This window comes from Geoglobus acetivorans (genome assembly GCF_000789255.1).
GTDB lineage: Archaea > Halobacteriota > Archaeoglobi > Archaeoglobales > Archaeoglobaceae > Geoglobus > Geoglobus acetivorans_B.
On sequence record NZ_CP009552.1, the window covers coordinates 609,067 to 664,839 of the forward strand.

Below are 55,773 nucleotides of genomic sequence, written 5' to 3' on the forward strand. Positions count from 1 at the left end.
CCATTGTCGCTGCGTGTCCCCACTGTTACGATCAGATTAAGACCGCCCAGGATTCTCTTCTGGGCAGAGGAAAGATTTCGAAGAGGTATGATGTTTACCACATATCCGAACTGGTGTGGATGGCCATGAGGCCGGGTGAAAGAACATGACTGAAATAATCGGGTTTGCATGCAAATGGTGCGCTTACCGGGCAATAGACCTTGCCGGAAGACTCAAGCTGAAGTATCCCGAGTCCATAAAAATAATCAAGGTTCCCTGCTCGGGGAGAGTTGATGCGGAGACTGTAATGAAAGCATTTGGGCTGGGATTCGACGGTGTTTTCATCGCGGGATGCCCAGAAAATGAATGCCACTATCTGAACGGAAACTCAATAGCAAGGAAGAGGGTTAAACTGCTCAAAAAATTGCTGCACAGTCTCAACATAGAGCCTGCGAGACTGGAATTTGTCGAAATCTCGTCAACTGATGCCGTCAAATTCGCTGATTTCGCGGCTGAGTTTAGCAGAAGAATTGAGGGGCTCACGAGGAGGTGAAACCATCAGAGTGGCTTTTTACCTTGCATCAGGGTGCATGGGATGCGAGATGGCAGCGGTTGACTCACTTCACCGGATTTTTGACGAGTTTCAGAGCCTTGAGATAGTCTGGAGCATACCCATGTTTACCTCATCAAAATACCATGAGCTTGACAGCATACCCGACGGCCATATCGATGTGGCGATAATAGAGGGAGGTGTGGGGAACGGGGAAGTGAAGGACGTCGTGATCAAACTCAGAAAGAAGAGCAAAAAAATCATTGCGCTTGGAACCTGTGCGGTGTTTGGAGGAGTCCCTGCACTGGCAGCATTCCACACCGTGGATGAGATTGCGGGAGAGGTTTTCAGCAAAACCCGACCGGAAAAGCAGGTTGTACACGATGGAAAGTACATTCTGAAGCTTCCAGAGATGGAGATTCAGAAGCCGCTTGATGAGGTTGTTGAGGTGGATCACTATCTTCCGGGATGCCCGCCCAAGCCTAAAGCTATTGCAGACCTTTTCAGCAACCTGAAAAATCTGAAAGAAAAGTGGATAATCTCCGGAAAATCCGTGTGTTCTTTCTGTCCCAGATCTCCTGTGAACGGAGGTGTAACACCAGCTTCTGCATTCGATGGCGATAGATTTGTTTCTGAAACTGGGGAAAATTCATGCTTGCTCTACGGGGGAGTGCTGTGCTCCGGATTCATCACCATCGGTGACTGCGGGGCTGACTGTTTGAAAATAGACGTACCGTGCAGGGGTTGTTACGGTCCGCTTCCAGATGTTGCGGATGCAGGAGGAAAGATGATAGATGTCCTGTCCATCGTGCTGCCAGATGAGGCCGCTGAAGCACTCCTTTCCGAATACCGTGAATTCGGCAAGATTTTCTACATCTACAGACGATCGCTGCTGAAAGGTGGTAAACCATGAAAACGATCCGGATAGACCCGGTTTCCCGAATTGAGGGTCATGCCAGAATTACCGTTTTCGCCGATCGATCCAGCAGGATCGAGAAAATTTTCTTTCAGTCAACTGAATTCAGGGGCTATGAGAAAATCCTCACTGGACTTCCTGCAGAAGATGTCCCGAGGATATCATCAACAATATGCGGAATATGCAGAGCAGTGCATTTCATCGCATCGTTGAAGGCCGTGGACAGTATTTACGGGGTTTCTCCCCCGGAGCCTGCTGAAAAATTGAGACAATTGGTGCTGTATGCAAACATAATAGAGGATCACGCCGCATCACTGTTGCTACTCGCCCTTCCAGACCTCGTTAACGAGGGAGATGTGATCGCTTCATTCAAAAAAGTGGGAACGAGAAAAATCAAAGACCTTCTGAACAAGAGAAGCAGCGCCGTGAAAATAATTGAAATCCTCGCAGGAAGGCTTCTCCACCCGGTGGCCGCTGTACCGGGAGGGTGGGCAAAGAAACCTGATGAACACGAACTGGGTATGCTGAACAGATACACCATGGATCTCCTGACGCTCGGTTTAGAGCTATATGAATTATTCTCCGATTTGCTTGAACATAGCGGCAGTTTAGAGCGATTTCCGAGCAAACACATGCACTTCATGACCCTCCGCGGGGAAAAAACGGACTTTTACAGTGGCGATATTTGTGTTTTAAACAGCTCGAAAGAGGAAGTCTTCAGGATCGAGCCATCAAACTATGAGGATGTTGTGGCAGAGGACGAGAGGGAGTATTCCTATTCGAAAGACGCATATGTGAGTTACAGAGGAGACAGAATGGATGTGATAACGGGCGTTCTCGGCAGGTTTTCTGCAGGATTTCATGAATTTGACCTAAGCTCAGAACTGTATTCTCAGATTGAGAGCGAGATTGACCTGAACACCATACGCCCCGAAATGGCATACCTGCTGAGAGCACTTGAAATTGTTCACTGTGCAGAGGCAATGAGAGACATTATTGAGAACATCGATCTTTCTGGTGGGATTGTGAACAGGGACTACAAAATCAGGAGAGAGGGTATTGGTGCCGTTGAAGCCCCCAGAGGTACGCTGATACACCACTACACAACAGATGCCAGGGGCTTCATACGGAAGGTGAATATAATCACTCCAACCCAGTTCAACATCAATTCTCTCAACGTTATCCTGAACCAGCATTTCAGGGGAAGAAGGGCTGGAAAGGGGCTGGCAGAGAGCATAGAAAGGATGGTCAGAACATTTGACCCGTGCATAGCCTGTTCAACGCACTCGATAAATGGAAAGTCTGATCTCGATGTTCGGATTGTAAGGCTATGACGACCGTGGTCATAGGTGTCGGCAATCCCTACGACGAAATCGATTCAACGGGACTGAAAATAGCCGAAAAACTTGCGAGAGTTCTGAAGTTGGAATGCAGGCTCTGTTTTAGCCCCGGACTGGAGCTTGCTGACCTTATGAGGGAGTGCAGCGTTGCAATAATTGTGGATTCAACCTGCGAACTTGATTTTGGTGAGGTCAGGCTGTACGAGCCGAGAACTCCGGGTCTGAAAAAACTGATCCACAGCCTGGACGTCCTTGAAACCCTGCACATCACACAGTTCCTTCTTGATGAACCACCTCAAAAGGTAATCGTCATCGGGATCGGCGTGAAAGATTTAAAATCTGCAGTGGGAAAGATTGATGAACTGGTAATGAAAATTGTTGAACTGCTTGAAACCGGTGGTCTACATGAGGGATGAGCTTGCAGACAAACCAGGACTTTTGTTCAAAGAAAGGGTCCTCGAAATTCTTCTGACAATTTACAGTGGTGAAAACGAGGGAAAGGAGATTTACATACAGTATATCGCCAACAAAATCAACAGTCCCCACAGCTACGTCTGGCTTGTTATAAAAAAACTTGAAGACGTCGGTCTTGTGGAATCCGTTCAGTCGGGCAGGGTCAGAATAATTCACCTGACCGACAAGGGATATGAGGTTTGCAGTCACATAAAAAAGATTATAGAGCTTCTTGACAGGGGCTGAACTTTTCTGTGTCTGCTTTTTCCGAAATCGTTCAATGCTCGGCAATTAACTATATCAAATTACATGCATTTTTCAAAATACTTGAGAAAAATTACAGTTTTTTCAATGTAATATTTAACGCAAAAATAGTTTTATAATTATCATTTTTCAGGCAATACAGCAATTTAAAAAGGTGATGAATGTGAGTGGGCTGAGCAGAAGAGATTTTATCAAATCAGCGGGTTTAATGGGTGCAAGTGCTGTTCTTCTCGCGAACAAGGCAGAGATCGTGCAGGCTTTTGAGACGGCAAAGAACAACGGGGTCAAACTTGTATGGATACAGGGACAGAGCTGTACTGCATGTACGATTTCACTTCTCCAGGCCGATAACCCCGATCTGTACGATGCAATCGAGGAGCTTAAGGTGAACGTGGCATTCCACCAGACGGTTATGCAGCCGTTTGGCGATGAGGCAATAAAAATCCTGGAAGAGGTGGAGCCTGACGTTCTCGTTCTTGAAGGTGCCATACCCATCGGCATGAAGGAGGCCTGTCTGCTGGGTGAGAAGAACGGTCAGCCGATATACTTCGAGGACTGGGTAAAACAGCTCGTTTCGAAGACAAAGGTTGCAGTGGTTGGATTTGGTGTCTGCGCCACATACGGAGGAATCCCTGCTGCGAAGGACGGTCTCGGTTCATCTTACGAAAATGGAAGTGTAACTGGTGCGGTGGGGCTGTATGACTTCTTCAAGAAATATGGAAAGCCGTCTGTACCTGTTGTGTTCATTCCGGGATGTCCGGGTCATCCTGACTGGCTTATGATCGTTCTTGCAAGCATCCTTCTCGGAATCGTGCCTGAAGTTGACGAGTATTACAGGCCTAAAGCCATGTTCTCAAGGATCATCCATGACAACTGTCCGAGAAGAGGCTATTACGGAAAGGGCCAGTTCGCCGCAGACCTTACAGAAACGGATGCAAAGTATGAAACATGCCTTTACAAGGTCGGATGCAAGGCGCCATTTGTGTATGCTGCATGTGCCGAGACGAGATGGAACAGTGGGCTCAACGTTTGTATGAACGCTGGAGCTCCCTGCATCGGGTGCATGGACCCCGGTTTCCCTGACAAGATGTCCCCATTCTACGAATCGAGAGAAAGCACCGAAATCATGTTTGGAATCGACCCAACCACACTTGGTAAGGTTGCCGTGGGAGCTGCAGTGCTCGGTGTTGCCGCTCATGCTGTGAGAAGGGGGAGGAAGCATCCTGAAATCAAGGATGACGAAATTGAAAAGACTAAGAAGAAATAAGGAGGTGATTTAGGTGGAAATCACAATTGATCCGGTTACGAGACTTGAGGGTCATCACGGTGTGAAGATCAATGTTGAGGATGGTGTTGTTACCGATGCAAAAGCTCTGGCTCTGATGTTCAGGGGTTTTGAGAGAATTCTCATTGGCAGAGACATAAGAGATGCTCCGATCATAACCCAGAGAATCTGCGGTGTGTGCCACAATGATCACAGGCTTGCCAGCCTCTTTGCAATTGAAAATGCATCAGGTATGGCAGATGAATGGAACGTCGGAATGCCTCCCGCCGCAACTGCATTCAGAAACCTCGTTACCACCCTCCAGTATGTTTATGACCATCCTGTCTGGGTCTATGTTCTCGTCGGGCCAGATTTCAGCGATTCGCCACACAAAACCGGATTGACGAGGCTCAACCCCATTGTTGGCAAGGGTGTCAAGGAGGCTGTCTGGGCCCAGAAAGAACTTCACAAAGCCATGGCAATCATTGGAGGTAAGGTTCCGCACATGATGACCCCCGCTCCCGGTGGAATGACCCTTGAGATTGACGAGAAGATCATCACCCAGCTCGTTGGAATTGTTGCGGATGTGAAGAAGTGGGCAGTTGGCGTGGGCATAGGACAGCCGGCAGCCACAAACGCAGAATACGTCCTCGATGAAGTGCTCAAGCAGATGGAAGAGATTAAAGCAGGAAAGAGAGATGCATTTGAACCAAAGGAAGGCATGGGTAATGCTCTCTTCGACATGGTGGCGATGATTGCAGTTGCTCATGACATGGGGCTCAACGAACAGGGAGTCTGGGAAGATTCAAAAATGCTGGCATACGGGTTCCTTCCTGACCCAGAAAGCGGCGAGCTGTACTTCCCCTCCGGATTCTTCAATGGCTCTGAACTCGAAAACATGGATTACAGAAAGATTTCGGAAGATGTCACATACTCCTGGTACAAGGACGAGACCCAGACGGGTTATGTTGGTACAGACCTCCCGCCTGAACCATATTACGGCAAATCGGGAGCATACACATGGGGCAAGGCTCCAAGATACGACGGATGGCCAGCCGAGGTTGGACCCCTTCCAAGGCTCGTGGCGTTGTACCTCAAGAAGAGCAAGGAACTCGGAGACCCACTCGGACTCAGAAAGACGTTCTGTGGAAGCGCAACTGCCTCAACTGCCCTCAGCAGGATGATTGCGAGAATTCAGGAAGAACTCATAATGATAGACTACTTAGAGAGCCTCCTTCTCCAGCTCAAGGAATACGCAGGAAAGAAGACGGCAATTGAGTATCCAAAGGACATAACCGGTGAGGGCGTCGGTCTCAGAGAAGCGCCAAGAGGCGCTCTTGGTCACTGGGTTGTTGCAGAAAAGGGCAAGATAAAGAGGTATCAGGCCGTTGTCCCAACAACCTGGAACGTCTCACCAAAGGACAGCAAGGGTCAGCACGGACCGCTCGAAAGTGCCCTTATAGGCACACCTGTCAGCGACCCATCCAATCCGTGGGAGGTCGTCAGGACAATCCACAGCTTTGACCTCTGTCTGGCATGCACAGTCCACATTTTCACAAAAGAGGGCAGGAAATACAACCTGACACTCGACGCCTGCTCCATTTAATTTTTTACGAGGTGAAACGTATGGCGAAAATTTACAGATATGATGGACTGACAAGAGCATCACACTGGGTTCACACGACTGCCATGATTCTGCTCATAATCACGGGCCTGCAGGTGTTCACCGGCTTTGGATTCATGGACTCCTTCACGGTGCCATTCCACGTAGCACTGGGATGGATACTTGTTGCGGCTCTCGTCATGGAGGTTCTCGGATTCCTTCTGAGCCCCAGAGAGGCCCTACTGGCAATCCCCACACCCAAGGACATTAAGAGATGGATACTGATAGCTCTCAACTTCATGGGCCTCACAGAAAAGTATCCTGCATACCACATCTACAGCAAATCAAAGAGAGAGTACATCACCAAGTGGCATCCAGTGCTCAAATTCATGATCTGGGGCGACATGTTCTTTGTCATAGTTATTGCCCTCTCTGGATTCGCTCTGTACTATCCGGCATCCCATCCCCTTGCAATAATGGCGAGATACATTGATCTCGGAACGGTAAGGCTGATACACTTCATTTCGTTCATATACTTCCTGCTGGTCCTGATTCCGCACGGATACTTGGCACTCAATCCGGTGAACAGGGGTGTCCTGAAATCCATGATATTTGGCTGGGATGAGGGCGAGGACACCGTAATTGTTGAATAATCCTAACACCCAATTTTTTTATGGCAGTCATAATCGGTGCCGGAAATCTCATTCTCGGAGACGACGGTTTTGGAATCCATGTTATTGAAAGACTGAAGAAGATGAAAGAATTCGAGAATGTGAAAATTGTGGACTCGATGACCAATTCTGCAATAATGCTTGAGGCAATGGATGGTGAGGACAGGGCAATAATAGTCGATGCCATTGATGTTGGACAGGAAGAGGGCATTGCGGTGTACAGGTTCAATCCGAAGGAGGAGGATTTTCCGTCTGATATCATGCTGAGCATGCATGACCTGCACTTCAGGGACGTGATAGCGATGGCGAGAGGCGTTTACAATCTGCCTGACGAAATAGTCATTGTGGGGGTTAAACCGGAAAGGGTCGAGCTCAGTATGGATCTGAGCGAAAGCTGTTCGAGGTACATTGATGAGGTTATAGAATTCATACGAAAGGAACTTGGCATCAGTCCCATGAGCTGAAGGGTTCCATTGTGCTAAATGGCTCGGAATTCCACCAGTCGATTTCATCGGGTCTCAGCTTCTTCCAGCCAGGGTATTTTATTGAGGAAGCGATACCCATAGCCTGTCCGGGGTTTTCAAAGATTTTGGGCGGTTTGTAATAGTATTCATACCTCTTGAGAAACTCGGAGTAGGTGCCATCGAAATCTCCCTTCACGTATTCCCTCCAGGTTACCGAAAAATTCCTGAACCTTCCATCGGGTGAATCTATTATTCCGGGAGGGTTGTAGTTGCTCGAACACAGAAACATGGGTTCCACCGCAACCCTTGATCCATCATCGAGCTCGACAATCACCCACATCTTATTCATGGCGTCAGACCTTGCAATGTATGTTTTGAATCCGTGTCCCTCGAGATACCACTCCAGGTATGCAGATGCCTTACTGGCGTCCGGGTCCTTGATGTAGCAGGCTGGAATCACTGTGCTGTTGAGAATCACACTCAGATTCCAGATGTCGTGGACTCTCGGGTAAGAGTACATGCTTTCCGCAACGCGGTAATAGTCGTCCGGAAGATAAGCAAGACCGCTGTAGTAGTGGTAGAAAACGGCCGTAACCAGGTACAGGACCATGGCGAAAGATACATACTTCAGAACCTTTCCGATAATTCCCAGAATATCCATGAATTAATATTTGAAATAAAAGGTTAAGACTTTTACCCTTCCGGGTATCACCTCATGGCCCCGGAAAGGATGAGGTCGAGGTCAATTTTTTTGTGAATCATCTCAACGAATTTATCGATGGGGTCTTCGTACGGCACATATTTTCTGTTGAGGTACCTGTAGAATTCTTTTCTAACGTTTTCATTGAAAAACAGGCCATGCAGATATGTTCCCCAGACAAGGCCACTCTCGTTCATCCCGCCGTCATCCTCAAAAACAGGTCTGTCTGATATCGTTCTCCCCATGTGAATCTCGTATCCTCTGACCGTCTCGCCAACAATGCCGTCTATGATCGCCACCCTCTCTGTAATTCTCTTTTCAACCTGTCTGGTTATCTTGTCATAGGCCACGAATTCTGTTACAGAGTCTATGAGACCCAGACCCCTTGCCCTGATGTTTTCAAGCCTGTCGATGATCTCCCTGCCGAGAATCTGGAAACCGCCGCATATACCTATGACAGGTCGATCACGTGAGAATTTCACGATCTTCCTGTCCATGCCCCACCTCTTCAGTTCTTTCAGGTCATGTAGTGTCTCCTTTGTTCCGGGAATTACAATGGCACTGTAGTCATCTATCTCATCCTTGGGCGAAACGAAGCTGACGATGTCTCTAACTGGCTCAAAATCAGTGAAGTTCGACACTCTGGGAAGCCTGATTATTCCGATTTCTCCCCCGTCCTGCCATTCATCTATGCTCAGGGAATCCTCAGAAGGCAGATTGCCATCGAAGTAGGGAACTATGCCCACAACCCTGACTCCGGTCAGTTTTTCAAGCTCATCAATCCCGGAGTAAAGCAGGTTCTCATAACCCCTGAACTTGTTGATTATGAACCCTCTGACAAGAGCCCTAACATCATCCGGCAGAAGAGAATATGTGCCGTACAGTGATGCAAAGGTCCCTCCTCTGTCTATATCGCTTACAATGTAAACGTCTGGCCTAGCAATTCTCGCAATGCCTATATTGGCCATGTCCCTGTCATAGAGGTTTATCTCCGCCATTCCACCTGCACCCTCAATTATGACAAAATCGTTCTCGCTCTCAAGCTCTCTGTAAGCCCGTTCGACTGTTTTCATGAGCTCGGGGATTTCCCTGTAATACTTCAGAGCGCTGACGTCCTTTCGGGCTTTTCCCATGACGATAAGCTGTGACTTGAGATTGCCCTTCGGTTTGAGTAAAACAGGGTTCATCCTGACATCAGGCTCCTTACCACATGCGAAGGCCTGAAACGCCTGGGCATAGGCAATCTCGTGCCCCTCTTTGGTGATGTATGAGTTGAGACTCATATTCTGTGCCTTGAAAGGCGCAACTTCATAACCCATTTTTGAGAGAATTCTGCACAGTGCCGCCACAATCACGGATTTCCCGGCACTGCTCGTGGTTCCGCCCACCATTATTGACGGCATACTGGTGAAGGGACAAGCAGAAGTTTAAAAAATTAGCTTATTTTGGACAGATATTTTCTCAGCTCAATGGCAATCTTGCCAACCCCGTATATGAGGAAGACGTAAATGAGGATTGCAAAAAACAGGTAGGAGCGATAGTTGTACACCCTGCCCAGAAGCAGGAGGCCCATGGAGATGGAGGCAAGAACCGACATCAGGTAAAAAATGTGAATCTCAAGCGGGACTATGAAGAGGTCCCTGTGGTTGTAGTACTTTCCAAGCACCAGGACAAAATAAACTCCTATAATCGAAGCTGTGGTTGAAAGGGTCGTGAGCAGTCCGTATGAGATGAAGCCCAGATGGCTGGTTAGCAACCACAGGACAATGAAGTAAAGAATGACGTCAAAGAATTCTTTTTGCATCCTGGGCAAGACCCCGCTCTCCATTACGAGAACCTTGATGATGTACAGGTTTGCTGAGACCATAACTGCCCAGAATATGAATGCAGAGAGGTCCATCATGAATCTGGCGGTGTTCGTCCAGAAAATGTAGTAAAAAAATCCAGACACCCAGGTAAAGAGCAGCGATGTGAAAACAAATATGGACATTATGTACGACAGTCTTACCTTCGAGTCCAGTATATCCCTGGATTCGTTTTGAAGCACAAGGTTCAGTGCTACACTTGACACGATCAGAAGTGATAATCCCTGAACTATGTATTCAGAGCCATTCACCACAAATAACTGAAAGCTTAAAAAATAAATAACTATCGATTTAACAGCGTTAATACATATCTTCAATCGTTCTCAATTATCCTTTTACCTCTCTCAGATGGGATAACTCTGAGCCTGGCACCCTCAAACTCTGCATCGAATACACGTCCTTCGAGAACACGGTCAAGAAAGACCGCAAGAGCCGCAACCTCACTGTGCGGCTGGCTGCCTATGGCTATGTTATAGTCTGAAAGCTCGTAAACTTCCGGAGGAACTTTCTCCGCTCCAACGATTACCAGAATCCTTTCAGCATTTCTGATCTCACAGAGTTTATCTGGAAGAGGTAGGCCGTACATGGTCAGATGGACTTTCACTCCTTCAAAGTTTTTAATCAGGCTTTTCCATGACTCTGCCTGCCCGATGAAGAATTCTCCACCCCACCGGTCAACCACATCTCTCACACTTTCAAAGAGCTTCGTGTCACTGGTGTCAAAGTAAATGCCCTTTGCTCCAAAGGCTCTCGCTGTGAGGGCTACGTGGGTAGAGATCCTCTTGTCCCTCTCCGGCCTGTGACCGAGTCTGAGAACATATACCTCCACAGGTGTCAGAATTCAGAGAGGAAAATAAATTTATCCCAGATGAAACCTGACCGGAAAACTGAAAGTTTTCACTTCAGTGTTCTCAAACTCAAGCTCTCTGAGAAAATCAGAGTCTGAAACTGAGTTTTCCAGAGATTCAATCACGCCGTAAGGTATATCCTCTCCAAAGATGTCTTCGATTTCCCTTCTACTCATGTTCGACAGCCTTTCGGCAACCAGCTTTTCAATTTCTTCAGCCCTTGCAAGCCTTTCCTCAAATCCAACATCTGCAAGCTCATCGAGACCCAGTCTCCTGCAGAATATCTCCCAGAACACAGGCTCGTCCAGAATTCCTACTGACACGTGGCAATCTCTCGCCCTGTAAATTCTGTAACCGGGATTGGCGTAAAAATCCCTGAGATGGGGCCTGCCATTCGCAGCCCTGAGAGCGTGCAGAGGCACTGAAAACAGAGCCGAACCATACATGTCAACATCGATGTAAGCACCTCTCCCAGTCCTCATCTTCCTGATGTATGCTGACAGAATTGAAATTGCAGCCATCACAGATGAAGTGTAGTCTGAGAACTGGACATTCGGATCCCTCGGAATACCCTCCGACAGCCCAGACACCTCACAGATTCCGGCCATGGAGAGAACATTGATATCGTGAACGGGCCTTGTTATTTTTGAGTTCTGGCCAAAGCCTGTTATGGAACAGTAAATGAGCCCCTCATTGATCCTGCTCAGAGTTTCGTAGTCAACACCCAGTTTTTTTGCGACCCCCGGCCTGAAGCCCTCAACCACAACATCCGCACTCTCAACAAGACGGTAGAATTCATCTCTGCCTTCTTCTGTTTTCAGGTCAATTCTATGCAGTTCCTTCCCCGCGTTTATCCCCGCAAATATCTCGGGCCGGTATCTCATGGGGTCTCCGGATGGTGGTTCAACCTTCACCACTCTCGCTCCCAGGTCTGAAAGAATTTTGCAGCAGAACGGACCGGGATAGTAATACGCAAGTTCGATCACAAACATTTCCCCAAGCATGAGGGTTTCGAGGGTCAATGTCCTATAAAAACCTCATTATTTTTTATTACTCCCAGCAGACCAATCCATTCAATTAATCATCGCCAAAAGGGAAAATATTATTAACTTAACAATTACGTTAATTTTTGGTGATAAAATGACAAGAACTGTTATCGTCAGTGGTGTCAGAACTCCAATAGGGAGGTTTGGTGGAGGCCTGAAGGACGTTTCTGCCGTTGAACTTGGAAGCATAGTGATAAGGGAGGCCATTGAAAGGGCCGGAATAAAGCCGGAGGATGTTGACGAGGTCATTATGGGTCACGTCGTCACAGCAGGATGCGGACAGAACACGGCAAGGCACGCTGCACTCAGGGCAGGATTGCCAGATACGATCCCGGCCTATCAGATCAACAAGGTCTGCACCTCCGGGCTCAAGGCCGTGGCTCTCGGGCACCTCATGATCCAGATGGGCGAGGCTGAGATTGTCGTCGCAGGTGGCATGGAGAGCATGAGCAATGTCCCGTACGCACTGATGAAGGCAAGATGGGGCTACAGGATGTTCAACGATACCCTTGTTGATCTCATGGTGCACGACGGTTTATGGGATCCGATATACAACCAGCACATGGCGGAGAACACTGAAGATGTGGCAAATGAGTTTGGTGTCAGCAGGGATGAAATGGATGAATGGTCATATTACAGTCACGTAAAGGCGATAAAGGCAATTGATGAAGGTAAATTCAAGGACGAGATTATTCCCGTCACAATTAAGGAGAAAAAAGGCGATAAAGTTGTTGATACTGACGAGAACCCGAGAAGAGATACAACTCTTGAAAAAATAAAGAGCCTGAAACCCGTTTTCAGGCCGGATGGCAAGATTACCGCTGCCAACGCACCCAATACAAGCGATGGTGCAGCTGCTGTTGTTCTTATGAGCGAAGAGAAAGCGAAAGAGCTTGGCATAGAGCCAAAACTTGAGGTTCTTGCACACGGCCAGGCTTCGAGAGATCCAAAGTACATCGCAACTGTTCCGGCGTATGCGGCGGAAATCGCCCTTGAAAAAGCCGGTGTTGCCAAAGAAGAGATTGGCCTGTGGGAAATCAACGAGGCCTTTGCGGCAGTAACACTCATCTCTGCCAAATATCTGCTGAATATTGACCTTGACAGGGTGAACGTCAATGGTGGAGCTGTTGCTCTCGGTCATCCGATTGGTGCAACTGGAGCGAGGCTTGTTGTAACACTCATGCACGAGATGCTGAGAAGAAATGAAGAATGCGGTGTGGTTACGCTTTGTGCAGGAATGGCTCAGGGTGATGCGATAGTCTTCAGGAAGTATTGAGGTGATTGTATGGATTTCACGCTGGATGAAGAGCACAAAATGCTCCAGCAGGCGGTGAGAGAATTCGCTGAAAAGGAAATAATGCCATACGGGAAAGAGTACGATGAGAAAAAGGAATATCCAATGAAAATTTACAGGAAAGCCGCAAAACTCGGTTACATCGGGGCAAGCATACCTGAGGAGTACAACGGCGCTGGAATGGACTGCCTGGCTGAGGCGATAATCAGCATGGAGTTCACGAGGGCAGACAGCAGCATCGGCTCTGCCATAGACCTCGCGGTTCTCGGTGTTCCAATGCTCCTTCATTTTGGCTCGGAGGAGCAGAAGGAAAAATTCATGGCGAAGGTCCCCAAGGGTGAGGGTATCTCGGCAATAGCCATCACCGAGCCGGATTGTGGTACTGACGTGGCCGCAATGAGGACAAGGGCCGTTAAGGACGGCAGTGAATGGGTGCTGAATGGCACAAAGCAGTTCATAACCAACGGAAGTGAGGGTATTTACACGGTTGTTCTCGCAAAAACCGCTCAGGTTGATCCACCCCACAGAGGCATCTCGGCCTTCCTTGTAGAGCAGGACAGAGAGGGATATTCTGCCAAAAAAATAGATAAAATGGGCCTGAACTGCCACGATACTGCCGAAGTTTCTCTCAGCAATGTGAGAGTGCCTGAAGAAAATCTCGTAGGCAGGGAAAACAATGGTTTTTACCAGCTGATGGCATTTTTCAATGAAAGCAGGATCAAGATCGGCGCTCTGCACCTCGGCATGGCCATCGGGGCATACGAAAGAGCACTTGAGTATGCGAAGGAAAGGAAGAGCTTTGGAAAACCCCTGATAGAGCATCAGGCCATAGCCTTCAAGCTTGCCGACATGTATAAAGACATAGAGGCGGCGAAGCTTCTTGTCTTCAAGGCGGCATGGCTTGTCGATAACGGTAAGGCTGATCCGGCCTTAAGCTCTGCAGCAAAGCTGTTTGCGAGTGAGGTTGCAGTAAAGGTTACCTACGAGGCCGTGCAGATCTTTGGAGGATACGGGTTCAGCAAGGAGTATGATGTTGAGAGATATTACAGGGATGCGAGGGTTGGAACGATTTATGAGGGGACGAGTGAGGCTCAGAGGATAGTCATCTCAAGAAGGCTTGCCGGAAAGATAAGGGTATGAGGTGATGGGATGAACGTTGAAGATGTTAAAAGGGTTGGAGTACTCGGCGCTGGAACCATGGGTGGAGGAATAGCCCAGGTATGTGCGATGGCAGGTTATGAGGTGGTGCTGAGAGACATAGAAGACAGATTCCTCGAAAGGGGGCTTGCCAATATAAGAAAAAGTCTTGAGAAGTTTGCAGAAAAGGGCAGGCTGAACGAGGATGTTGAGACGATAATGGGCAGAATAAAGCCCACAACGAAGCTTGAGGATCTCGCAGATGTGGATGTCGTGATTGAGGCAATAATTGAGAACATGGATTTGAAAAAGGAAACGTTCAGACAGCTCAGCGAGATCGTGAAGAGGGAGGATGCGATTTTCGCTTCGAATACCTCCACGCTCAGCATCACAGAAATGGCATCAGTTACGAGGAAGCCGGAGAACTTCGTGGGCATCCACTTCATGAACCCCGTCCCGGTGATGAAGGGAGTTGAGATCGTCAGAGGGCTGTTAACGAGCGACGAAACCTTAGAGTTTGCGGTTGAGTTCACGAAGAAGCTTGGGAAAGAGCCAGTTGTCTGCAGGGACTCTCCGGGCTTCATCTCCAACAGAATCCTGATGCCCTGGATAAACGAGGGAATCTGGGTGCTTTACGAGGGTGTTGCGACGAAGGAGGAGATAGACAGGGGAATGAGACTCTTCACAAACGTTCCGATGGGGCCGTTAGAGCTTGCCGACCTGATTGGCTTAGACATCTGCCTTGCTGCAATCGAAACCCTGCACAGAGAGCTCGGAGACAAATACCGCCCCTGCCCCCTGCTCAAGCAGATGGTTCAGGCGGGATTGCTCGGAAGGAAGACGGGAAGGGGCTTCTACGACTACAGCAAGTGATTTTTCTCCTCTTTTTTTAACAGAAATCTATTTTTCAATAATTTAAAGATTATTCCCTCATTACATTTAATGCTGACGTTACTATCCTTTCAATTCTCCTGGCATCCCATAGAGTGTATGCTGCGATTCTGAAATACATCGAGAAGGTACTGAATGTATGGAGGCACCGGAATTATTGTCCATCCCCACTTTTTAGCATAGCAGAAACGGCAGCACTTCGGTGAATCCTTCCATTCACAATTGACCTCCTTTTGCTCAAAAACCCCGATAAAATCATTCCTGCAGGAATGTCCTCGAGTTATGTCCGATTGTGATTGCTGCACCACCTGCACAGCTCAGGAGTTTTGGCACTATCATCACCCTCGTCAAAACTCTTTGGAACGGCTTTCAAGTTGCCTCTCCTCAAGGCTTTTCAGACATCTTGCACCGCAAACTGGAGGGAGTGTGAAAGCGAGGAGCAGCTGAGCAAGGTAGAGAAAGTTCCACACGAACGTGAAAAAACCATTAATGTTGAAGGGAGATACCACAGCCAGCATCCCGGACACAAATATGGGAATAGCGAACAGCTTCAGGCAGATTTTATCTTTACTCAGCATGTACAGCACAATCAGCAAAATTTCCGAGAGAACTACGGAGGAGTAAACGAAACTCTCAAAAACGGCGTAGAAGAAAAATACAGTGTTCAAAAAAATTATGGAGTAGATGATTGTTGTCTTCCGCATAATTTATCCTCTGCTGAACTCCAGATGGGCAGTATAGCTGTCAGATAGCTCAATTGTGTGAAACTCAACGCCAGCTAACGCCACATAGTTTATCTTGTAGTCTACATCAACTGCGCCTGTATTTGGAGTTACATCATCGCCAATGTGGAATACAGTACCACTCGTTGCTCCATCACCGAACAAGATTGCCGGCTGATTCAGTGTGATGCCTTCTGTCTGAATATCGAAGTAAACCGATGAGTCAACGTAGCCAGTCCCGCTCAGGTCTATCGAACTCGATGGTGAAATCTCTGTGATGATTGTCGTGTCAAATGTCCACGTGGCAATCTTGATCCCAAAAACATTGTATATGTCAAAAACCCTATGGAAATTTTTGTAATCAGACCAGTGAACGGCTAACGAGGAAATGCTATTCTGACTCTTCTCAACAAAAGTGGCAGCATAGAACCACATGTGTGAATCAAAGACAACGTTACCTGTGTTCAGATCTATAATAGCAATAGATTCTGAACCTTTCGAGTCGTTCCACTCAACCTCAGCCAAAATTGTATTGTCTAGCTTTTGTGCTTTTAAGTAATCTTCTATCGCCTTTAGGACCATTTGCCTTTTGGTTTTGTCGAGTTTGGTGACCTTATCTACTTCATTTAGTGCATAGGCAACTGCTTTTGATATTGCATAAGATTCGTTTACTGGTTTCCATAGTCGATTTGATTTTGAGTGCATGTGATATATTGGCCTTGCTTTTGTAGATTTTAAAGATTTCTCTGCAACAACATGCAGATCCTTTGATAGTCTTCCGGTTGTCATAGGTGCTGCAGCCGTCACCGGACTCACTACGCTACCCACCATCACCAAAACCAGCAACACCGCTACGGCTCTTTTCACCGCGTCACCTCAGAAGGCATTGAACATCAAACTATTTATTATCTAAAAAGTTAATTACAAACGTTTGATTAGGCAGATTGCAAGCGTAACCAGATATCCCATTAAAACAGTTGCAAAGGTACTATTTGGTTGTCCAAGTTCAAACGACTGTTGCAGAATGACCGACATGCTGAATCCGAACAGACTTAGGATTACCAGAACGCTCAGCCATACGCCAAAACCCAGAAGCAAACTCCTCAAAACTTTAACGTCTGACGCCTTATTTGTAAAAATGTAGTGTCCCAGCACAAGATAGAACACCAACAACCCGTCAGACAACCACACGAAAACGTCGTTGGGTGGTATCTTGAGGACTGAGGTTCCGTGGATGGCATATTTTTTTGCAAAAAAGAAACTTTGGATTAGGAGAATCATGAAAATCCAGATGTAGTACAGCAGCAGTCCAAATAACATTCCAGCAGCATCAAATCTGCTGAATCTACTCATTTTTTATCCCCAATTTATAAAAAAATTAAGAATTTAAGGGTTTCCAATTCCGAGTGCATCCCATAATGTATAGGATGCCACTCTGAAATAATTTGGCACCCATGCGACATAAGGCGCTACTGGTACTGTTACCCAGCTAAAGCTTTTTGAGAACCAGAACCATATACTTCCGTGCTCATCAAGGAGCATGTTTGACAAATCTGCTCCAAACCAAAGTGCTAATACTCCCCCCACTATTCCTCCGACTACACCACCAACTCCGCCTCCAAGCACTTCTCCAACAATTCCTCCAATAACCGCTCCTGCTACTACTGGCGGCAATCCTGCTATTTTCTGTGAGTTGTAATCCGAGATGTGGTAATGTACCAGCTTGTTTCCAGTAATGTAGCTGTCGTCCCAAGGTTCTATCCGATAGTATGCATAGTCTGGATGAGGATACTTGACACCGTACCATTTTACGAACTTCACACCGTCCCACCAGTAGGAATAGGAGAGTATCCTGATGTTCGCAACGCGTTTGCTATTTTCAGACAGCAGCTTCTTCGTAACGTTTGAATCCAGTGGGTTATACTTGGACTCGTACTTGTTGACGAGTCTCCCTTTGCTGTACACTTCGATAGTGTATTTACCATTGTTTTCACTCACCCTGTATTCGAATATGTATGTCTTGCCAGTTTTGAGATCCTTAATTTCTAAATTGGCTTTTGTTAAGTTTTTGTTGCTTTTCAGACTTATTAACACATTGTTCACTTCAACAACTGTTGATGTCCTTGACTTCTCTCGGAGGATCAGTTTGACATGTGTTCTCGTGACTTCTGTATTTGCCATTGCTGGTGTTATTACGCTTCCAAGCATCACTAAAACCAGCAGCACCGCCAGTGCCCTTTTCATTTCATCAACCTCAAAATCAAGTGAGAGTATCATATATTTATTAATTTCTATTCTAAAAATTTTAGTTACAAACTAAACTGTTTAGTCACCAGCTAAACTTTTTAGAGGCAGATTAAAAATTTTAATTCCGAAATAAAAATATACTTGGTCGACTAAAGAGGGGGACTGTCAAATTAACACCCCCAGATTATACAAGCCCACAAAACTCCCCACACAGCTTTGAAGAGAGGCAGACGGGCTCGTGGGATCTTTTATCTTTAGCAACTCTCGCAACATCTTTCCATGCTTAAAACCACAGCTTTTCTATTATGTGAAAAATTTTAAATTAGTCAGACATCAATACACAACATGAAAAAACACCTACTCCCGATAGTCCTGCTACTCCTCATCCATATTGCAAGGGCTGACGTTATTTTCCCGCTCACATTCGTGTTCATCCCATACATACCCATCATCATTCTCCTCGAGGTGTTAGCATTTCTTGCTCTCAGGGAAAGGCTTGGACTGGAAATTCAGGCTGGCAGAGGCATTCTGGTCGTTGCAATAGCCAACATCATAAGTTCAGCTGCAGGACTGGTTGTTCCCGGTCCGTACAAATCTGCAATAGAAATCTGGTTCCTCTCCGCCTACGCCCTATCCACGCTGATTGAGGGAGTCATTTACAGAGTTGGAATGGGGAAGAGCGCAGTGAAAAGTGTTCTCCTCTCAGCAATTCTTAACGCTGTCTCGTACGCTGCTGTTCTTGTAGCAATAATAACGAAGATGCTCTGAAAGAGAAAATGCAGAACGGAACAGATAGATCTCATGCTATCAGATGTGACCCATCGCAGCTTCCGGCTTTGAACGGTATTCCCTCCCTGCAGAACGCATAGCTTATACCAAGCTCCTCACACTTTTCAGCAACTCCTGATAAAAGCTTCACCCTGAGGTCTCTTCCCAGATACCAGCTCCCGCCCAACCTCTCACCCTCCCTGAAGTACAGCCTCCTGTAGTGCTCTTTAAGTTCCGGAAATTCCTTTACAATCCGAGAATACGAGTCTCCCCGGAGCTTCAGGGTGGATGAGACAACGTGGTCCACAAAGCTGGCCCTCTCGAGAACCTCCTCAAAATTCTCGTCGTTGATCTTTGGCATTACCGGATCGAGTCTCAGAATTACAGAAATTCCTGCTTTCTTCAGCCTTTTCAGCGCTCTGATTCTTCTCTCCGGCTCAGGAGCGTTTGGCTCCATTTTCCCTGCAACATCCTCATCGAGTGTTGTTACCGTTATCGAAACTGCGGCCCTCATGTTTTTCAGGATGTCAGCATCTCTCGCCACAATGTCGCTCTTGGTTATAACCAGCAACCTCAAGTTTTTCTCCGATATCTGCCTCAGCACGTTTCTCGTCAGCCCCATATCTCTCTCCATCGGCGGATACGGGTCGGAACTGTTCGACATGGAGATGAGCGCATTTTCAGGCAGATTCTTCAGTTCCCTTTCAAGCCTCGTCAGCAGGAGCTTCTTTGGTCGGGCGCTGAAAAAATTCGGAATGTATGTGGAATAGCAGTAAAGACACCGATGGTCACAGCCGGTGTAGGGGTTGAGGGAGTACTTCGCAGGACAGGTGCAGATTCTTGATTTCCAGGGGTCGAATGATGTGATCAAACGGCTCATTGCCGGTACATCTCCCTGTTAAGCCAGGGTATCAGGGCCATTGTTACTGCAATCTCGCTGAGCATGCTCCTGGTTATGGCATTCTTTGTCAAAAAGCCTATTGCACCCTGTTTTTTCCCGAGATTTTCAATCCCTGTAAGGACCTCCATGACATCCCCTACCTCCTTCCCGTTAAGCACTTCCCTCACAACCAGAGGTGGGTACTCAAAACCCGGCCCGAAACCTATGGTGTAATGTTCGCCATCAAACACGCATGCGACCTGAAAATCGATGTAGCCCGTGAGCGTGAACGGCAGCTCGAAGAGTCCCGCCTCAATTCCCACAGAGAAGTCCAGATCCTCACTGTACGCGTTCCTTGCCCTGTTCACAGCCCCCTCTATTGTCTCAGCACCGAATGGCTGATCGCTAACACCCGATATACCCTCCCTGGGAACAACCTGGACATCGTGAAAGAATTTCTCAAAAGCCCTTTTGACACCTTCTATTTTGGCAGGATTCTTCGTTCCAACAGCAATTTTCATCCGGAAAACCGGGAATCAAACTCAAGATAAACTTTTCTCTCACCATCTTCACCACAAAAAAAGAGTTGCGTCCTCATAGCACTTTATTGAGCGTCTCAGTAAGCACGTGCACCTCATCTTTCAGCTCGGCCAGAACTTTACTGCCAAGCTCCGTGATCCTGTAATACCTCCTGAATCTTCCCCCAACCTCAGCCTGGAAGTCTTCCACGAGCCCGTACTTCCTGAGGCTCTTCAGGAGGTCGTAAAGCGTTCCCTCACTCGGAACCAGCTTTCCGTCGCTGAGCGTTTCAAGATTCTTTCTTATTGCGTAGCCATGGAGGTCCCCCTCGTTTTCAAGGATTGACAGCACCAGAAAAGAGTAGAAACCTGATCGCAAATCCTTGCGAAGTTTTTTGACTGCGTTTTTCTCGTTTTGCCGGAACACGGGCGTTATCACTCCTCAGCAGCACTGGAACTTCATGCCGTAACCATTCACTGCTCGGGTTCAGCAACAACTGCAGTGCCGTAGGCATAGACTTCCGCAACGTTCGAGCGAACGTTTGAGGTTGCAAACCTGATGTTGACGACAGCGTTGGCTCCAAGCTCCTTTGCATGGAGAAACATCCGTTTCAGAGCTTCCTCTCTTGCCTCTGCCATCATCCGGGTGTACTCGTCTATCTCTCCACCCCTGATGTTTCTCAGGAGAGCCATTATGTCCCTCCCAATGTGCGTGGCCCTCACCACCCCGCCACGTGCTATTCCTTTTACCTCAACAATCCTATAACCAGGTATTGTTTCGGTTGTTACGGCCAGAACGTCACCCATACCATCACCCCATACATCGGACTCCGAGGTAAGTGTGTCAGGGTGCAATAAAAAAGTTTCGACGAACGCAGTAATGCACAGACATTCACCGTTCAGTACACTTCCAGTTCCAGGCACTGTTCCGGTCCATTATAATTATTTAGATTATAACCATACCATCAGTAATTTTTTTATTATTGAGATAAAGAGCTATATTCAGAATTTATTGCAGATAAACCAAACAGTGTTAAACTGATGAATATATAATTACTACAGAATAAAACAAATACAATATGAGGGTTATTATGAAAGTGCGCAGAAGCAGTTTCGAAATCATACACGACATTCTCTCTGCAATAAACAGCGGAACTACCAAAAAAACGCAGATAATGTATAAAGCCTGCATCGACTGGAGGAACTGCGAAAAATACATTTCCCTTCTTATCGAAAACGGGATGATCCGGAGGAACAACGGGTCTTTTGAGATGACGGAGAGGGGAGAGGAGCTTTACACCCACCTTTCAAGGGTTATCGAACTGATCAGCATAAACTCAAAAAATTATAAATTTTAAATAAAAATTTTATTTTTATTGATTCCTAATCATCATGACAATTATTTATATGCTTGTTGCACAGAAGTGAAACATGTTACAGATACACATGTCAATAAATCTTGAACATTTATATCTCATCAAAAATCATTGGAGTATGAGGTGCAGAAAATGAGATGGATAGTGGGTGTGTTGATGGTGGCCCTGGTAGGGCTGGTGATTGGAGCGGGAACGTTTGCGTACTTCAGTGATACGGAGACGAGCAGTGGGAACCAAATTACGGCTGGGACTTTGGAACTCAAACTTGGAGATGGTGCAAATACATGGTACGACGATCCAAACATACCCAGTTACACTGTCACGAATGTCTATCCAGGCTGGAGTGATTGGCTTGACTTCTATGCCAAGAACTTTGGAAGCATTGATGGCGACCTATATATGAAAGTTACATATACCGAAAGCACTGGTGATAATACCGAGGCGGAGGGAAGCCCAGATGATGCCGTTTTGGACGATAACCTCTGTGTTGCAGTTACTTTGGACGGAACTTCCTTTGATCTGAGTACCTACGACACCAATAGTGATGGTTGTGTTTCGCTCTCAGAGATTGCCAACCAGTACATCTTACTTGGAGACCTTACCGGAGGAAATTCTATGCACATAAAGATCGATGTGAATATCCCGACAACAGTCGGAAACGAGATCCAGGGAGACACGGTGACTGTCAATGTCGAGTTCAAGCTAATGCAAGACGGAATTTTACCATCCTAAACAATTAGTCATTTAATTTTTCAATGGGTGACCAGCGATGCGAAGCGTTGCAGCGGCTCTCATCCTCATCAGCCTTGTGCTCGCAGGAGCTGGCTACGGTACATGGGCAATCTATCAGGACACTGAGACGAGCAGTGGAAATTATGTTCAGGCTGGAACGTTGGACATATACCTGACAGACCATACAACCGATGCAAACCAGCAGTGGCTTGTTCTCAACTCGTATCCAAGAACTGATGAAGATAATCCGGGCCAGAGCAGTTGGATGGGGTCTGGACAGATAAAGGTTCACAACGACGGTAGTCTACGGGGAGACCACATAGAGCTGGCTTTCAAGTTCAAATGTTACGAGGACGACGACGGCGATGTATTCGTCAGCCCGACGTATCCATATGACTTTACATATGACTCATCAAAACACACCATCGGCCCAGAATCAGATACCAACCAAAGTGGTATAGGAGATTGGTTGAAAGAGATTAAACTCACAAAACTAAACTATGGGCTCTCCTCCAACAGAGAGACTACGTACAACTTGCTAAACGGATTGTGCATGGCAGACGGTGATTCAGAATGCACAATGAACGATTTGGCGTTGTCTGTTATTAAACTGCCATCAGATTACACACCGCTTACGGACGGCAATGAGTACGGTCTCATCCAGATGGATTTCGAGATTATTGACACAGGAACGCCCCAGAACGACTGGCAGGGCGATGTCTGCGAACTGATAGTGCAGGTTGCATTGGCCCAGGATCCAAGCCAGACGGTCCTTTCGCCGGGAGGGGTTGAGGTAATACTTCCGAGCAGCAATTGATCACAGCAGAGATCAGCATGAAGTCCATCAAGAAATTTTCAATTTTTTTTGTGATCTTGCTGGCTATCTTGCTGCAAATTCTCAGCCAGACTTACGCCCTGAACCCCCATTACTTCGCACCATCTGCCACAGGCTATCCTGATCTCTGCTTCGTTGTGGATGGCAACACAGCTCAGCAAGCCCCACCGTTTCTGAGAGCATCAAACTTCAGGCCGGGAGATTACGCCGAGGGTTTTCTAACGCTGAAAAACTGTGGAACTGGTAAGTCAAGCTTTCTCAGCATCTCGCTGAGCTACTACGGCTTCACCGACCCAAACTCGGATAGCAGCCCGGAGGGTTTCCTTTCTGCCATTGAGATCACAGATATGTCCTTGGGTGAAAGCGGAAGTCCTGTGTGGAGAAATCTGAAAAACTACATCGAGGACGTGAACAGTAACGGCAGAATAGACCTGCACGACCTCTCACTGTTCCCTGTAAACATCCAGTACACAATCAATCCGGACGATGGTAGAGAATTCTACATAAAGGTAAGGTTTATACCGGATGCCGGCAACGAGTATCAGGGAGACAGCATAAACCTGAGCTTCACGTTCACAATCGGGGGTTGAAGATGAAGACCGGCATCCTCATGCTTGCGATCTCGGGAATGGCTCTCGTTTTCCTCGCATACACAGGCTTCACGTCAAGTTATTTTTATGACACTGAAAAAGTTACGATTACACTGCAGGTCTATGCTCCTCAATCATCACACGTTGAGGTCGAAAAGCTGAGCGACTGCCCCTTTAACCACTGCAGTGAATATTTCTGCGTGAGGCTGAAAAATACAGGAGATGCAAGCGTCACCCTTGTGGAAATTGAAGGTGAGAGCCTTCAAAAGCTGATTGCGCTCAACGGATCGGGTGGTGAGATTTACGACAGCAGTAATGAGAAACACAGCCTGAGCATCACAGTTCCGCCCTTTTTCAGTGATGAGGACTACATTTACCTTGCCCTCAAGTTTGGTGAACGCTGCTCAGAGAAGCATGGCATGCACGGAAAGGATAAAGAGCATGAGGATAAGCATGATGAAAAGCACACGGTCAGGCTGAAGTTTTCGGACGGTTCAGAGCTGAAAGTTGAATTCGAGAGAGGTGATTGATTGTCAAGGGTGATTGCAGTTGTATCCACCACATTATCCGCGGTTTTTCTTCTCGCCTTTCTGACTTTCAAACCTGCAGCACTTATAGTGCTGAGCGGGAGCATGGTTCCAGTGATATATCCCGGAGACATAGTCCTGGTTTTTGAAAAAAACCCTGAAGAGCTGTCCGTAGGGGATATAATCACATTCAGAAGCCCTGATGGGAGGGAGAACGTTCTCATAACCCACAGGATAATAAACATAACGAAAGAAGACGATGGAAGCCTTGTTTTCAGAACGAAGGGGGATGCTGTGGAGGAGCCAGACCCCTTCACCGTTCACGAAGACGATATTGTCGGCAGCCCCGGAATTCTCATTCCGATGCTCGGATACCTGCACGAGAAAAGGGAGATCACGTACTTTGGACTCATACTGATACCGTCTGCCATCATAATGGCACAGGAACTCAGGATACTCGCGAACCCCACGGTAAGCGAGAGAGAAGAGGTGAGGAAAAAAAGACTCTCAGAGAGGAGGAGGGGTGTTTTCAGATGGCACAGGCTTTTGTTTGTCACCTCAGCATACACAGCCCTTTTCTCAGCACTGTTCTGGATATCTGCCAACACCAACCTGCCGGTGCAGAAGGCAGAGTTTGTCAACGGAAGCTGGTTTGTTGCGGAGAATTTTGACCCATACAGCATGATTTATATAATTCCTCCATTCTATATCGAAAGGCTCGGATTGAATCCACTCATCGTGCTTGGCATCTATACAGCATTCTGCACGCTGATTTCGATTCCACTGTGTATCGAGAGGAGGAGAAATGCATGGAAAAGAAGAAGATATGGCTTGCTGTTTCGCTGATTTTTTTGCTCGTAACTCTGGCAGCCGGATATTATGCCTACGGGAACCTCAGGCCAGAGGTGAAGCAGATAAAAACCACGGAAAAGGCTGGAGTGGTCACAGTGGGATTCACCCACTCCGCAATCGTTATGAGCGATAACCCGCTGTGGGAAAGAGGAAGCAGGCTTGAGAACAGGAGCGTGTACTTCTACTCCGTAAGCCCTGTCCTCGATATCTGGCTCACGATCTCGTATCCGGGAAATTTCACCGCTGACTACGTCATCCGGCTGGAATACCTCTCCAAAAACTCAAACCAGGTTCTCTGGGAGAAGACAGAGACCGTCAGCTCAGGCAACACATCGTCTTCAAACTGGGCCACCGTTCATACATCGCTTAACATCCCTGACCTCAGAAAGAAGATTTCAGAAATAGAGAGCTATCTGGACTTCAGAGGGGGCAGCAAGGAGATCCGGCTCACTGCTGAGGTTGAAATATCCGGCGATTACGGCAAGTACAGTTTGTCAGCACCGCTAACTATCTCTCCCGGGGACAGCTACTATTCTGTCTCCTCACAGAAATCCGAAAAACAGATAGAGAAAAAGGTCACAAAGACCGTCTCTGTGCCGCCCACACAGAAAGAGATCGCTGCCAGCGCCGGACTTGTGGTCGCTCCACTTCTTGCAATGATTGCCTCGATATACATGTACGCAACCTCGGCACCCACACCCGAAAAGCTCCACAGAAAGTACGGGAAGTGGATAAGCAACGCCAAGCTTCCGGAAGGCGACTTTACTGAAATTCAGGTTGAGAGTCTTCAGGACCTTGTTGATATTGCCATAGATACTGGAGAGAGAGTTCTGCATGATAGGGAGACCGGCGTGTACTTCATCGTAAAGCAGGGAATCATCTACAAATACAGACTTGCTTACAGAAAGAAGGGTAAAAAACAGTGATCAATCAACGCCGAGCAGCGACCTCACGAGATTCTCCCTGGACCACTCCCCTCCGCTAAACCTTTCAAACATCATTGCCTTCTCGCCTGCCTTACCGAAAACCTCTGCGTAGATCTCCATATATGACTTTCCTCTTTCATAAAGCTCCAAACACCTCTGTCTCAACCACTTGAGGTAATTCAGGTACTCCTCGACCTCTTCTCTGCGGTATATTCCATGCCCTCCAAACGCAATCTCGAAATCATGATTGAGCAACCTCTCCAGGGATTCGATGATCTGAACATATCTCTCATACCTCAGAGCCACGGATACCCTCTTTGCTGCAATCAGATCCCCGATGAAGGCATAACCATCCAGAATGTAAACAACATGATCCCGGGAATGTCCAGGAGTGTAAACGAACTCTATTTCAGGTTCCCTGAACCTCTCGGCGGGAATCTGTTCAACCTCTCCCCATACCAGCTTCCGGTAGTCAGGTATCTCAAATCCTGATGAAAGAATTTCAGCCGTGGCCTTTCCTGAATAGATCACATCAAACAGTCCCGCATTTCCAGAGTGGTCTTCGTGGTGGTGGGTGAGATAAACCGAATCACAGGCTCTCTTCCCGAAATATTCTCTTATTTCGTCCCTCACATTTGAACATCCTGAATCGAAAACGAGGTCTGAATAAGCGTAGAATGACGTTGTGAACACCACTCTGCCTCCAACCTCTGCCCCAACTTCAATCCGCTCCACATCCCCAATCCTTTCGGTTGCAAGCATATCAGCCAAAGAATGAGTCAAGGGTTTTTTGTGTATTTCCCTTTATGGTCAGCTCGTTGTACCCGAACCTCTCAAGTATCCTCAAAACACTCGGGATAATCTGATTGTTTATGTAGTACTCCCTGTCAATCCTCTTCTTCTCGTTGCCGAGTTTGGTTTTCAGCTCAACAAGCTCTCCATCAAAGCTTTCAATCAGTTCGAGTGGATAGGCTCTGTCTCCGATGTTGCCGGAACCCTCAACAACCACGAATCCCACCTTTGTGCCTACAGGGTAATGATACCCAAGCTCCATTCCTCTCTTGGCAGCCTTAACGTGTGCCTGAACACTCTCATATCTGGAGGGTTTTCTTGTCAGCCCCTTGTAAATGATGTACTTTTCAAGGGGGTACTCACCGGACTTTATTCTGCCTATCACCTCTCTAACATATTTGAGAGCCTTTTCCGGATTCATTTCTTTCAGGATTATCTCTATAACACTCCTCTGGGTTTCCTTCGCAAGCTCACACCAGTCTCCTCTCCTGACTTCAAGACCCTTGACAACAAGTCTTCCGTCCGATGTAAGTCCGGCGTACCTCTTTTTTTCAACGAAAAATATTGTTCGGTAGATTTCATCGACCTCAATAGTGATTGGTATTTCTTTCGAGATGCGCTTTATCAGCTCCTCCACTTCCTTGCTGTCTGCAAGTCCGTCGTTCTTCTTTACAAAAAGCGAGTCCGTATCGCCATAAAGCACCTCAAACCCCATGCTTCTGGCAATCTCTGCAGATTTCTTTATGAAATGTCTCCCCCATGCTGTTGTCGCCTCAGCACATGCTCTGCAGTACCACCTTGCCCCGCTCCATCCTGTGTATCCGTAAAATGAGTTCGTGAGAATTTTGAGCGTCTGCTGCTTTATGTCGAGAAGCCTGTAGTCGATGCTGTCCCTGTCTGTTTCGCCCATCATGGCTTTCACTTCACGCCTCCGTCTGATCAGGTCCTGAAGAATTCTCTTGAAAAAGCCATCTGGTTGTTTTCTGAACCTGTGGTTAACCTCGGGCGCAACAAAACAGTCATCACATGCTCCCGAAACGTATGTATCTGGAGAGATGTTGTAGGCAATCATTATGGAGGGGTACATCGAAGCGAAATCCAGACAGTAAACGTTCTCATGCAGACCTCTGACCGGTTCGAGGACAAATGCTCCCTCGTAACCCTCATCCATTTCCCTGGGATTTGGTGCGAGTTCGTTCAGTCTGTACGCTTCACTCAGAAGCAACCAGTCAACCTGCTTTCCCCTGCCGATCCTTGTGATGTCGTCCACAGGGAGTCTGACCATCCTGGAAAGCTCGTAGTGCATCGGAAGGAGTTCTTCGGCTATAAAATACGTGTTGAGTATGTCCTGTCTCGAGTATCTGAAAACGCTCTCCTTATCTCCAGAGGTCCACTTCCGGTAGATGTCCTTCGCCTCTATGTCCGCAATTTCCACCTTCCTGCCCAGAAATTCGGCCACATTTTCAAGCTTTTTGACCTTGACGTCCAGTCTCATCGCCAGGTCATAGAGGTCAACATTCAGCCGTCCAGTGATTTTCGGCCTACCACCCCTGAAAGTCAGCTCACTACCGTCTCTGCCAACTGAAAGCTTAACGGAGAGCTTTTCGGCTCTCTTTTTTAAATACGGCCAGTCAAAACCATCCTGGTTGTAACCAACGATGATGTCGGGATCCAGCTCCCTTATCACCTTTACAAATCTGGCTATTATCTCCCTCTCCTCACCGTGTATGATTTCCTCATAATCACCCATCTTGACTCCGATGATTATTATCGGGTCCTTCTCTGCATCAGCCATCCCGAACTCGGTCAGCATCTCACAGTCAAATGCGAGAACTCTCAAACTGGGAAACGTCTTCTTTCTCACTCTCTCGACGGTCTCTGCATCAACAACCCTCAGTCCCTTTTCCTGTCTGACATCACCCTCAACCCTCACACCATCCATGCATGCAAGATCCCTGTCAATCAGATACCTGTATGCAAAGGGTATGTCCGCCTCCCTCACATCCCCGTAGTCTCTGAAAACCTCCCTCAGCTTTGGGACATCCTGGGGGTGGCGTGCATAAACCACATAAACTTCAGTTTCCTTGCCAAAAATCTTTTTCCTGGCTTTTTCCACCTTCAGAGGGGATACGACCTTTCCCTTGGATTCAACCTTTACATCCATCGGATCGAAGTCTTGGTAAGGAATGACGTAAAAGTAGGGGGTGAAATTTCTGTCATACACTACGAAAACTCCTTCCTCGTCCCTGCACCACAGCCTTACCACTGCTTTTCCTACCTCGGTAACATAATCTGCATCAATGAGCCAGCCTTCCATTCAGGGAATTGTTGGCGGGATACTATTTAACCCTTTCACGACTCTGATGCAATTCTGTATTACATATGTAATACAAAAAAAACAGTTATAATGCCTGTAATCCTTCCAGAATCCATGAGCTACAGGGTTGTTAAGGGAAAGGACTTTTCAGATGTGCTGAATGGAAACGTGGGTTTCGTTCTGTGCATCGGCAATACAAAAACTGCGGAAATTCCTGGAATCACTGCAGCAGGGGAAAATCCAGACCTGATTAAGTTCACCCCACCAGCTGATGCAGAACTCCTGCATTACGGACAGTGCAAGAGCATTCCGTTTCCGCCTGCAACTCCAGACGGAAAACCAACCCCGGCACTTATCACATACACTGCCCTGAGGCTGCTCAAAATCCCGCTGTTTGTGGTCGATGCGGGACTTATGGTGAAACCGAAGATACCGTACTACAGCATTAACGCACCTGTGGGAAACAACATTGCAGAGCAAAGTGCCTTCAGCATGGATTCGGCAATGGAGGCTTTTGAGTATGCCCGGATCATAGGGAAAGAAATTTCAAAGGCCTTTGACGTGCTGATGGTGGGTGAAAGCATCCCTGCCGGAACAACAACGGCGGGAGCAGTTCTGAAGGCACTTGGACTGAATCCCGCTGTTTCATCAAGCATGCCCCGGAATCCAGTAAACATAAAAAGAGAGGTTATCGAAAAAGCCGTGAGCAGGGTTAAGACCGATGACCCGATTGAAATTCTTGCAGAGGTCGGCGACCCCGTTCTGCTTGCGGTTGCAGGCATTTCCACAGGCTCGAAAAAACCGGTTGTTCTTGCAGGAGGCACACAGATGGCCGCAGCCTCGCAGATAATAAAGAGAATAGACAGGAGCAGTGAGATATACCTTGCCACAACAGCGTACGTTGCCGAGGATGCAACAGCCAGCATTTCTGAAATTTCGGCTGTGGACGTTATAGCGAGTGATCCGGGACTTGGCGAATCCTCGAAACCCGGACTCAGAGCCTACGCCGAAGGATTTGTCAAGGAAGGGGTCGGAGCAGGAGGTGCCACGCTCCTCGCCTACAAGAACGGTTACACCATGAAACAGTTTTTGGATGAAGTGGAGAGAGATTATGAGTCCATAATAGAGCAGGCCAGGTAACGGGCCTGATTAATTCATTTTTTAAATCTGTCCCCCTTTCCCATTCAGCAGCCGAACACGAGAACATTTTTATTGAACACCGTACATAATCCGGCTGATGCCTCACAGATATTCCGGAAAGCCGGAAGCCCTCAAAAGTGAGAAAAGAAGGAGAATTCTACCCGTAGATGTCTTCGAGAAAGAGGTTATAGGAAAAGTGCGGTGCAGGGAAAACGCAGTAGACTACGGTGCCGGGCCGGGGTATTTCACCATCCCCCTTGCAAAGCACTTCAAAAGAGTTTATGCAATAGATGCAAACATAGAGATGGTCGAAGCGCTGAGGAGCGAGCTTGAGAGGTTAAAGATTAAGAACGTGGGTATTGTACTCTCTGAAAGGCTACCTGAGTTTGATTTCCCCGTAGATTTCGTTTTGTTCTCCAATGTCCTGCATGAGGTGGATGACTGGAGAGGATTCCTGGAGTGGGCTTCAAAAGCTAAAGTCGTCTGCGTTATAGAATGGAAAAAGATTGAAATGGACTACGGACCACCTGTTGAGGAAAGGATTGACGAAAATGAGATGGAAAAAGCGTTGAGGGAGAATTTCAGGTTCGTTGAAAAGCTCCCCATTTATGCTCACCATTACACACTAATGGGCTATAATGAAAAAGATGCTCTGAACGAGCCCGATTAAAAATCCCAGGATTGCTCCTGAAATCTCTATGAACCTCATCTCGTTTTTCGCCAGCTTTTTGAACACGTACTCGGCTTCCTCCTCACTGAACTCCGCAATTTTCCGCTCCAGGAATTTTCTGAAGTCAATATTTTCCACAATCACCTTGCTCGCCATAACCTGTGTTTTTGACAGCAGGTCCTCAATCTGGTCTGAAATTCGGTCAACCACCCCGTATCTTTCCAGAATGGCAATAACTGCCGAATTTGACAGAATCCTGAAAAGTCTTGACTCTCTGATTGTCTTTTCAATAGCCTCCTCGATAAGCTCCCTGAATTCTTCCCTGCCAACGTATTCCTCAAAAACATCGATTATCCTGTGGGCAAATTCCTCACTTTTGGCGGGAATTAAGCCCTGTATCTTGAATCCCAGAATCTTTATTGGTTTTTTTGGATGAAAAAGCAGCTTTACAGCTACAACGTTTGTCAGGTAGCCTATGAACGCTCCAAGGATTGGAGGAATAAAAAATAAATATATGTCCTCCAGAAAACCACCTCAGAATATCTGCGGGGCTCTGTACTCCCCAAACGCCTCCCTCAGAGCGTCTGTTATCTCTCCGAGGGTGGCTCTGGCCTTCACCGCCTCAAGAATGTACGGCATCAGGTTTTCGTCGGGATTCTCTGCTGCTTTCTTGAGTTTGGTGAGTGCCTCCTCCATTTTGCTCCTGTCTCTGGTTTCTCTGAACCTTTTCAGCCTGTCTATCTGCTTCTGAACCATTTCCCTGTCTATCCTCAGAATTTCGACGTTCAGCTCCTCATCTATTCTGTACTTGTTAACTCCCACGACTGTAAGCTCACCCTCGTCAATTGCCTTCTGCTTCTCATAGGCAGACTTCTGTATTTCCCTCTGTATGTATCCACTCTCAATGCCCTTTATGACTCCACCCATCTCGTCGATCTTCTCGATGTACTTCATCGCCTCTTCCTCGATCCTCTCGGTGAGCCACTCAACATAGTATGCCCCACCAAGCGGATCTGCGACATCTGCCACCCCACTCTCCTCTGCAATGATCTGCTGCGTCCTGAGTGCGATTCTCACAGCTTTCTCGGTCGGAAGGCTCAGCGCCTCATCATAGCTGTTGGTGTGCAGACTCTGCGTTCCTCCGAGAACGGCGGCAAGAGCCTGTAACGTAACCCTGATTATGTTGTTTTCAGGCTGCTGGGCCGTTAAGGTGCATCCTGCAGTCTGGACATGGAACCTGAGCATCATTGACCTCGGGTTCTTCGCCCCAAATCTTTCCTTCATAATTCTTGCCCAGATCCTTCTCGCAGCCCTGAACTTCGCAACCTCTTCGAGCAGGTTGTTTCCCGCTGCAAAGAAGAAGCTCAATCTCGGAGCGAAGGTATCCACATCCATACCTCTGTCTATTACCCTCTGCACATACTCTATTCCATCTGCAAGAGTGAATGCGACTTCCTGCACTGGCGTGGCTCCGGCCTCTTCCATGTGGTAACCTGAAATGCTGATTGAATTCCATTTCGGCACCTCTTTTGCGCAGAACATTATGATGTCAGTTGCAAGCCTCAGGCTCGGCTCTGGCGGGAAGATATATGTCCCTCTCGCAATGTATTCCTTCAGCATATCGTTCTGAACAGTACCCCTCAGAACCTTCCTGTCGACACCCTGCGACTCGGCAACGCTTATGTACATGCTCAGGAGCTGTGCTGCAGTGGAATTGATCGTCATGGATGTTGAGACCTTGTCGAGTGGAATCCCATTAAACAGAATCTGCATGTCCTCTATTGTATCGATGGCAACACCAACCTTCCCGACCTCTCCGAGGGCCATCGGACTGTCGCTGTCGTAGCCTATCTGGGTGGGCAGATCAAAGGCAACACTCAGTCCGGTCTGACCCTGTTCAAGCAGGTACTTGTACCTCTTGTTCGTCTCCTCTGCCGTTCCAAACCCGGCATACTGCCTCATTGTCCATACTCTTCCACGATACATTGTGGGGTAAATGCCCCTCGTGAACGGGTAAGCTCCGGGATAGCCGAGCCTGCTTTCATAATCGATACTGACATCTTCGGGCGTGTAAACCCTGTCAACCTCAAAACCACTTGCTGTTCTGAATACATTTTTCCTTTCAGGAGCTTTTTCGAGGAGAGGTTTCACGTATTTTTCTTCCCATTCTCTCTTATTCATGGATACACCTCCTCAGGATACGACAAAAAGCTCGGAACCGGCCTGAACCCTGTCGCCTTCCTTAACGAGTATTTTCGAAAGTCTGCCATCAGAGGGCGACACAATCTCGTTTTCCATCTTCATTGCCTCGAGAACCAGTACTGGTTCACCTTTCCTGACTTCCTGACCCTCGTTTCTCAGAATTCTGACAATTGTGCCGGACATCTCGGCCTTCACCAAATTTCCATCCAGCTTTTCACTTCCGCCGGGCGATACACCCTGCCCTGAAGAGCTACCGGTGTCAATCCTTACAAGAACATCTCCCGCCTGAACCTTCGCCCCCTCGTTTACCTCGACACCAGCCACAGTACCGTCAAATGGAGAGACTATTTCGTTTTCCATCTTCATTGCCTCGAGGATCAGCAGGGGCTGACCCTTCTTAACCTCATCACCGTTTTTAACCAGAATCCTCACAACCGTTCCGGACATCTCTGCCTTTACCTCTCCTCCGGCTGCTTTTACGGGGGCAGCAGAGACCTGAGACTCTGCAGCCTGCAGCTGCTTTCTTTCCTCGACCATCTCGATTACTTCTTCCTTACCGTTGACGTTCACTCTGAACTTGCCCGGTGCTATCTCCTCAACATGTACATCATATCTTCTCCCGTTAACCGTAACGGCATATCTCGCCAAGATTCACCACCCCGGCACTCTCGAAACTATTTTCCAGTAGCTGACTTCTCTCCGGATTTCAACAGGCTTCTCCGAGTGATCCTCGATATATCTGTGAATGGCAGTTATGGCGGCAAGAAATTCTTCAGTGTTCACCACACATCACCTCACAGGGGTATGTTGCCGTGCTTCTTGGGCGGGAGTTTCTCCCTCTTGGTGTCCAGAACTCTCAGAGCAGATATGATTTTGACCCTTGTGAACTTTGGATCGATTACATCATCAATGTAACCCCTCGCAGCTGCCCTGTAGGGATTCGCGAAACTGTCCCTGTACTCCTGAACCTTTTCCTGTTTGACCTTCTCAGGGTCTTCGGCTTTCGCAATCTCCTTTCTGAATACGATTTCCGCAGCACCTTCCGGACCCATCACCGCAATTTCAGCGGTAGGATAGGCATAAACCACGTCAGCACCAAGGTGCTTGCTGCCCATGGCAAGATACGCTCCACCATAGGCTTTTCTCAGGATCAGAGTAACGAGTGGGACTGTGGCCTCACTGTATGCATACAGAATCTTTGCACCGTGCCTTATGATACCGCCATACTCCTGCTGAACTCCGGGAAGATAACCGGGGACATCAACAAAAGTCAGTATCGGTATGTTGAACGCATCGCAGAACCTGACAAATCTCGCAATTTTATCACTGCTGTTCACGTCGAGGGTTCCGGCATAGAACTTGGGGTTGTTTGCAACAATTCCAACCGTCTTTCCGTCCATCCTGGCAAACCCAACTGTGGCATTGGGGGCAAACATCTCGTGAATTTCGAAGAATTCCCCGTTATCCACCACTGCCCTGATAACATCCCTAACATCATAGGGCTTGTTCGGGTCGTCAGGTATGATATCATAGATTTCAGGAGTTGTTCTCGCAGGGCTATCGCCCGTATCCTTCTTAGGTGGATCTTCGAGGTTGTTCGGTGGCAGGAAGCTGACGAGCTTTCTGACGAGCCTCATGGCATCCTTATCATCTTCGGCAACAAGGTGTGCGTTACCGCTCTTGGCAGCATGTGCCTCCCAGCCACCCAGCTCCTGAGGAGTAACATCCTCTCCGGTTACGGTTTTTATCACCTGCGGCCCGGTGATGAACATGTAACAGCCCTTGTTCTTAGTCATCACTATGAAGTCACCGATGGCAGGGCTGTAAACTGCACCACCTGCACACGGGCCAAGGATAACACTGATCTGCGGAATAACACCGCTTGCGAGAGTATTCCTGTAGAATATATCTCCATAACCCTTGAGGGCATCCACACCCTCCTGTATTCTGGCTCCACCGGAGTCGTTCAGCCCTATTACCGGAATCCCGACCTTCATGGCGAAGTCGAGAAGGTAGGCTATCTTGTAGCCGTGCATCTCTCCAAGACTGCCACCCATCACCGTGAAGTCCTGGGCAAATACTGCCACCAGCCTCCCATCTATGGTTCCGTAGCCAGTCACAACGCCGTCTGCTGGTAGCTCAACCTTATCAAGCCCGAAATCCGTGTTCCTCTTCTCAACAAACGGATTTATCTCTACGAAGCTACCGGGATCGAGAAGGAGTTCAATCCTTTCCCTCGCCGTTAGCTTTCCTGCGTCGTGCTGCTTCTTTATTCTCTCCTCCCCACCCATCTGTTTGATCTTCTCCTTTCTGCGGTAAAGTTCGTCGATCAGTTCTCTCCTCAATTTCATCCCTCCACAAATTCCAGCAAAACGCCCTTCGTGCTTTTTGGATGAACAAATGCAACCTTCTTGCCACCAGCACCGATCCTCGGCTTTTCGTCTATAACCTGAAGACCATTCTTCTTTGCGTTCTCGATCGCCTCTTCAATGTTTGAGACGTTGATTGCTATGTGCTGGATGCCCTCTCCCCTTTTCTCGACGTGTTTTGCTATCGCACTTTCCGGAGAGGTTGCCTCAAGAAGTTCTATTTTGCTTTCACCAGCGGGAAGCATTGCAACCCTTACCTTCTGTTCCGGCACCTCTTCAATCTCCTTTACCTCAAAGCCGAGCTTTTTGTAAAGCTCTACTGCCTCGTCCAGACTTTTTACAGCAATACCGATATGATCAATCTTCCTGATCTCAAAGCTCATGCTACCACCTTTTCACCAACACTCCTCTTGATAAAGTCAATAATCTCATACATTGGCGTACCGGGTATGAAGACCTCGGCCACGCCCATTTCCTTCAGCTTTGGTATATCTTCAGGAGGGATAATTCCCCCAACAAGAACAACAATATCTCTGCCAGGCTCAATTCCTCTCTTCCTAAGCTCATCCACTATGAGAGGGATCAGTTCGAGATGCGCTCCACTCAGAATGCTAAGGCCAATAACATCTACATCCTCCTGCAGAGCTGTCTCAGCAATTTCCTCCGGCGTCCTTCTTATTCCGGTGTAAATGACCTCAAAACCGGCATCCCTCAAAGCCCTTGCAATCACCTTTGCACCCCTGTCATGACCATCAAGACCCGGTTTTGCAATAAGAACTCTGATTTTTTTCTCCATACAGACACCTCCGGCAGCTATTTTACATGATATGCCACGAAAATTCCACTTGAAATTCATATATACCTTTCGAAAAATTACGTTCTTGTGAGTTTCTACCCCCCTCCCCACCTTTTCCACTGGAATTTCTCCGTTCTCGTCAATTTCTGCTTAGAAAAGCAAATGGATTAAAAAAGGTTCAGAAAACAGTATGGACTGAAAAAACACCCAATAACATGCCGATATCCAATCAAGAGTCCAAATCACACGTCCACAATTCCAGAAAAATCAATTCTGCGTTTTTGAGCTGGAACACATGTGGAAGCCTTGCAAAAATTAATATATCCGGGTTTCAAGATAGCAGAGTAAAATGTCCATAGTCATAAGCCCAACCATCCAGAACGGAAAACTGAGTGGTCTGGGAGTCGAACAAAGGTATCCAACGAAGCAGCTTGGTTTATCATTCTACGATGGGGTCGAAAACAGCGAAATAAACAGAGATATCGTGAAAAATCACAGAGGGCTGTTTTACGCAGTTTCGTTTAAGTCCGACAGAGTTATCCTGACAAGGGACATTCTCGGCTCAAAACCGCTTTACTACAACGATCACCTTGCAGTGTCAAATTTCAAAAAATTCGTGCCTGAATTCAGAGAAGTCCTGCCCGGTGAATATCTCGAACTGGGATATGATGGGGAGGTGATATTCCAGGAAATCACTGAATTTTTCGAAGTGATAAAACCCGGTGAATTCGATAAACCCGTTATTGAGGAAAGAATCATTGAATCTCTTGAAAAAAAGAAATTTGGCAACGCATGTCTGAGTTTTTCGGGCGGAATCGATTCGTCGTTCCTTGCATATTTCTACGACGTCCCGCTTATTGCTGTCACGGCATCCAGGGCAGAGGAAAAAAGAATTAAAGATGCTGCCAGGCTTCTTGGAAAAGATGTGGACATATTCAGGTTCGATCTGGACACGCTGAAGAACACTCTTCCTGCAGTAATTACTGCAATCGAGACTTCCAACCCCCTGCAGGTCTCAATAGCCCTGCCGATATACCTCTCGATGAACTATGCAAAATCCCTTGGATTTACGGAAATAGTATTCGGTCAGGGGGCAGATGAGCTTTTCGGAGGATACAAGAGGTATGAGAACCTCATTGGAAAAAGCCTGGAAAAGGCATTGCTTGAGGACATCCTCAACATCGGGGACAACAATCTCGTGAGAGATGCGAAGCTGTCCTACATCAACGAGATGAGGCTCCACACACCTTATCTTGACTTTGACATCATAGAATCCGCACTTTCGATACCCGTTGAGTTAAAAATACATCGGGAAGGCGGGAAAGTTATCAGAAAATACTTTCTGAGAGAGATTGCAAGAAAATACATTCCGGCCGAGCTTGCCTATGCAAGTAAAAAGGCGATCCAGTATTCCACAAACACCTACAAAATGCTCGAAAAGGTGGCGAAAGCCTACAAAACTGAGCTTGGAGAATTCCTGAGGGGGATGTATGGAGATCAGACTGAACTGCACTGATAAAGGATGCCACAAATGCTGTATTGAGACAGAAATGCAGCTCAGTGAAAGAGATATGAAAAGGATTGAATCTCTTGGTTATGACAGAAATGACTTCAGCATCGAAGTTGACGGCATAAGGGTCCTCAGGAATGTGGATGGAAGGTGTTTCTTTCTGAAAGGTGGTCGATGCACAATATACGAAAACAGACCTCTCGGATGCAGACTTTATCCGGTAGTTTATGACGTGGAGAGAAAAAGAGCAGCAGTTCACGATTTCTGCCCATCAGCAGAGGAAGTCCCCGTATCAAAAATAAAGAGAGTTGAGAGGACACTCATCAAGCACATAAAAGACATCTACGGGTTTATCCCATAAAAATAAGGGCTGCTGAAAAACCCAGAAGGATTGCCAGAAGATACAGGCCGAGAGTTTTAGTTTTGAAGTCAAGAACCTCAGGAATGGCGAGCAGGAAAGTGAACGGAACGAGTCTGTAATTCACAAGGGCAGAGATTAGAGAGAACAAGGCAATTCCGGCAATGAGGGTTCTTCTATCAGAGTATATTCTCGAATCGGCCACAAGAACAGATGCAAAGGCAAATGAAATGAACAGAATGACCGTTTTCGGGTCTGCAATGTATGCTGCGGGCAGGGTTGTCAGAACGGATGCAAAAATAACATACTTCCTGAAATCTTTTCGAAATGCAACTGAAAGGGCAAGAGGAATTGCATACATGGCAACAAACGGATTGTCCAGCGCAGTAATTCCGGCGAGTGCTGCGGAAATCAGAACCACAGCGTAATCGATCCGTGATTTATTGCCCTTGAAGATAATATTGTGGCCTGAAGCTATGGCAAAGATTAGCGAGACTGAGGCCAGGAATTCAAGCGTATTCAGTCTGAAAGCCGAAACCAGGACAGCAGATAACCATATTGATGTTGCACCATGCATTTTAGGAATGAAAGACTTCACAAAATAAAATTGGAGAACTGAATATATCCAGATTTCCCCTAAGAAATTAGGATTGTGCTGTATAGTAGCATCTTTTCGGGCTTGTAATCCTGCCCTCTTTCTTGAGCCTGCTTATGATCTTCGAAACTTCCTTGCTGTCCATTCCGGCAAGCTCTGCAATTTCTGCAGTTTTCAGCGGCCTGCCAGCGTTCTTCAAAATCTCTATAATTTTTTCCTCAGACATTTCAATCACCATTTTTGAATTATTCTGTTCGGAATTTAAACTTTTCTTATCAAAATACGAATTGGAAATTATAGTACATAACTCCCGCCCAGACCTCACAATTCCCAGTTCAGCAAATTCTGGTGCCGCCACCACTGCAACAGAACTCTTTAAGCCCGACGCAGACCTTTTAATTCGCCATTTTTATAGCAAAAACTTTTAATTTTCACTTCCTTCTTTTAAGAAATTGAGCAAGTTTATTTTTATTCTCCAACTCTTCCATGACAGATTTACTCAAATTCAGTAAAAAACCCGTAAAAAATCCACAATCGAAAAACAAACCTCAGGATAAAATTCGCACGACGTTATAAACAACACGCATCACCGGAGGTTCGCTGCAGTATTTAAACGAAAGAAGCGGGAAGAAAGCTTTTTAAAGGAATCTGGGGGAATATTAACGGAGGTTAAAATCAGACCTTGAAGGGATTGAAAGAGAGGAAGATGAGGAAGAGGGGTTTATAATTATCAAGGTTAAAATCAGACCTTGAAGGGATTGAAAGTGTTCAGGGCGGAAGTATGCGAGGTAATCTTCGATCTCGTTAAAATCAGACCTTGAAGGGATTGAAAGGAAAAAATAATAGAAAAAATTTACACCTTTTCTGCCTTCATCGCCCTGTACAGGAAGTAAGCCAGACCCCCATACAGCACGGCGAATCCGAAAAGGCCCATGGCTATGGCATCAGGAGACATCCTTACTCCTCCACGAGAGTAGTGCTGAAACAAGCATTCCTGCCAGGATTACACCGAAGCCCGCAAGCAGGGCATTGACCGGGTAGCCTCCGTAAGGCTCCTTCAGATTGCCAGCTATGTCAAATCCAAGCAGAACCAGCAGTATTGCCGGCACGGCAAACTTGACAGCATAGCTCCACCATGAGCCAACCTTTATCTCTGATACGGCGTTTATGTGTTCCCTGATCTTTCCGAGGTCAAAGAACCATGCAACGGCTATGACCTCCAGCAGCCCCACAAGCACCAAGCCATAGTAGTTCACGAAATGGTCAACGATGTCAAGCCAGTACAGGCCAGCTTTCGTGGTGTAGAGCAAACTGCCTAAGAACCCGATTCCGACAACAAGGTTAACAGCTTTCCTCCTTTCAATGCCGAACCTGTCCATCACCGCCGCAACAACAGCCTCGACGAGAGAGATGGATGACGAGAGACCTGCAACAACCAGTGCGAGGAAGAACACCACAGCCGTGAACACCTTGAGGGCTGGGAGCATGTTGAGGGCCTGCGGGAAAACAACAAACGCAAGACCTATGGACTGTGCGACAACATCACCAATCTCGCTTCCGGTTGCGTATGCCATGTAGCCGAGAGTGCCGAATATTGCAAAGCCAATGAGGAAGCTGAATGCACAGTTCGCAAGGGCAACAATGAAGGCATTGTTGGCTATGTCGCTTTTCTCGGGCAGATAGCTGGCATAGGCAATCATTATACCCATTCCAAGGCTGAGAGTGAAGAATATCTGTCCAAAGGCTGAAAGCCAGATGTTGTAATCGCCGAGTTTTGAGAAATTGGGCTTGAGATACCACTCTATGCCCTCAATCGCCCCGGGCAGGGTCAGTGCTCTGACGACGAGGATTATGGCCAGAATCCACAGCAGTGGCATGAGAACCATGTTCGCCTTTTCAATACCCTTCCTGACACCCCTGAAGTCTATGAACCAGTTGAGCGCCCAGACAACTGCGGTTGCCACAAGAACCTCCACGGCAAACCCACCAAAGTTCCAGGGCGAGTCAGTAAGCTGCAGAATCTGCCCAAAGTAGTACGCTTTCGTCTCAGCACCCCAGGCGAGGGTGAAGGCCCTGGTGAAGTAAACTAAGGCCCAGGCAATCACCACAGAGTAATACATCGTGATGATCATTCCACCCACAACGGCCCACCAGCCTATCCACTCGAATTTTTTACCCACTGCTCTCAACGCCTGTGGGGCGCTTGCTCTGAACTTGTGGCCGAGCGCAAACTCCAGAATCATCAGACTTATTCCCGCAATAAAAAGCGCAACAAAATACGGAATCAGAAAGGCTCCACCACCGTTTTTATAGACAAGATATCCGAATCTCCAGATGTTGCCGAGACCTATGGCCGATCCCACTGCAGCAAGAACAAATCCTGCTCTCGTTGCCCAGTGCTCTCTCTGCAAGTAACCACCTCCTTGATATTTTGTCGCAAAAATGCGCAGTTGCTGAAAAAAGTATCTGAAATTATAAATTGTTGCAAACATCAGGAATGGCTTAAATAAGAAGATGTGAAATTTCTCCCATGAAGCTTGTACAGGTCTCTGACAGTTCCCATCTCATTCCCGGTGCCACAAACGTGGGAGTTATCCGGTGTGATGATGCAGCAATCCTCGTCGATACCGGCCTTGACAGAGAGTCGGGCCGGAAAATACTGAAGCTTCTCGAAAAGAACGGTTTAAAGCTCAAGGCAATAATCAACACCCACTCGCATGCTGACCATTTCGGCGGGAACAGTTACCTGGTGAATATGACAGACGCAAGGGTTTATGCCCCTGAAGTCGAGGCAGGAATCATTCAGTATCCCTACCTCGAACCGCTCTACCTGTTCTCCGCACACCCCGTGAACGAGATGATGAACCGCTTCCTCATGGCCAGACCATCAAGAGTGGATAATGTCATAGGTGCTGACGGCGAAACTGAATTTGACTTTGGAGTGCTAAAGCTCACCACAGTTCCGCTTCCAGGGCATTCTCCAGGACAGATTGGTGTTGAGGCTGATGGTGTGCTATACTGTGCAGACGCTGTGTTTTCCGGAAGAGTCATAGAGAAGTACAGAATCCCGCTGTTCATGGACATAGAAAAACAGATAGAAACACTATCGTTCCTGGAAAAAAGCAGCTTCGAGCATTATGTACCGTGTCATGCAGAACCGACAGAAGACATCTCATATCTTGCCGATTTGAATATGAACGTCATCGAGCGAGTTGAAGAATTTATTCTCTCCGTCGGCGGAGGCACAACAGAAGAGATTCTGAGAAGGCTATGCTCAGAGTTTGAAATAAGGCTGAGCAACTTCACGGAATACAGTCTCATGCTCGCAGCGCTGAAAGCATACCTCAGCTACCTGCACAACAGAGGTGACATTCAGGCAGAGTTTGACGGAATTCTTTACTGGAAAATAACCAGATAATGCGGGAGTCAGGCCCTGTGAGCCAACCCGACAATATCCTCCAGCTTTTCTCCCGTCATTCTTGTGTATGCTATCAGACTCTCCTCAAGGCTGTAGAAGATTCTGTTGGAGTAATAGAGAGCCGAACCTATCTGCACCGCTTTAGCTCCGGCAAGAATGAACTCTATAACGTCCTTCCAGCTGGTAACCCCTCCAGAGCCAATAACAGGTATGCTCAGCTCCTCATACAGATCCCAGACACATTTGACGGCGACGGGCTTAATGCCCTCCCCGCTCACCCCACCGCTAACGTTGCTCAGAATGGGCTTCTTTGCAAATATGTCTATTTTCATACCTTTCAGGGTGTTGATTGCCACAACACCGTCAGCTTTCCCCTCTTCGGCTGCCTTGCCAACTTCCACAATATCCCTGACATTTGGCGAGAGTTTGGCAAAAACCGGTTTGTTCGTAGCTTTTTTCACAGCCCCGACGATATCGCGAACGAGGTCAGGGTCGCTGCCCACCGCCAGCCCAACATCCCTGGCATGGGGACAGCTGAGATTCAGCTCGAAGCCATCTGCGAATGGAAAATACTCTACAAGCTCTGCAAATTCCTCGGGTGTTGAGGCGAAGAGGCTGACCACGAGTGGAGCGTAAAAAACGTAATCCTCAAGCTCCCTTGCAAAAGCTCTTGCTCCCGGAGAAGCCAGGCCAACAGCATTTATCAGCCCGTGGGAATAGTTGATCACGGCAGGATTGCTGTAACCCTCAACAGGTTCAAGCCCCACGCTTTTCGTAACCACGGCTCCGGCATTCTCGGAAAGCCTGTTCAAAGATGAGGCGAAGCTGCCCATAATACCGCTGGACAGCATCAGCGGATTTCTCATTTCAATTCCTGCCAGATTTATCCTCAGCGCCTCTCTCATTTTATCAGCTCAAACGCCTCTTTAAGCTTCAGATTTCCATTCTCAAAAAACTCTATGCTCTCCTTAATCTTTCTCGAAACGTCAGGATATTCATCTTCAATCTTCTCTGCCCATTCCAAGTATTTGGAAACATGCTCGTTATTGTGTTCAATCCAGTGCTGCAGGAGGTGCTTCAGTTTTTCAATCTCCATCGTTTCCTCACTCCAGATATTTTCTTATAAACTTTTCCGGATTTTTTCTCGTGATCTGAATGACAGTATCCTCATCGAATTCCTGGTTTAGAGTCCTGAGGGTCTCATCCGGGTCCACCCATATCACCGGAATCTCGCTGCCGTACAGAATTCTGTCAGGATACTGCATCACAGCTTCCCTGACTTCATCGCTGTAAAACCTCACCTTTTCGCCCGAGCGAGGGTCGGGGATTTCTACCCTGATGAACGCCAGGGATGTGTCCGAGTATATGTTACTCCTGGCATCGAGAAATCTCGGCAGGTGTTCCGTTTTCCCCACCATCATGTGTGCAAGAATTACGGGAAAGGAGTAGCTGTAAGCGAGTGTTTCATAAAATTCGGGAAGCGTGTATTTAAAGCCATTATCAAGGAAGTAGCCTGTATGAATTACAAGCGGTTTTCCAAGTTCGTCAAGGACCTCATATATTTCGAGAGCTTCTCTGCTATCCGGATAAAGCCTCTGGACCGGAGGATGAAGTTTCAGACCATCAATTCCCAGTTCGAAAATCCTGTATAGCTCTTCAGTACCGTTGTCCTGGTGAAATCCCGTGAACACGTGGCAATTCAACCTTTTCTTCAGTTCTGCATTCCATTCTGCAAGAGGTTTTGTCATTTCGGGCGTTATTGAATGGGTCAGATTGAAAAAGTGCCCAACACCCATGCTCCGGAGTTTTTCCAATACAGAATCAGCATCAAGCTGGACAGTGGCTTTGGATTTGTGTTTCTTCTCTATCCAGGCATACAGTCTCCAGAGGACTTCATCCGGAAAGACATGAACGTGCGTATCAATCATGGCCATCCCCGACTACAGACCTCCATTGTCAGGCACAGGTTTAATATTTTCCTTTTTAGCACGTCTGAAGAATGAATTGAAAAAATATTTTTCAGCACACGAAAAAGATTTAAAAATTATCTTGCCGGTTTTATCGCCCTTTCCGGACAGATCTGGGTGCAAACTCCGCATCCCGCACACAGAGATTCATCGATCCACACATTCTCTCCGTCATACACTATGGCCGGACAAGCAAACTGACTGACACACTTCATACACTTCACGCAGTCTTCGGTAACCTCGAACGGCCTTATTCTGATCCCTTTCCTCTTCCTCTCCCTGTTCCAGAGAATTGCACACAGCTGCCTTGCAACAACAACAGCCACACCATCATGTTCCATTGCCGATTTTATTGTGTTCTCCATCTTCCTGATGTTGTATGGGTTAACGACCTCAACAAACTCAACCCCCACTGCTCTGGCAACATCCTCTATCCTGACCCTGCTGCCATCCTCACCGCACCCCCTCACGTCCATACCGGGGTGGGGTTGATGCCCGGTCATCGCTGTTGTGGAGTTGTCAAGAACGACAAACACAACATTCGCCCTGTTGTAAACAGCATTTACGAGGGCCGGGAGAGATGCATGGAAAAACGTTGAATCACCAGCAGTAGCGATCACCTTGTTCGTAACAACCCTGCTGAGTCCGTTTGAAATTCCAAACCCTCCTCCCATGCAGAGTGTGATATCCACCGCCTCGAAGGGTCTGTTGACTCCAAGGGTGTAGCACCCGATATCGCTTGGCAAAGCCTCCTCACCCGCAACTTCCTTGATTGCGTAGTAGCTTGCTGCATGAGGACAGCCAGGACAGAAGACAGGTGGTCTCAGCGGTGCCATCTGGTTTGCAGGTTTCGCTTTTTCAATTGTCTCATCGTAGTTGAGCGACGTTGACTCACCGAGCATCCTTGCGATTCCCTTCTCGACGATGTGGACAGAATACTCATAATGCATGGGGAAGTATCCGTTTTTCTTGCCATAAATCTCCACTCCGTACTCTCCCGCAATCGCCCTCACCTGCATCTCAACGAACGGATCAAGCTCTTCGACAATGGCAACACTGTCAAGGCGTGATATGAAGTCCTCGACAAGCTTTTCGGGGAGGGGATTAGTGGTCGATAGCTTGAGCAGGGGTAAATCCTTTCCGAGCCTTTTCAGAGATTCTCTGGCATACCTGTAGGCGATGCCGCTCGCTATGATGCCCTTATCTGAATCTCCACCCTCTATCCAGTTCAGCTCAGAATTTCCAAAGTATTCCCGTATTTTTTCAATTTTTTCAAGCAAAACCAGCTTCTGTCTTCTTGCATTTCCCGGAACGAGGACATCAGTTGGAGGGTTTCTCTTCCACTCCACCTTTTCAAGTTTCTTCTCAGGAATTTCTCCAAGCTCCACAACGCCGCTTCCGTGATTCAGCCTGGTTACGGTTCTGAATATCACAGGGAGTCCGAATTTTTCAGAGATTTCGAACGCTTTGCTCACGTAATCCTTGGCCTCCTGAGGTGAAGTCGGCTCAATAACTGGTATTTTCGCGGCAATCCCGTACCACCTGTTGTCCTGCTCATTCTGACTTGAGTGCATTGATGGATCATCAGCAGAAATGCAGACAAAACCGCCTCTCGCACCCATGTATGCAAAGCTGAAAAGAGCATCCGCTGCAACATTCACTCCAACATGCTTCATCCCGCACATGCCTCTTTTTCCGGCAAGGGATGCACCCACAGCCACTTCAAAGGCGACCTTTTCGTTTACAGAATATTCAAGGTAAAAGTCCATTTTTCCCTTAAGCAACCTGCATGCCTGGCTCAGGGTATCCACAATTTCAGAGGATGGTGTACCGGGATAGGCAGAATAGATGTCGATACCAGCTTCAATTGCACCTCTGGCAATGGCCTCGTTTCCGAGCAGAAATACCTTCTCTCCAGGAGCGTCAAGAACTACCTCCTTAAGCATGTAATAACATTGTTCAGTGGACATTTAAATAATTTTTGATGTTGTAAAGAATAAAGGGGTCAAAGAATAACTTCAGTAAAATTAAAATATTAGAAAATTTAAATTTGGAAAGATGAATGTGGTCAACATTCTTCTGGTAGGTGTGGGGGGTCAGGGTATTCTCACGACTTCCGGCATACTCGCCAGATCTGCACTCAAAGCAGGATTGAACGTGGTTACAGCAGAAACCCACGGAATGGCACAGCGTGGAGGGAGTGTTGAGGTCCATGTCAGAATCGGAGATGCCGAATCTCCTCTTATCCCGATCGGCTCAGCCCACTACCTCATTGCCCTTGAACCGTCTGAGGCGCTGAGGTACATTCAGTATGCAAACAGGAACACAACGCTCCTGGTAAATGACAGACCGATTATACCGCCATCAGTCTCCCAGGGAATTTCCAGCTATCCGGACATCAAAAAAACGTATGAGAAACTGAAGGAATATTCGGAAAGAATTGAACTCGTTCCGGCATCAAAAATAGCAGAGGATGTTGCCGGCACGGTTCAGGCAACAAACGTGGTGGTGCTGGGAATGCTTTCCAGAATTGCGAATCTTCCATTCTCTTACGAAATAATCGAGAGTGCCATGAAGGATGTCCTCCCGGAAAAACTGCATGAGGCGAATATAAAGGCTCTGAAGGCAGGATATGACTACTTTTCGTGAGGTGATCAGCTATGGAAGTTAGGAAGGTTGCTGTCCTCGGGGCAGGAGCGATGGGTCATGCCATTGCGGAACTCTGTGCAATCTCAGGATACGAGGTCGTAATCAGAGATATTAAAGAAGAGATTCTTGAAAGAGCCTATGAAAAAATAAAATCAGGTCTCGAGAGAGACAGGAAAAAAGGCAGGCTGAAGGAAGAGGTCAGTTCGGTACTGTCAAGAATCAAAACCACGACTGACGTTGCATCTGCGGTTAAGGATGCTGATCTGATAATTGAGGCGATTCCCGAAATTCTCGATCTGAAAAGCCAGGTATTTCAGGAAGTGGAAAAGTACTGCAGAGATGATGCGATCATTGCAACAAACACCTCCTCTCTCAGCATCACACAGCTTTCAGAGTTTCTGAACAAAAAAGACAGGTTTGTGGGGCTTCACTTTTTCAACCCGCCAAAGATAATGAGGCTTGTAGAGATAGTCTATGGAAAATACACGAGCGAGGAGACAATAAAAACCGTTGAAGAAGTTTCAAAGAAACTGAACAGAGTGATAATCCACGTAAGAAAGGACGTCCCGGGCTTTGTCGTCAACAGAATTTTTGTAACAATGGCTAACGAAGCTGCATGGGCGCTTGAAAATGGAGAAGGAACTGTTGAAGAAATCGATTCAGCCGTCAAATACAGAATGGGGCTTCCTATGGGGCTTTTTGAGCTTCACGACCTTCTCGGTGGGGGGTGCATTGATGTCAGCTACCACGTTCTCGAATACTACAGGGAAACGCTCGGTGAATCATATCGCCCAGCACCGCCATTTGAAAGGCTGTTCAAAGCGGGACATCTGGGTAAAAAGTCAGGGAAGGGGTTTTACGACTGGGGTGAGGGCAAAACAAACGAGGTTCCTCTGAGGGCCGGAAAGGATTTCGACATCCTGAGACTGCTTGCTCCTGCTGTGAACGAAGCAGCATGGCTCATCGAAAAAGGTGTTGCAACGCCTGAGGAAATAGACCTCGGAGTCCTGTATGGTCTGAACTATCCACGGGGTCTCCTGAGAATGGCTGACGATGCAGGCCTGGACGCCATTCTGAAAAAGCTTGAAGACCTCTATTCCGAATACGGTGAAGAGAGATACAGGCCCAACCCGGTAATCGTCAGACTCGTTGAAGAGGGCAAAACTGGCAGAAAATCCGGTGAGGGGTTCTTCAAATACGGACCATTCATGTATGAGTTTGTCAGGGTGAGCATAGACAGAGAAAAGAGGATAGGGTTCATAAAGCTGAACAGGCCCCAGAGGGCAAACGCTCTCAATCCGACGTTTCTTGACGAGATATGCTCGGCTCTGGATGTTCTCGAAAGGGATGATGATGTGAGGTGCATAGTTATCACAGGAGAGGGCAGGAATTTCTGTGCCGGAGCGGACATGTCAGTGTTCGCAAGCGGCAAGGCAGAGGATATGCTGGAATTCAGCGAAAAAGGACATAAAACATTCACGAAAATTGAGACACTTTCCAAGCCGGTCATTGCGGCAATCAACGGACCTGCAATGGGTGGAGGATTTGAGCTTGCACTTGCATGTGACCTGAGGGTTGTAAGCAAGAAAGCCGTGCTTGCGCTGCCGGAACTTAACCTCGGCCTCTTCCCGGGATGGGGAGGAACACAGAGACTTGTTCACATCGTTGGAATGTCAAGAGCCAAACAGGCGATACTGATGAGAGAGCCAGTAGATGCAGACAGAGCCTACGAGTGGGGTATTGCCAACTATGTCGCCGAACCTGACGAGTTCATGGAAAAGGTTACCGAAGTTGCTGAAAAAATTGCCGATGGACCGCCTCTCGCCTACAAACTCGTGAAGAAGGTGATGTATTACGGCAACCAGGACCACCTCAGGACGGGTCTTTATCTGGAGGCAGCTTCTGGCGGAAACGTTGCAGTCAGCGAAGATATAGCTGAGGGGATTCAGGCGTTCATGTACAGGAGAAAACCGAACTTCAGAGGGAGATGATCAGGATGAGGGAGGTTGCGATTGTAGGAGCGGGAATAACCAGATTTGGCGTTAGAGAGGCGAGCTGGAGAGACCTCGTTCAGGAGGCGGGAAAGGCCGTTTTCGATGATGTGCCGAATCTGGATAAAAAGGACATTGATTCGCTTTTTGTTGGAGCGGCACAGCCTGAAAGGTGGGTTTTTCAGACTCATGTGGCTCCATACGTTGCCGAACTTCTGGGGATCAACGTCAGCAGGGTGATTTCGAGAACTGAGGTCGCATGCGCAAGCGGCCAGGCAGCCATAAGATACGCATGGCTTGCGGTTGCAACAGGCTTGAGCGATGTGGCCATGGTTGTTGGGGTTGAGAAGATGAACTCGAAATTCATGAGCGTTTCCCAGTCCAGCATGATCAATGTCGGAAACAGAGAATTTGACGGAGTTAACGGGTTCACCGCACCGCCATTTTTCGCAATGGTTGCCCAGAGGCACATGCATGAGTTTGGCACAACGAGCGAGCAGCTGGCAATGGTCAGGGTCAAGAATTCGTATTACGGTGCAAGAAACCCCTACGCCCAGTTCCAGAAGGAGGTTACGGTTGAGAAGGTTCTCGGATCAAGAATGGTTGCCCCGCCATTAACACTCTTTGACTGCAGTGCCATAACCGACGGTGCCTGTGCGCTCATTCTCACCAGCGAGGAAAGGGCAAGAGAATTCACCGACACCCCTGTATGGATACTCGGTGGGGTGCAGCACGTTGATTCAGCCCACACAACAAACCAGTTTGGAGACCTGAGCCACTGGGTCGGGTTGAGGAAGGCAGCAAAAGACCTCTACTCCATGCTCAAGATATCTCCGGACGACATAGATATGGCGGAGGTTCATGACTGCTTCACCATAAGTGAAATTCTGGAATATGAGGAGCTTGGTTTCTGCAAAAAGGGGGAGGGTGGAAAGTTCATCGAAGAGGGCGAGAGCTACATAGGTGGGAAGGTTGCTGTCAACCCGGGCGGTGGGCTGCTTTCGAACGGACACCCTCTCGGAGCCACTGGTGTGAGGCAGGCATGGGAGATGGTCATGCAGTTCAGGGGAGAGGTGCCGGAGGAAAGGTATGTGAATGGTGCAGAGATTGGAATCGCCCACAACCTGAGCGGAATGGCACAGCTTCACCACATCATGGCATACAGCATATATAAAAGAAAGGACCTGAAGCAGGAGGTGTAAAAAATGGCATCACACACCAGAAGGAAATTGAAGCTCCCTGATCAAATCCCTCTGAACCCTCTGCTCGATCTGTGGGAGCAGCAGGAACCGGAAGGGCCTGATGCAACACGCATATACGAATTTTACAGGTCTCTCGCTGAAGGAAAGTTCGTTACAACGAGGTGCATAACATGCGGAAAGATACACTTCCCCCCGCTGATTGTCTGCCCAAACTGCAACGGCGAAGACCTTGAGTGGATCGAGATTCCTGAGGAGGGCGAGCTTTACGCTTTCACCGAACTTAAACTCGGAGCGCCTGTTATAGTTGAGGATTACGCACCTTTCGTCATTGCCGTTGCAAGATTCGGAAACTACCCGGAAAACGGTGTGCAGATAAGCGGCATGATGTTTGACGTGAGCTATGAGGACCTTAAAGTCGGAGACCGGGTCACATGGGAGATAATGGAGATCGTTGGACCGGGCGATAAGACGAGATACTGGTACTGCTTCACCAGAGTTTAATCTTTTCCTCTTTCATGCATCAAACAAATTTTTCCCGGAAGGTAATATGATGAAGCCTGAACGTCTGAAGACTCTTTTCAACCCAGAATCCGTGGCTGTTGCCGGAGCTACGGACAATGAGAATAAGATGGGATATCACGTAATGAAGAGTCTTGTCGAAAGCTTTGATGGCAGAATATATCCTGTGAATCCGGGGAAAGACCAGGTTTTTGGCATAGCCGCATACCCCGGAGTTGAAGAGCTTCCGGAAGCTCCCGACCTTGCAATAATTGTGATTCCAAGAGAGAAAATCCACGATACTGTAAAGAAGTTCATTGAGAGAGGTACGGGGGCTTTCGTAATAATAACCTCTGGATTCAGGGAGGCTGAGATGCCGGATGGTGGAAAACTGCATGAAAAACTCAGAAATCTTGTTGAAAGGGCAAATGCAGTGGTTATAGGGCCGAATACCTTTGGCATCGTAAACGTCAGGAGAGGCCTTAATGCAAGCTTCACTCCTGCTCTGTTTAAAGTCAGAGGAGGCAGCATCGCTCTCGTAAGCCAGAGCGGTGGGATATGCCATCTTCTCGCACCTTATGCAATGAGGGAAGGGATAGGCTTCAGCAAGATAATCGGCCTCGGGAATCGTCTGAATGTTGATTTTCCTGAAATACTGGAATACCTCGCCACAGATGATGACACGAGATGCATAGCACTGTACATAGAAGGCACGGAGAATCCGAGAAGGATGCTGGATGAGATTGTGAAAATCACCAGGTCAAAACCGGTGGTTGCTCTGAAGGCGGGGAGATTCGAAAAGGCAGACAGGGCATCCAGATCACACACAGGGTCCATGGCGGGGGACTACAGAATTTTCGTTTCCGCTTTGAAACAGTATGGAGCGGTGGTTGCTGAAACGCTTGAAGAGCTTATATCGTTTGCCAAAGCCCTGTCAATGCAGAAGCCCATGTTCGGTGACAGGGTTGCAGTCGTATCCCTTGTTGCGGGTCTCGGGATGGTCGCATGCGATACAGCTGAAAAATGTGGAATGAAGCTGGCCGAATTTTCTGAAAACACGAGATCTCAGCTTTATGAACTGCTTCCGCCCTACACGATAAGGGACAACCCTGTTGATCTTGGTTTTGTTGCCAGCGACGTGGAATTGTGCGGGAAGGCAATAGAACTCATTGCAGAGGACAGAAACGTGGATGGAATCGTCCTGAACTACGTTTACTCGTGGTCCGGAGATTTCCTTCAGGTTCCGGTCGACAGCATAATCAGAGCATCCGGGCAAAAGCCCATGACGGTCTGTCTGAATTATCCTCCAGGCACATGGGATGACGTCAGAGAGAAAATTGAGGCAAACGGAATACCGGTGTATTCAACGCCCGAAATGGCTGTAAAAAGTCTTAAAGCGCTTGGAGATTACGGCAAAATCCTGCTCAGAGAATGATTCTTGCATCGACTGCCAGAATTTCATCACCGTCTGCAATAAGTGGGTTGATATCCGCTTCGACCACACCTTCCTCGATAACCATCCTTTCAAATTTCTTTACTATGCTGTAAAGCTTTTTCCTGCTGAAACCAAAGTTTCTGAATCCTCTCGATACAGCAGACAGTTTTGTCTCATCCATCATATCGTCAAAATCCTGCCACGTTATGGGCATCAATCTGAACGATATGTCCTCGAAAAGCTCTGCAAACACGCCTCCAGTCCCGAGGGCAAGAACATGTCCGAAAAACCTGTCCCTCTTCGCCCCGAGAAAAATCTCAAAGCCGTGAACCATCCTCTGAATTCCAGCCTCACAGCCAAGTTCATTCAGAGCGTGGAGGATTTCATCCACTGATCTCAGATCCTTAAACACTCCCAGCTCGGACTTGTGACCGCCAGTATTTGGCTTAACCACACAGGGTAAAGGCAGCACGTCTTTCAAACCAAGAACATCATCTTCCGAGGATACGAAAAAAGTGTCAGCAACCGGGATGCCGTACTTCCTGAGCAGGGCAAGAGATTCCCTCAGGTCAAGAGTTCTCATAGGCCATGCAAAAAATTGGAATGTTGGCTGGCTCAACCCCTCTTACCGTACATGTACTCAATCGATTTCACAATGTTGGTGATGACCCTGTTCGCCGGGACACTGACTCCAAGCCGCTCTCCCTCTGCAACGATTGCTCCGTTAAGCGTGTCCACCTCGGTCTTTCTCTTCGCCTCAACATCCTGAAGCATGGAAACCTTGTTGTCCTTTGTTCCCGCAAATGCCTGATAGACGAACTCGGCTATGTTTTCCATCTCCTCAAAGTAAATGCCTCTCGCCTTTGCAACGGCCACAACTTCCTCAGCCAGTATTTTGATCAGTTCCCTGCTGTTTTCGCAGGCAAGAGCTTCAACACTCGTCATTCCGGTTATGGCCGCCACGGGATTGCATGCAACGTTGGCAACAAGCTTTTTCCAGATGATTGGTTCGATATCGTCCACAACAAGAATCTCCTCTCCAGTCTTTCTCAGTTCCTCAACCACCCAGTTAAATCTCTCATCCGGATTCTTGTCATATTTGCCTATGGTCAGAAGGGGTCCGTAACCACCGACGTACCTGATGACGTTTGGCGAGACCGGCATGCCACTGTGGGCGGTAATACCTGCAATAACCTTCTCCCTGCCAACGATGTTCGAAATGATGTCATGCACAAGTCCATTCTGAACAGACAGAACCATGGTATCCTTCCCTATCATGGGCAGGGCATTCTTCGTTGCCGGTTCGGTTGCATACCCCTTCACGGATATCTGAACAAGGTCAACCTCGCCAACCTCCGCCGGGTCAGGGGTCACATGAACGTTATCAACGTGCACCTCGCTCCCATCCGGCATTATTATCGAATAGCCCTCCTTTCTGTAAAGTTCGACCTTCTCCTTCACAACTTCGATCAGTGTAACCTCGTGCTTCCTTCCAAATATGTATGCAAAAATGCTCCCAATTACTCCGGCCCCCACTATGGCAATCCTCATGTTTAATTGTTATTTTACAAATTTAAAAATTATTCGGTTAAATTTTGACAATGTTTGACACAAAGACACATTGGTGTTACAAAGTTAGACCGGCAAAAAATCTGAAAAAATTGAGGTGGTTCAGCACTTTCCACGAACAGACTCAAGGAACTCCTCACTTCCCATAACCTGAAAAGCCGGCAGACCCCTGAATCGATTGACAACAAACTCGTGAACCTCTCTGGTGTGGGAGGCGCAGCAATCCTTCAGCAGGATCACCCTGAAATCGTTGCTGATGGCATCGAAAGCCGTGGAAAGGACACATACGTGAGTGTTTATCCCTGCAAGAACGACTGTATCCACTCCAAGCTCTCTCAGGGTTATGTCCAGGTCGGTTCTGAAGAATGCACTGAATCTTCTTTTTTCCACAATGATATCCCCTTCCATGACTCCCAGTTCTTCGATTACCTCCACTTCCTCAGTTCCCCTTACTGCGTGTTTCTTCATGAAATTGAAGAGCCAGTCATTCTCAGGGTAGCTGTCGTTTGCAAAAATTATGGGAACAGAAAAATTCCTCAGCTCATCTATTACACGCCTGACTCTCGGGATTATCTGCAAATGCTCTTCGTTAAAAAAGGGTTTGTTCCCCTTTATCAGGTCTATGACCACGAGTGCCGGCCTCAATGCTATCAGACCTTTCTCTTGTCAACAACTCTCCTGGCCTTTCCCTCGAACCTTGGCAGGGTTTCAGGCTCCACAATCTCAACGGCCGGGGTTACATTCAGATAGCTCCTCAGTGTCTCCTGAACCTTCCGGGCAAGCTCATCGAACCCTATTCTGCCCACATATTCTGGGTTTATCTCAACCTGCACCTTCATCAGATCAAGCCCGTTTTCATCCCTCTCAAGTACGATCATGTAATGCTCGCTGACCTCCCTGACCTGCATGAGCGCATACTCCACGTGACTCGGAAAGACATTGACTCCCCTCACAATGAACATGTCGTCCGCTCTGCCGGTAATCCTGTCAATTCTCGGGTGCCACCTTCCGCAGTTGCATTTCTCGTAGATTATGCTGGTTATGTCTCCTGTCCTCCACCTTATCATCGGAAGTCCTTCCTTTCCGAGGACCGTAACTACGAGTTCGCCTTTCTCCCCCTCCCCGAGCTGCTCACCGGTTTTTGGATCGATTACCTCAATCAGGAATATGTCTGCCCAGAAGTGGATTCCAGCCTTTTCGTGGCACTCGCTCACTACAGGTCCGCTTATCTCCGAAGTGCCGTAGATGTTTATGGCATCAATTCCGGATTTGTTCTCAATCCTCTTCCTGGTCTCCTCGCTCCAGGGTTCTGCTCCAAAAACACCCATTCTGAGCTCAGTATCCTCCCTCAGATCAACTCCCATTTTGGCCGCATACTCTGTCAGGTAGATCATGTAACTTGGGGTACAGCATATTACTGTAGAACCGAGGTCCTTCATAAGCTCAATCTGTCTCTGAGTGTTTCCCGACGATGACGGAATTACCGTCGCACCAATCTTCTCTCCGGCATAGTGGAAACCAAGGCCGCCGGTGAAGAGCCCGTAGCCATAGGCGTTCTGGATTATATCCTCCTTCCGGATACCTGCCGAGTACAGTCCCCTCGCCAGGCTTTCGCTCCAGAGTTCAAGATCGTCGGCGGTGTATCCGGTAACTGTCGGTTTCCCGGTTGTTCCGCTGGAGGCATGAATTCTCAGAATTTTTGAAAGAGGTACTGCAAACATGCCGTAAGGATAGCTGTCCCTCAAATCCTGCTTTTTTACGAATGGCAGTTTCACAACATCGTCCACACTCCTGACATCATCCGGCCTGATTCCGGCGCCATCATACAGCTTCCTGTAAAACGGAGAATAGCTGTAGGCATAATGCACCGTGTTTCTCAGCAACCTCCCCTGCATCTCCCTGATCTCATCAGGGCCCATCTTCTCTATAACTGGGTTCCAGTACATCCAACCACCCCAAACAATATTAACCATTAACCATGAAAATTACACAGTAAATCGTATAAATAACTTTCTGTTAAGTTTGTAAAGTTAAGAG

Annotated in this window: 65 protein-coding genes (1 of these 65 only partly in view); 31 read left to right on the top strand and 34 right to left on the bottom strand. The window is 47.6% G+C overall.

Features of this window, described 5'->3' with window-relative positions; translation table 11 throughout:
* From GACE_RS03500 to GACE_RS03545, 10 genes are all read left to right on the top strand, one after another.
* On the top strand, window positions 1-149 hold the 3' end of the coding sequence (locus GACE_RS03500; RefSeq protein ID WP_048091218.1) for a heterodisulfide reductase-related iron-sulfur binding cluster. 652 nt of this gene lie to the left of the window's left edge; only the last 149 of its 801 coding nucleotides appear in the window; its start codon lies off the left edge, out of view; its stop codon occupies window positions 147-149.
* Window positions 146-532, top strand: a complete 387-nt coding sequence (locus tag GACE_RS03505) for a hydrogenase iron-sulfur subunit (protein ID WP_048091220.1) — start codon at window positions 146-148, stop codon at window positions 530-532. Before GACE_RS03500 ends, GACE_RS03505 begins: the two co-directional genes overlap by 4 nt.
* Window positions 533-542: 10 nt before the next feature.
* Window positions 543-1,442, top strand: a complete 900-nt coding sequence (locus tag GACE_RS03510; RefSeq protein ID WP_158413794.1) for an NADH-quinone oxidoreductase subunit B family protein — start codon at window positions 543-545, stop codon at window positions 1,440-1,442.
* Window positions 1,439-2,779, top strand: coding sequence for a Ni/Fe hydrogenase subunit alpha (locus GACE_RS03515; RefSeq protein WP_052400203.1), 1,341 nt, complete (start codon window positions 1,439-1,441; stop codon window positions 2,777-2,779). Before GACE_RS03510 ends, GACE_RS03515 begins: the two co-directional genes overlap by 4 nt.
* The gene (locus GACE_RS03520; protein ID WP_048091224.1) at window positions 2,776-3,201 is read left to right on the top strand and encodes a hypothetical protein; all 426 of its coding nucleotides are present in this window, start codon (window positions 2,776-2,778) and stop codon (window positions 3,199-3,201) included. Before GACE_RS03515 ends, GACE_RS03520 begins: the two co-directional genes overlap by 4 nt.
* The gene (locus GACE_RS03525) at window positions 3,191-3,484 is read left to right on the top strand and encodes a helix-turn-helix domain-containing protein (RefSeq protein WP_048091226.1); all 294 of its coding nucleotides are present in this window, start codon (window positions 3,191-3,193) and stop codon (window positions 3,482-3,484) included. The genes GACE_RS03520 and GACE_RS03525 overlap by 11 nt, the downstream gene beginning before the upstream one ends.
* A 172-nt stretch (window positions 3,485-3,656) precedes the next feature.
* Entirely contained in the window at window positions 3,657-4,769 is a 1,113-nt protein-coding gene (locus GACE_RS03530) for a hydrogenase small subunit (RefSeq protein ID WP_318249284.1), read from the top strand.
* Between the two features lie 13 nt (window positions 4,770-4,782).
* Entirely contained in the window at window positions 4,783-6,372 is a 1,590-nt protein-coding gene (locus GACE_RS03535) for a nickel-dependent hydrogenase large subunit (RefSeq protein ID WP_048091229.1), read from the top strand.
* Window positions 6,373-6,392: 20 nt separating this feature from the next.
* Window positions 6,393-7,022, top strand: coding sequence for a cytochrome b/b6 domain-containing protein (locus tag GACE_RS03540; protein WP_048091231.1), 630 nt, complete (start codon window positions 6,393-6,395; stop codon window positions 7,020-7,022).
* A 20-nt stretch (window positions 7,023-7,042) separates the two neighbouring features.
* Window positions 7,043-7,504, top strand: coding sequence for a hydrogenase maturation protease (locus GACE_RS03545; protein WP_048091234.1), 462 nt, complete (start codon window positions 7,043-7,045; stop codon window positions 7,502-7,504).
* Here GACE_RS03545 and GACE_RS11160 read toward each other — a convergent pair.
* The 5 genes from GACE_RS11160 to GACE_RS03570 all read right to left on the bottom strand — a co-directional run bounded on the left by GACE_RS11160 (window position 7,488) and on the right by GACE_RS03570 (window position 11,921).
* On the bottom strand, window positions 7,488-8,165 hold the full coding sequence (locus GACE_RS11160; RefSeq protein ID WP_052400204.1) for a hypothetical protein: 678 nt from the start codon (window positions 8,163-8,165) through the stop codon (window positions 7,488-7,490). The two genes, GACE_RS03545 and GACE_RS11160, sit on opposite strands and share 17 nt — an antisense overlap.
* Before the next feature lie 47 nt (window positions 8,166-8,212).
* The gene (gene cobQ, locus GACE_RS03555) at window positions 8,213-9,607 is read right to left on the bottom strand and encodes a cobyric acid synthase CobQ (RefSeq protein ID WP_048091236.1); all 1,395 of its coding nucleotides are present in this window, start codon (window positions 9,605-9,607) and stop codon (window positions 8,213-8,215) included.
* Between the two features lie 32 nt (window positions 9,608-9,639).
* Window positions 9,640-10,320 (bottom strand): hypothetical protein, encoded by a 681-nt coding sequence (locus tag GACE_RS03560; RefSeq protein WP_048091238.1) that lies wholly within the window; start codon window positions 10,318-10,320, stop codon window positions 9,640-9,642.
* Window positions 10,321-10,382: 62 nt separating this feature from the next.
* Window positions 10,383-10,898 (bottom strand): tRNA (cytidine(56)-2'-O)-methyltransferase, encoded by a 516-nt coding sequence (locus GACE_RS03565; RefSeq protein WP_048091240.1) that lies wholly within the window; start codon window positions 10,896-10,898, stop codon window positions 10,383-10,385.
* Between the two features lie 30 nt (window positions 10,899-10,928).
* A complete protein-coding gene (locus tag GACE_RS03570) occupies window positions 10,929-11,921 on the bottom strand; it encodes a CoA transferase (protein WP_048091242.1) in 993 nt (330 codons plus the stop codon).
* Between the two features lie 136 nt (window positions 11,922-12,057).
* Between GACE_RS03570 and GACE_RS03575 the strand changes: the two genes are divergently transcribed.
* The 3 genes from GACE_RS03575 to GACE_RS03585 are packed head-to-tail and all read left to right on the top strand — an operon-like array spanning window position 12,058 to window position 15,267.
* Entirely contained in the window at window positions 12,058-13,239 is a 1,182-nt protein-coding gene (locus GACE_RS03575; protein ID WP_048091244.1) for a thiolase family protein, read from the top strand.
* 9 nt (window positions 13,240-13,248) lie between these two features.
* Entirely contained in the window at window positions 13,249-14,397 is a 1,149-nt protein-coding gene (locus GACE_RS03580) for an acyl-CoA dehydrogenase family protein (RefSeq protein ID WP_048091246.1), read from the top strand.
* A 9-nt stretch (window positions 14,398-14,406) separates the two neighbouring features.
* Window positions 14,407-15,267: a 3-hydroxyacyl-CoA dehydrogenase family protein gene (locus tag GACE_RS03585; RefSeq protein WP_048091248.1), complete on the top strand. Its 861-nt coding sequence runs from the start codon at window positions 14,407-14,409 to the stop codon at window positions 15,265-15,267.
* 365 nt (window positions 15,268-15,632) lie between these two features.
* On the opposite strand, the gene GACE_RS03590 is transcribed toward GACE_RS03585, so the two are convergent.
* From GACE_RS03590 to GACE_RS11620, 4 genes are read right to left on the bottom strand one after another with little or no spacing between them, the layout of a single operon-like run.
* The gene (locus tag GACE_RS03590) at window positions 15,633-15,989 is read right to left on the bottom strand and encodes a hypothetical protein (RefSeq protein ID WP_048091250.1); all 357 of its coding nucleotides are present in this window, start codon (window positions 15,987-15,989) and stop codon (window positions 15,633-15,635) included.
* 3 nt (window positions 15,990-15,992) lie between these two features.
* Complete coding sequence (locus tag GACE_RS03595) at window positions 15,993-16,874, bottom strand: hypothetical protein (protein WP_048091252.1); 882 nt, start codon at window positions 16,872-16,874, stop codon at window positions 15,993-15,995.
* Window positions 16,875-16,928: 54 nt separating this feature from the next.
* Window positions 16,929-17,360, bottom strand: coding sequence for a hypothetical protein (locus GACE_RS03600; protein WP_048091255.1), 432 nt, complete (start codon window positions 17,358-17,360; stop codon window positions 16,929-16,931).
* 33 nt (window positions 17,361-17,393) lie between these two features.
* A complete protein-coding gene (locus tag GACE_RS11620) occupies window positions 17,394-18,284 on the bottom strand; it encodes a hypothetical protein (protein ID WP_048091257.1) in 891 nt (296 codons plus the stop codon).
* Window positions 18,285-18,599: 315 nt separating this feature from the next.
* Here GACE_RS11620 and GACE_RS03610 point away from each other — a divergent pair, with 315 nt between their 5' ends.
* Window positions 18,600-19,022: a hypothetical protein gene (locus GACE_RS03610; protein WP_048091259.1), complete on the top strand. Its 423-nt coding sequence runs from the start codon at window positions 18,600-18,602 to the stop codon at window positions 19,020-19,022.
* A gap of 31 nt (window positions 19,023-19,053) precedes the next feature.
* Here GACE_RS03610 and GACE_RS03615 read toward each other — a convergent pair whose 3' ends face one another.
* The 4 genes from GACE_RS03615 to GACE_RS03630 all read right to left on the bottom strand — a co-directional run bounded on the left by GACE_RS03615 (window position 19,054) and on the right by GACE_RS03630 (window position 21,227).
* Window positions 19,054-19,902 carry a radical SAM protein gene (locus tag GACE_RS03615; RefSeq protein ID WP_048091261.1) on the bottom strand — a complete coding sequence of 283 codons (849 nt, stop codon included), beginning with the start codon at window positions 19,900-19,902 and terminating at the stop codon, window positions 19,054-19,056.
* Window positions 19,899-20,423, bottom strand: coding sequence for an inosine/xanthosine triphosphatase (yjjX, locus tag GACE_RS03620; RefSeq protein WP_048091263.1), 525 nt, complete (start codon window positions 20,421-20,423; stop codon window positions 19,899-19,901). The genes GACE_RS03615 and yjjX overlap by 4 nt, the downstream gene beginning before the upstream one ends.
* A gap of 73 nt (window positions 20,424-20,496) precedes the next feature.
* Complete coding sequence (locus GACE_RS03625) at window positions 20,497-20,859, bottom strand: PadR family transcriptional regulator (protein ID WP_318249285.1); 363 nt, start codon at window positions 20,857-20,859, stop codon at window positions 20,497-20,499.
* Window positions 20,860-20,894: 35 nt separating this feature from the next.
* Window positions 20,895-21,227: a heavy metal-binding domain-containing protein gene (locus GACE_RS03630; protein ID WP_048091267.1), complete on the bottom strand. Its 333-nt coding sequence runs from the start codon at window positions 21,225-21,227 to the stop codon at window positions 20,895-20,897.
* A 284-nt stretch (window positions 21,228-21,511) separates the two neighbouring features.
* On the opposite strand from GACE_RS03630, the gene GACE_RS03635 reads away from it, so the two are divergent.
* The 7 genes from GACE_RS03635 to GACE_RS03665 all read left to right on the top strand — a co-directional run bounded on the left by GACE_RS03635 (window position 21,512) and on the right by GACE_RS03665 (window position 26,258).
* Window positions 21,512-21,778 carry a winged helix-turn-helix domain-containing protein gene (locus tag GACE_RS03635; protein ID WP_158413795.1) on the top strand — a complete coding sequence of 89 codons (267 nt, stop codon included), beginning with the start codon at window positions 21,512-21,514 and terminating at the stop codon, window positions 21,776-21,778.
* Between the two features lie 150 nt (window positions 21,779-21,928).
* On the top strand, window positions 21,929-22,528 hold the full coding sequence (locus tag GACE_RS11165; protein WP_148305910.1) for a TasA family protein: 600 nt from the start codon (window positions 21,929-21,931) through the stop codon (window positions 22,526-22,528).
* Between the two features lie 37 nt (window positions 22,529-22,565).
* Entirely contained in the window at window positions 22,566-23,345 is a 780-nt protein-coding gene (locus GACE_RS03645; protein ID WP_048091271.1) for a SipW-dependent-type signal peptide-containing protein, read from the top strand.
* A gap of 68 nt (window positions 23,346-23,413) precedes the next feature.
* Window positions 23,414-23,953, top strand: a complete 540-nt coding sequence (locus tag GACE_RS03650) for a hypothetical protein (protein ID WP_158413796.1) — start codon at window positions 23,414-23,416, stop codon at window positions 23,951-23,953.
* 2 nt (window positions 23,954-23,955) lie between these two features.
* On the top strand, window positions 23,956-24,483 hold the full coding sequence (locus tag GACE_RS03655; protein WP_048091274.1) for a hypothetical protein: 528 nt from the start codon (window positions 23,956-23,958) through the stop codon (window positions 24,481-24,483).
* A gap of 9 nt (window positions 24,484-24,492) precedes the next feature.
* On the top strand, window positions 24,493-25,326 hold the full coding sequence (locus GACE_RS03660) for a signal peptidase I (RefSeq protein ID WP_318249312.1): 834 nt from the start codon (window positions 24,493-24,495) through the stop codon (window positions 25,324-25,326).
* Entirely contained in the window at window positions 25,290-26,258 is a 969-nt protein-coding gene (locus tag GACE_RS03665; protein ID WP_048091278.1) for a DUF5305 domain-containing protein, read from the top strand. Before GACE_RS03660 ends, GACE_RS03665 begins: the two co-directional genes overlap by 37 nt.
* On the opposite strand, the gene GACE_RS03670 is transcribed toward GACE_RS03665, so the two are convergent.
* Window positions 26,259-27,020, bottom strand: a complete 762-nt coding sequence (locus tag GACE_RS03670) for an MBL fold metallo-hydrolase (RefSeq protein WP_048091280.1) — start codon at window positions 27,018-27,020, stop codon at window positions 26,259-26,261.
* A 1-nt stretch (window position 27,021) separates the two neighbouring features.
* A complete protein-coding gene (locus GACE_RS03675; RefSeq protein ID WP_048091282.1) occupies window positions 27,022-29,367 on the bottom strand; it encodes a DNA-directed DNA polymerase in 2,346 nt (781 codons plus the stop codon).
* A gap of 114 nt (window positions 29,368-29,481) precedes the next feature.
* Between GACE_RS03675 and cobT the strand changes: the two genes are divergently transcribed.
* Both cobT and GACE_RS03685 read left to right on the top strand, forming a co-directional pair.
* The gene (cobT, locus tag GACE_RS03680; RefSeq protein WP_048091284.1) at window positions 29,482-30,507 is read left to right on the top strand and encodes a nicotinate mononucleotide-dependent phosphoribosyltransferase CobT; all 1,026 of its coding nucleotides are present in this window, start codon (window positions 29,482-29,484) and stop codon (window positions 30,505-30,507) included.
* 97 nt (window positions 30,508-30,604) lie between these two features.
* Complete coding sequence (locus GACE_RS03685) at window positions 30,605-31,177, top strand: class I SAM-dependent methyltransferase (RefSeq protein ID WP_048091286.1); 573 nt, start codon at window positions 30,605-30,607, stop codon at window positions 31,175-31,177.
* Here GACE_RS03685 and GACE_RS11875 read toward each other — a convergent pair.
* From GACE_RS11875 to GACE_RS03715, 7 genes are all read right to left on the bottom strand, one after another.
* The gene (locus GACE_RS11875) at window positions 31,133-31,387 is read right to left on the bottom strand and encodes a DUF445 family protein (RefSeq protein ID WP_052400206.1); all 255 of its coding nucleotides are present in this window, start codon (window positions 31,385-31,387) and stop codon (window positions 31,133-31,135) included. The genes GACE_RS03685 and GACE_RS11875 overlap by 45 nt on opposite strands.
* 324 nt (window positions 31,388-31,711) lie before the next feature.
* Window positions 31,712-33,358, bottom strand: coding sequence for an acyl-CoA mutase large subunit family protein (locus GACE_RS03695; RefSeq protein ID WP_048091290.1), 1,647 nt, complete (start codon window positions 33,356-33,358; stop codon window positions 31,712-31,714).
* A gap of 12 nt (window positions 33,359-33,370) precedes the next feature.
* Window positions 33,371-34,027, bottom strand: coding sequence for an acetyl-CoA carboxylase biotin carboxyl carrier protein subunit (locus tag GACE_RS11510; protein ID WP_052400208.1), 657 nt, complete (start codon window positions 34,025-34,027; stop codon window positions 33,371-33,373).
* 3 nt (window positions 34,028-34,030) lie between these two features.
* A complete protein-coding gene (locus GACE_RS11885) occupies window positions 34,031-34,162 on the bottom strand; it encodes a hypothetical protein (protein WP_318249286.1) in 132 nt (43 codons plus the stop codon).
* Between the two features lie 11 nt (window positions 34,163-34,173).
* On the bottom strand, window positions 34,174-35,730 hold the full coding sequence (locus tag GACE_RS03705) for a carboxyl transferase domain-containing protein (protein ID WP_048091292.1): 1,557 nt from the start codon (window positions 35,728-35,730) through the stop codon (window positions 34,174-34,176).
* Complete coding sequence (mce, locus tag GACE_RS03710; protein WP_048091294.1) at window positions 35,727-36,131, bottom strand: methylmalonyl-CoA epimerase; 405 nt, start codon at window positions 36,129-36,131, stop codon at window positions 35,727-35,729. Before mce ends, GACE_RS03705 begins: the two co-directional genes overlap by 4 nt.
* Window positions 36,128-36,544: a cobalamin B12-binding domain-containing protein gene (locus GACE_RS03715; RefSeq protein WP_048093610.1), complete on the bottom strand. Its 417-nt coding sequence runs from the start codon at window positions 36,542-36,544 to the stop codon at window positions 36,128-36,130. The genes mce and GACE_RS03715 overlap by 4 nt, the downstream gene beginning before the upstream one ends.
* A gap of 349 nt (window positions 36,545-36,893) precedes the next feature.
* On the opposite strand from GACE_RS03715, the gene GACE_RS03720 reads away from it, so the two are divergent.
* Complete coding sequence (locus GACE_RS03720) at window positions 36,894-38,060, top strand: asparagine synthase C-terminal domain-containing protein (protein WP_048091296.1); 1,167 nt, start codon at window positions 36,894-36,896, stop codon at window positions 38,058-38,060.
* Window positions 38,035-38,415 (top strand): YkgJ family cysteine cluster protein, encoded by a 381-nt coding sequence (locus GACE_RS03725; protein WP_048091298.1) that lies wholly within the window; start codon window positions 38,035-38,037, stop codon window positions 38,413-38,415. Before GACE_RS03720 ends, GACE_RS03725 begins: the two co-directional genes overlap by 26 nt.
* Here the strand turns inward: GACE_RS03725 and GACE_RS03730 are convergent.
* The 4 genes from GACE_RS03730 to GACE_RS03740 all read right to left on the bottom strand — a co-directional run bounded on the left by GACE_RS03730 (window position 38,405) and on the right by GACE_RS03740 (window position 41,418).
* Entirely contained in the window at window positions 38,405-38,989 is a 585-nt protein-coding gene (locus GACE_RS03730; RefSeq protein WP_048091300.1) for a hypothetical protein, read from the bottom strand. The genes GACE_RS03725 and GACE_RS03730 overlap by 11 nt on opposite strands.
* Before the next feature lie 67 nt (window positions 38,990-39,056).
* Window positions 39,057-39,245: a winged helix-turn-helix transcriptional regulator gene (locus GACE_RS03735; RefSeq protein WP_048091302.1), complete on the bottom strand. Its 189-nt coding sequence runs from the start codon at window positions 39,243-39,245 to the stop codon at window positions 39,057-39,059.
* A 615-nt stretch (window positions 39,246-39,860) separates the two neighbouring features.
* Window positions 39,861-39,962, bottom strand: a complete 102-nt coding sequence (locus tag GACE_RS11515; RefSeq protein WP_148305912.1) for a MetS family NSS transporter small subunit — start codon at window positions 39,960-39,962, stop codon at window positions 39,861-39,863.
* Window positions 39,952-41,418, bottom strand: coding sequence for a sodium-dependent transporter (locus tag GACE_RS03740; protein ID WP_048093612.1), 1,467 nt, complete (start codon window positions 41,416-41,418; stop codon window positions 39,952-39,954). The genes GACE_RS11515 and GACE_RS03740 overlap by 11 nt, the downstream gene beginning before the upstream one ends.
* A gap of 119 nt (window positions 41,419-41,537) precedes the next feature.
* Here GACE_RS03740 and GACE_RS03745 point away from each other — a divergent pair, with 119 nt between their 5' ends.
* Complete coding sequence (locus GACE_RS03745; RefSeq protein WP_048091304.1) at window positions 41,538-42,425, top strand: MBL fold metallo-hydrolase; 888 nt, start codon at window positions 41,538-41,540, stop codon at window positions 42,423-42,425.
* An 8-nt stretch (window positions 42,426-42,433) separates the two neighbouring features.
* Here GACE_RS03745 and GACE_RS03750 read toward each other — a convergent pair whose 3' ends face one another.
* The 4 genes from GACE_RS03750 to iorA form a co-directional block, all read right to left on the bottom strand.
* Window positions 42,434-43,330: a dihydroorotate dehydrogenase gene (locus GACE_RS03750; protein ID WP_048091306.1), complete on the bottom strand. Its 897-nt coding sequence runs from the start codon at window positions 43,328-43,330 to the stop codon at window positions 42,434-42,436.
* Window positions 43,327-43,521 carry a hypothetical protein gene (locus GACE_RS03755; protein ID WP_052400209.1) on the bottom strand — a complete coding sequence of 65 codons (195 nt, stop codon included), beginning with the start codon at window positions 43,519-43,521 and terminating at the stop codon, window positions 43,327-43,329. The genes GACE_RS03750 and GACE_RS03755 overlap by 4 nt, the downstream gene beginning before the upstream one ends.
* A gap of 7 nt (window positions 43,522-43,528) precedes the next feature.
* On the bottom strand, window positions 43,529-44,353 hold the full coding sequence (locus GACE_RS03760; protein WP_158413797.1) for an amidohydrolase family protein: 825 nt from the start codon (window positions 44,351-44,353) through the stop codon (window positions 43,529-43,531).
* A gap of 116 nt (window positions 44,354-44,469) precedes the next feature.
* On the bottom strand, window positions 44,470-46,338 hold the full coding sequence (iorA, locus tag GACE_RS03765) for an indolepyruvate ferredoxin oxidoreductase subunit alpha (protein WP_048091310.1): 1,869 nt from the start codon (window positions 46,336-46,338) through the stop codon (window positions 44,470-44,472).
* A 112-nt stretch (window positions 46,339-46,450) separates the two neighbouring features.
* Between iorA and GACE_RS03770 the strand changes: the two genes are divergently transcribed.
* From GACE_RS03770 to GACE_RS03790, 5 genes are read left to right on the top strand one after another with little or no spacing between them, the layout of a single operon-like run.
* Complete coding sequence (locus GACE_RS03770) at window positions 46,451-47,041, top strand: 2-oxoacid:acceptor oxidoreductase family protein (protein WP_048091312.1); 591 nt, start codon at window positions 46,451-46,453, stop codon at window positions 47,039-47,041.
* An 11-nt stretch (window positions 47,042-47,052) separates the two neighbouring features.
* Entirely contained in the window at window positions 47,053-49,032 is a 1,980-nt protein-coding gene (locus GACE_RS03775; RefSeq protein ID WP_048091314.1) for a 3-hydroxyacyl-CoA dehydrogenase/enoyl-CoA hydratase family protein, read from the top strand.
* Window positions 49,029-50,234, top strand: coding sequence for a thiolase domain-containing protein (locus GACE_RS03780; RefSeq protein WP_048091316.1), 1,206 nt, complete (start codon window positions 49,029-49,031; stop codon window positions 50,232-50,234). Before GACE_RS03775 ends, GACE_RS03780 begins: the two co-directional genes overlap by 4 nt.
* 3 nt (window positions 50,235-50,237) lie before the next feature.
* The gene (locus GACE_RS03785) at window positions 50,238-50,735 is read left to right on the top strand and encodes a Zn-ribbon domain-containing OB-fold protein (RefSeq protein WP_048091318.1); all 498 of its coding nucleotides are present in this window, start codon (window positions 50,238-50,240) and stop codon (window positions 50,733-50,735) included.
* Window positions 50,736-50,781: 46 nt separating this feature from the next.
* A complete protein-coding gene (locus GACE_RS03790; RefSeq protein ID WP_052400210.1) occupies window positions 50,782-52,167 on the top strand; it encodes a CoA-binding protein in 1,386 nt (461 codons plus the stop codon).
* On the opposite strand, the gene GACE_RS03795 is transcribed toward GACE_RS03790, so the two are convergent.
* From GACE_RS03795 to GACE_RS03810, 4 genes are all read right to left on the bottom strand, one after another.
* Window positions 52,157-52,750, bottom strand: coding sequence for an acetate--CoA ligase family protein (locus GACE_RS03795; protein WP_048091321.1), 594 nt, complete (start codon window positions 52,748-52,750; stop codon window positions 52,157-52,159). The two genes, GACE_RS03790 and GACE_RS03795, sit on opposite strands and share 11 nt — an antisense overlap.
* A gap of 32 nt (window positions 52,751-52,782) precedes the next feature.
* The gene (locus tag GACE_RS03800; RefSeq protein WP_048091323.1) at window positions 52,783-53,718 is read right to left on the bottom strand and encodes a ketopantoate reductase family protein; all 936 of its coding nucleotides are present in this window, start codon (window positions 53,716-53,718) and stop codon (window positions 52,783-52,785) included.
* Between the two features lie 120 nt (window positions 53,719-53,838).
* Window positions 53,839-54,381, bottom strand: a complete 543-nt coding sequence (locus GACE_RS03805) for a cysteine hydrolase family protein (RefSeq protein ID WP_052400211.1) — start codon at window positions 54,379-54,381, stop codon at window positions 53,839-53,841.
* 5 nt (window positions 54,382-54,386) lie between these two features.
* Window positions 54,387-55,682, bottom strand: a complete 1,296-nt coding sequence (locus GACE_RS03810; RefSeq protein WP_048091327.1) for a phenylacetate--CoA ligase family protein — start codon at window positions 55,680-55,682, stop codon at window positions 54,387-54,389.
* Window positions 55,683-55,773 lie beyond the last annotated feature (91 nt).

Bases quoted from the DNA above. Each gene is read 5' to 3' on its own strand.
- GACE_RS03505 (WP_048091220.1), top strand. From the start codon at position 146: ATGACTGAAATAATCGGGTTTGCATGCAAATGGTGCGCTTACCGGGCA.
- GACE_RS03515 (WP_052400203.1), top strand. From the start codon at position 1,439: ATGAAAACGATCCGGATAGACCCGGTTTCCCGAATTGAGGGTCATGCC.
- GACE_RS03520 (WP_048091224.1), top strand. From the start codon at position 2,776: ATGACGACCGTGGTCATAGGTGTCGGCAATCCCTACGACGAAATCGAT.
- GACE_RS03525 (WP_048091226.1), top strand. From the start codon at position 3,191: ATGAGGGATGAGCTTGCAGACAAACCAGGACTTTTGTTCAAAGAAAGG.
- GACE_RS03540 (WP_048091231.1), top strand. From the start codon at position 6,393: ATGGCGAAAATTTACAGATATGATGGACTGACAAGAGCATCACACTGG.
- GACE_RS03545 (WP_048091234.1), top strand. From the start codon at position 7,043: ATGGCAGTCATAATCGGTGCCGGAAATCTCATTCTCGGAGACGACGGT.
- GACE_RS11160 (WP_052400204.1), bottom strand. From the start codon at position 8,165: ATGGATATTCTGGGAATTATCGGAAAGGTTCTGAAGTATGTATCTTTC.
- cobQ (WP_048091236.1), bottom strand. From the start codon at position 9,607: ATGCCGTCAATAATGGTGGGCGGAACCACGAGCAGTGCCGGGAAATCC.
- GACE_RS03570 (WP_048091242.1), bottom strand. From the start codon at position 11,921: ATGCTTGGGGAAATGTTTGTGATCGAACTTGCGTATTACTATCCCGGT.
- GACE_RS03575 (WP_048091244.1), top strand. From the start codon at position 12,058: ATGACAAGAACTGTTATCGTCAGTGGTGTCAGAACTCCAATAGGGAGG.
- GACE_RS03580 (WP_048091246.1), top strand. From the start codon at position 13,249: ATGGATTTCACGCTGGATGAAGAGCACAAAATGCTCCAGCAGGCGGTG.
- GACE_RS03585 (WP_048091248.1), top strand. From the start codon at position 14,407: ATGAACGTTGAAGATGTTAAAAGGGTTGGAGTACTCGGCGCTGGAACC.
- GACE_RS03590 (WP_048091250.1), bottom strand. From the start codon at position 15,989: ATGCGGAAGACAACAATCATCTACTCCATAATTTTTTTGAACACTGTA.
- GACE_RS03600 (WP_048091255.1), bottom strand. From the start codon at position 17,360: ATGAGTAGATTCAGCAGATTTGATGCTGCTGGAATGTTATTTGGACTG.
- GACE_RS11620 (WP_048091257.1), bottom strand. From the start codon at position 18,284: ATGATACTCTCACTTGATTTTGAGGTTGATGAAATGAAAAGGGCACTG.
- GACE_RS03610 (WP_048091259.1), top strand. From the start codon at position 18,600: ATGAAAAAACACCTACTCCCGATAGTCCTGCTACTCCTCATCCATATT.
- GACE_RS03615 (WP_048091261.1), bottom strand. From the start codon at position 19,902: ATGAGCCGTTTGATCACATCATTCGACCCCTGGAAATCAAGAATCTGC.
- yjjX (WP_048091263.1), bottom strand. From the start codon at position 20,423: ATGAAAATTGCTGTTGGAACGAAGAATCCTGCCAAAATAGAAGGTGTC.
- GACE_RS03630 (WP_048091267.1), bottom strand. From the start codon at position 21,227: ATGGGTGACGTTCTGGCCGTAACAACCGAAACAATACCTGGTTATAGG.
- GACE_RS03635 (WP_158413795.1), top strand. From the start codon at position 21,512: ATGAAAGTGCGCAGAAGCAGTTTCGAAATCATACACGACATTCTCTCT.
- GACE_RS11165 (WP_148305910.1), top strand. From the start codon at position 21,929: ATGAGATGGATAGTGGGTGTGTTGATGGTGGCCCTGGTAGGGCTGGTG.
- GACE_RS03645 (WP_048091271.1), top strand. From the start codon at position 22,566: ATGCGAAGCGTTGCAGCGGCTCTCATCCTCATCAGCCTTGTGCTCGCA.
- GACE_RS03655 (WP_048091274.1), top strand. From the start codon at position 23,956: ATGAAGACCGGCATCCTCATGCTTGCGATCTCGGGAATGGCTCTCGTT.
- GACE_RS03665 (WP_048091278.1), top strand. From the start codon at position 25,290: ATGGAAAAGAAGAAGATATGGCTTGCTGTTTCGCTGATTTTTTTGCTC.
- GACE_RS03670 (WP_048091280.1), bottom strand. From the start codon at position 27,020: ATGCTTGCAACCGAAAGGATTGGGGATGTGGAGCGGATTGAAGTTGGG.
- GACE_RS03675 (WP_048091282.1), bottom strand. From the start codon at position 29,367: ATGGAAGGCTGGCTCATTGATGCAGATTATGTTACCGAGGTAGGAAAA.
- cobT (WP_048091284.1), top strand. From the start codon at position 29,482: ATGAGCTACAGGGTTGTTAAGGGAAAGGACTTTTCAGATGTGCTGAAT.
- GACE_RS03685 (WP_048091286.1), top strand. From the start codon at position 30,605: ATGCCTCACAGATATTCCGGAAAGCCGGAAGCCCTCAAAAGTGAGAAA.
- GACE_RS03695 (WP_048091290.1), bottom strand. From the start codon at position 33,358: ATGAATAAGAGAGAATGGGAAGAAAAATACGTGAAACCTCTCCTCGAA.
- GACE_RS03705 (WP_048091292.1), bottom strand. From the start codon at position 35,730: ATGAAATTGAGGAGAGAACTGATCGACGAACTTTACCGCAGAAAGGAG.
- mce (WP_048091294.1), bottom strand. From the start codon at position 36,131: ATGAGCTTTGAGATCAGGAAGATTGATCATATCGGTATTGCTGTAAAA.
- GACE_RS03715 (WP_048093610.1), bottom strand. From the start codon at position 36,544: ATGGAGAAAAAAATCAGAGTTCTTATTGCAAAACCGGGTCTTGATGGT.
- GACE_RS03720 (WP_048091296.1), top strand. From the start codon at position 36,894: ATGTCCATAGTCATAAGCCCAACCATCCAGAACGGAAAACTGAGTGGT.
- GACE_RS03725 (WP_048091298.1), top strand. From the start codon at position 38,035: ATGGAGATCAGACTGAACTGCACTGATAAAGGATGCCACAAATGCTGT.
- GACE_RS03730 (WP_048091300.1), bottom strand. From the start codon at position 38,989: ATGCATGGTGCAACATCAATATGGTTATCTGCTGTCCTGGTTTCGGCT.
- GACE_RS03735 (WP_048091302.1), bottom strand. From the start codon at position 39,245: ATGGTGATTGAAATGTCTGAGGAAAAAATTATAGAGATTTTGAAGAAC.
- GACE_RS11515 (WP_148305912.1), bottom strand. From the start codon at position 39,962: ATGTCTCCTGATGCCATAGCCATGGGCCTTTTCGGATTCGCCGTGCTG.
- GACE_RS03745 (WP_048091304.1), top strand. From the start codon at position 41,538: ATGAAGCTTGTACAGGTCTCTGACAGTTCCCATCTCATTCCCGGTGCC.
- GACE_RS03750 (WP_048091306.1), bottom strand. From the start codon at position 43,330: ATGAGAGAGGCGCTGAGGATAAATCTGGCAGGAATTGAAATGAGAAAT.
- GACE_RS03755 (WP_052400209.1), bottom strand. From the start codon at position 43,521: ATGGAGATTGAAAAACTGAAGCACCTCCTGCAGCACTGGATTGAACAC.
- GACE_RS03760 (WP_158413797.1), bottom strand. From the start codon at position 44,353: ATGATTGATACGCACGTTCATGTCTTTCCGGATGAAGTCCTCTGGAGA.
- iorA (WP_048091310.1), bottom strand. From the start codon at position 46,338: ATGCTTAAGGAGGTAGTTCTTGACGCTCCTGGAGAGAAGGTATTTCTG.
- GACE_RS03770 (WP_048091312.1), top strand. From the start codon at position 46,451: ATGAATGTGGTCAACATTCTTCTGGTAGGTGTGGGGGGTCAGGGTATT.
- GACE_RS03775 (WP_048091314.1), top strand. From the start codon at position 47,053: ATGGAAGTTAGGAAGGTTGCTGTCCTCGGGGCAGGAGCGATGGGTCAT.
- GACE_RS03780 (WP_048091316.1), top strand. From the start codon at position 49,029: ATGATCAGGATGAGGGAGGTTGCGATTGTAGGAGCGGGAATAACCAGA.
- GACE_RS03785 (WP_048091318.1), top strand. From the start codon at position 50,238: ATGGCATCACACACCAGAAGGAAATTGAAGCTCCCTGATCAAATCCCT.
- GACE_RS03790 (WP_052400210.1), top strand. From the start codon at position 50,782: ATGATGAAGCCTGAACGTCTGAAGACTCTTTTCAACCCAGAATCCGTG.
- GACE_RS03795 (WP_048091321.1), bottom strand. From the start codon at position 52,750: ATGAGAACTCTTGACCTGAGGGAATCTCTTGCCCTGCTCAGGAAGTAC.
- GACE_RS03800 (WP_048091323.1), bottom strand. From the start codon at position 53,718: ATGAGGATTGCCATAGTGGGGGCCGGAGTAATTGGGAGCATTTTTGCA.
- GACE_RS03810 (WP_048091327.1), bottom strand. From the start codon at position 55,682: ATGTACTGGAACCCAGTTATAGAGAAGATGGGCCCTGATGAGATCAGG.